Below are 55,413 nucleotides of genomic sequence, written 5' to 3'. Positions count from 1 at the left end.
GACCGCTACGCACAGGCGGAGGGAGAGGCCGTCACCGTCCACCCGACGTCAATCTTCGGCCCGGGCGACGAGGAGTTCACCGCCCAGCTGCTTGCGATGGGCGTCGAGCCGACGATGCCAGCTCATCTCCCCGGCGGCCTGAGCATCGTCGGCGTCGCGGACGTCATCGACGGGCTGGTGGCGGCCGCCGAACGCGGCACCAGCGGTGAACACTACATCCTCGGCGGCGAGAACCTCACCTTCGATCGAGCGGTCGCCCGGATCGCCGATGCGGCCGACGGTTCGCCGGCACGAATTCGCGTGCCTGCGACGGCCATCCGCGCTGCCGGCCCCGTCGCCGAACTCGTCGACGCCGTCGCCGATCGGCGCGTGTTCCCCTTCGATCGCGAGATGGCCGATCTCGCGACCCAGCGGCTCTTTTACACCTCGAGAAAGGCAAACGAGGAACTGGGATACGAGTATCGGCCGCTCGAGGCCCACGTGCCCGACGCGATGGACTGGTATCGCGAAAACGTCCAATAACCGGAATACGACAGAAATCGGCTTCTGAGTGGCTTATTCGACCCGCCCCTTCCTCTGGATACGCCGTGTCTCGGCCTCGGCGTCGATCTCGACGTCCCGTCCCGCGACGGCCTCGTAGACCGCGAGCATTCGATCCGCCGTCCGGTCGATGCTCACCTCGTGGGCGGCTTCGCGGCCGTTCGAGCGCTCGCCGCGTTCGAGGACATCGATGAGCCCCCGAACCAGCTCCTCGTCGCTCGAGGCCACGTGGGAGGGCTCGACGCCGGCGAGTCGTTCCTGGACGTCGCCGACGTCCGTGGCGACGATAGGGAGGTTGCAGGCCAGCGCTTCTTTCACGGAGTTGGGCGAGCCCTCGCTGTCGGAGGTCAACAGGAGCGCATCGGCAGCGTTCATGTAATCCGCAACGGCGTCGTGGGCGACGCCATAGACGGTCCGGAGTCGGACGGGGCGCTCGAGGAGGTTGTCGACGACCGTCACGACCCGCTCGGCTCGTGGATGGTTCTTCACCTTGCGTGCGGGCGGGTAGGGAAAGAGGACGTTTGCGGTGTCGGTGTCGTCCCAGCCGACCCGTCGTTTCGCCCGTGCCTGTGGCTCGGGCTGAAATCGATCGAGGTCGACACCATCGGGGATCACCCGACAGTCGACGCCAAGTGCCGTCCGCATTTCCTCGGACATGACGACGACCTCGTCGCACAACCGCGCGGACGCCCGACTGACGGGTGCGACGGGGCCGTGGACGTCCGATCCCCACAGCGAGAGGACGACGGGGAGCCGTCGCTGTGCGAGTGCCATCGGCCCTGTCAGCCCGTAGTGGGCGTGGATCAGATCGTAGTCGCCGGTTCTGGCCTCTCGAATCACCCGCGGGATGGTCCGGAGGTAATCCGTCGGGCTGCGGTCGACGTCGGCGGCGACCTCGCCGGCCACCGGGAGCGTCGAAAACGAGACGCCTCGCTCCTCGAGTGCGGCCTGCTGCTGGGTCATAAACGGCGCGTCCGCGTACGTGGTGAGGGTGAGGACGTCCATATCGGCTGTCGGGCGAAACGGCCCGCCTTCGTTTTGTTATCCGGCGTGCAGTAGGCTCTGGCGCGCCGGTCAATACGTGAATACGCACCTCGTCTACTCGGCGGCGCAGCCGACGGCGCGGGTTTCCCTCACGTACACGGACCTGTTCAAGTGACGACCGAACGCGCGCGAGCGACCCCGCCCGTAGCGATCCGATTACAAAGAGCCGAGCGCGGGTACTCGAGCGCGATGCGGATCCTCGTCCTGGCGAACACGCCAGCCCACGTCCACCTGTATCGACACGCCGTCGACCGACTCGAGACGGCGGGACACGACGTGCTCGTCCTCACCAGGGAATACGCCTGTACGACCGACCTACTCGAGTACTTCGACATGCCTTATCGGGTGTACGGCGACCACCGGACGGAGGGGTACTCGAAACTCGGATTCGCCCGCGAGGTGGGCGGGCAGTTCCTGACGATCGGGGTCGAAGCGCTTCGGTTCGATCCCGACGTCGTCTTCGGCCGGGGTCCCTACGCGGCCTACGCCGGCACGCTCTCGCGGACGCCGGTCGTCCTCGTTCTCGACGACGAGCCCGGCGACTTCAACCATACCGTCTCCCGGCCTTTCGCCGATTGTATCCTCTCGCCGGCCGTGACGCGTCGCGATCTCGGCGACGCCCATTACACCTTCGACGGCTTCAAGGAGTGTGCCTATCTCCATCCCGACGTCTTCGAGCCGACCACCGACGTCCGGGAGTACCTCGACGTCGATCCGGACGAGCCCTACGTGCTGGTCCGATTCAATGCCCTCGACGCACTGCATGACGCCGATCTCGAGGGATTCCGACCCGAACAGCGACGCGACCTGATCGAGCGGCTGAGCGATGTCGCGACGGTGTTCGTCTCCGACGAGGGCGACGAGTTAGACCTCCGAGAGCTGCCGGCACGGCCCTACGACCTCCATCCCGCGTTGATCCACGACGCGATGGCCGACGCCGAGTTGCTGGTTGCCGATACCGGCACCATGGCCACCGAGGCCGCGCTGCTCGGAACGCCAGCGTTCCGCTATCGCGGCACCGACGACCACGAGTACGGTGAGTTTCAGGAACTCGAGCGGGCCGGCCTCGCCGAGCAGTTCGACACCTACGAGGCGGTTCGGGATCGCTCGCTCGAGGTGCTTGCCGATGACGACGTGGGCGAACGCTGGGCACAGCGCCGACAGGAGTACGTCGGCGACCTCGTGAACCTGACTGACCTGCTCGTCGACGTGGCGGAATCCCGCGGGGCCGTCGCACGCTTCGACCGGTCGACGAAGCAAGCGCTCCGACCCCGATCACGAACGACATGACGCCGCTGCCGGACGGATCTGCTGGCGCTTGGCTGAACCTGTTCTCGAGCGGGATAGTGATGAGTCTGTCACGAAAAACTTATACCTATCTCTCGAAAAGAGCCGACTAGTTCCGTTCTATGAGTCTCTCTACACTGCTCAGTGACCTGTTTTCCGGCGGTGATACCGGGGCCGAGATGCCGAGGGCCAGCGCGCGTGATCGTAACAGCGACGGCGATGGCGACGGCATCAGTTCGGTCACGGTCGTCCGCGAGTGTCGCCACTGTGGGACGAACGTCTCGGCCGGAACCGCCCAGTGTCCGACCTGCGAGGGCGACGAGATCGTCACTTACTCCATCGAGTAAGCCGGCGCTCGAGCCTCGCTGTCGCTCGGTTCGCCAGGCTCGTCACACGGTACCTCGAGGTCCTCGTTCGCCTCGGCGTCGAGTCGGATCGCACTGCCGAGCGAGACGAGTCCGAGCAGGGCCGCGACGAACGCGGAGAGACCAGCCGTAAAGGCGTCGTCGCCGCGTGCCGCCCGGACGACCGATCCGCCAAGACCAGCCAGCCCGCCAGCCAGCCCCAGGGATCCGACGACGTAGTAGACGACAGCCGGGTTGAACGACCGAACCACGTATCGGGTCTTGAGTCGCCAGTAGAAGCTCTGCAGCAACAGCAGGGAGACGAACCGGATGAACGATCCGTACGTGATGCTGCTGTCCTCGTCGCCGTAGATCGCCGACATGGGGACGTCCGCAACCCGACACCCCGCGACGTTGAGATGGGTCAGCAGGTGATTGAGGAAGCCGTACTGGTCGGTGATCTCCTCGAGCTCGAGTCGGTCGATCGCCTCGCGCGAGATGGCGGTATAGCCGTTCTGTGGGTCTCCAAGCGACCAGTAGCCCGTGGCGAACTTCGAGAGGCCAGTGAGCATGGCGTTCCCGACGAACCGGAACGTCGACATTCCCTCGCGGTCGTCGGCGTGCAGGAGCCGGTTGCCCTTGGCGTAGTCGGCCTCGCCGGTGACGACCGGATCGATGATCCGATCGAGAATGGTCGGATCCATCTGTCCGTCGCCGTTCATCACCGCGACGACGTCGATGTCGTCCGCGACGGCGCGACGATAGCCGGTCTTGACCGCTGCGCCGTAGCCGCGGTTTTCCGCGTGACGGATCGGCACCACGCGCCGGTCGTCGCCGCCATCGGCTGCCGTGAGCGCGCGGTCGATCGCCTCACTGTCCGCGTTGTCGTTGACCCGCGTTGCAACCCGTTGGATCACCTGCCAGCTGTCATCCGGCGACGCATCGTCGACGGCATAGATCCGATCGACGAAGTCAGGAATCGTCTCGATGACGCGGCCGACGAACGCCGCCTCGTCGTACGCCGTCACGACGACGGCGATCCGTTTGCCCTTATACATCGTTCCCTCCGTCGGTGGTCACGTTCGTCGGCTCCGACACGCCACGTACAGTGTCACTATCGCGGGCGCTCGAGCCCCGTGGCGGCCGGCCGTCGCTCGAGCCTGCGAGGTCGTACTCCCGGTGGGCGGTGTCCGAGAGGTCGACCGCGTCCCGGCCGTCGACGACGACCATCGGCTCGAGTGCAGTCCAGTCGATCCGCTCGAACGCCGTATGGGGCGTGACGAGGACGGCGGCATCGAACGTCTCGTCGGGCAGTTCGTCGATCGCCACCGGCCGCGCGCCGTAGTCGGCCGGATCGACGAGCGGGTCGACGCCAGCGACCTCGGCCCCGTGCTCGGACAGCGCGTCGATGACGCCAAGCGCCGGGGAAGCGCGTGTTTCCTCGACGCCCGGGCGATACGTAACGCCGAGGACGACGACCGACGCGTCCGCGAGGTCGGTTCCGTCACGCTCGAGTTCGGCCGCCAGCCGGTCGACGACGACTGCGGGCATCTCGTCGTTGACCTGGCGGGCCGTCTCGGTGACGGCCATCGGCTCGTCGGTCCGGCCGAGCAGGAAGTGTGGATAGTACGGAATGCAGTGGCCGCCGACGCCGGGGCCGGGATCGTGGAGCTGACACATCGGCAGGTCGTTGGCCGTTGCGATCGCTTCGCGGACCGAAATCTCGAGTTCGTCCGCGAGCCGACCCAGTTCGTTGGCCAGCCCGATGTTGACGTCACGGTAGATCCCCTCGAACACTTTGACGGCCTCCGCCGTCGTCGCGTCCGAGACGGGGTGGACCTCGTTGTCCGAGAGTTCGTCGTAGACGAGCGCAGCCGCTCGCGTGCTCTCCGGGTCGACGCCACCGACGACCTTCGGATACTGGCCGCGGATGTCCCGCAGTGCCGTACCGGAAGACGTTCGCTCCGGGCAAAAGGCGAGCCCGAACGCGTCGGATGCGAGCCCGCTTTTGCTCGCGAGATGGGGCTCGAGGACGTCACGGCACGTTCCCGGCGGCAGCGTTGACTCGGCGATCACCAGATCTCCGGAGGCGAGCCCGGCCGCGATGTCGTCGGCGACCGACTCGACCGTCGTGAGATCCGGCTCGTTCTCGTCGTCCAGCAGCGTCGGGACGATGATGACGTGAATTCGGGCTCGCTCGGCTGCTGCCGGCCCGTCCGTCGTGGCCGCGAGCCGGCCGGCAGCCACCTGGTCGGCGACGAGGTCGTCGAGTCCGGGTTCGCCGACGACGTGGCTCTCGCCGTCGGTGACCGCCTCGACGACGGCGGGATCGATATCGGCGCCGGTCACGTTCCCCGTCGTCTCTGCGTAGACCGCCGCCAGCGGCAGCCCCATCTTGCCGAGCCCGTAGACGGCGACCGGAATCTCGCCGCTCGTCAGGCGCTCGCGTTGCCGGTCGGCCGGCAGGCTCGAGCCGTAGAACCCGCCAGCCGCCTGGGAGCCAGCGCCAGCGCTCGTATCGGACGAACGCTCCGCCATCAGACTTCCACCTCCGGTCCCTGTGACTGCTCGCTGTCCGTGTCGTCGGTCGGGCCCGTCGCGAGCCGGTCGATCAGCTGGACGGTTTTGAGGGCCTCGATGCCGTCCTCGGCGGTCACCTCGGGTTCGGAGCCGGTTCTGACGGCCGCGACGAACGACGCGAGTTCGTTTCGGAGTGGCTCGCCGGCGTCGACGCGGGGCCGTTCGACGACGCTCTCGTGGCGATACCGGGACTGGCCGTCGTCCGCGAGGTATTCGGGATAGGAATCGCGGTGGATCAGCACCGACTGCTCGAGGTAGTCGACCTCGACGAGACACTCGCGGGCAGTCACGGTGAGCCGGCGCACCTTCTTCTGGGTGACGCGACTCGCCGTCACCGTCGCGACGACATCGTCGTACTCGATCGTCGCGGTGGCGTACTGGCCGTCGTCGGTGCCCATCGCGGCGACGGAGTGGGGCCGCTCGTCGAGGATCGCGCCGACGACGTCGACGTCGTGGACCATCAGGTCGTAGATGACGTTGCCCGGTGCGACGCGGTCGATCGGTGGGCCGAGCCGCTCGGCCGCGACGCTGATCACGTCCAGGTCGTCGACCAACTCCGCGACCGTCTGCACGGCCGGGTTGAACCGCTCGATGTGGCCGACCTGCAAGACGAGGCCGGCGTCGTGTGCCTGTTCTGCCAGCTTTCGACCCTGCTGGACGGTTTCGGCGATCGGCTTTTCCACGAGGACGTGGACGCCGGCCTCGAGACAGGTCGAGACCGTCTCGTAGTGGGCGTGGGTCGGGACGGCCACCGTCACGACGTCACAGCGCTCGCAGAGGGTCTCGAGAGAGGTTGCTTCGGTGTCGTACTCGGTGGCGACGCGGTCGGCGACCTCGTCGTCGTGGTCGGTGACACCGGCGAGCTCGACACGCGGCAGTTCGGCGTAGACTCGCGCGTGGTTTTCACCCATCGAGCCGACGCCGACGACACCGGCCCGGAGCTGTTCGTCTGTCGTCTCGTCAGCTACTCGATCCGTACTCATTGGCTGGTGAAGTGATCGCGTACTGCTTCGACGACGGTGCGCCTGTCGCCCACCGATAGCTCCTGGTGGACGGGCAGTGACAGCACTTCGTCGGCTGCCCGTTCCGACGCCGGGAGCCGCGCTGCAGCGGTGCTGACCGTCTCGTAGGCCGGCTGGCGGTGAATTGGCGTCTCGTAGTAGATCCCGGTGCCGATGTCTCGTTCCTCGAGCGTCGCTGCGAGTGCGTCCCGGTCGTCCGTTCGTACCGTATATTGGTGGTAGACGTGGCGACGGTCGGCCGGCTCCGTCGGCGTCTCGAGTGGCAGGTCGGCGAGTTCCTCGTTGTAGAACGCGGCGTTGTCACGGCGTGTGCGGTTGAACTGGGACAGTCGCTCGAGTTGGACGCGGCCGATCGCCGCCGCGATGCTGGTCATCCGGAAGTTGTGCCCGAGGGTGACGTGATCGTAGCTCCCGGTGCCGCTGACGTTCCGGCCGTGGTTGACGAAACTCGCGGCACGGTCGGCGACGTCGTCGCGATTGGTGACGACCATGCCGCCTTCACCGGTGGTCATGTTCTTGGTCGGATAAAACGAGAAACAGGCTGCGTCGCCGCAGGTGCCGACGCGGTGCCCGTCGACTTTCGCTCCATGGGCCTGGCAGGCGTCCTCGACGACGAACAGGTCGTGCTCGTCGGCGAGCGCACACAGTGCCGGCATGTCGGCGGGCAGCCCGTAGAGGTGGACTGGCAAGAGCCCGACGACGTCGTCTCGTTTCTCGAGAATTCGTCGGACGTCAGCGGGATCGAGCGTGTACGTCTCGGGATCGATGTCGGCGAAGATGGGCGTCCCGCCGGCCAGTCGAATCGCGTTCGCGCTCGCGACGAACGAAAACGGCGACGTGATCACCGCTTCTCCGTTCTCGAGTCCCAGCGCCTCGAGCGCGGCGTGTAACGCGGTCGTCCCGTTCGACGTCGCGACCGCCGCGTCGGCCCCGCAGTAGGCTGCGAATTCCTCCTCGAAGGCCCTGACTTCCGGCCCGTCGGCGAGTCGCCCGTCCTCGAGGATGGTTGCGACGCGCTCGCGGGCGTCGGTGCTGAGTTCGGGGTCGGCGATCGGGACTGGCGTCGCGTTGTCGCCAGGATCGCCGTCGGAACCCGATTCGGTACCCGTGCCGGCGTCGATACCACCGTCGGTCTCGGGGGTCGTATCAGAGTCCGTCATTTGAGCTGGTTCGTTCCATCCAGGGGATCCGGAAGTGGCTGCACGGTCGCTGGTGTGCCGACTGCTAATGTGTCTGCCGGGACGTCGTCGGTGACGACCGCGCCGGCCGCGACGAACGCGTTCTCGCCGATCGTCACACCCGGCAACAGCGTCGCGTTCGCGCCGATCGACGCCCCGTCCTCGATCGTCGCTCCCTCGAGGCCGTCGTCGACCCGGATGGGATACTCGTCGTTCGTCAATACGGCTCCCGGCCCGACGAAGACGTTGCTGCCGATCGTCGTCTGGGTCGGGACGTAGACGTTCGTCTGGAGGCTGACGTGCGAGCCGATCTCGGTCTGGCCGTCGATGACCGTCTTGGTGCCGACGAGCACGTCGTCGCCGATCGTCGTCCCTTCACGAACCAGCACGTCGTGTCCGGTCGCGAAGCCGTCGCCGATCGTCACGTCGCCGTAGACGATCGACCCGGCCCTGATCGTCGCGCCGTCGCCAATCCGGGTCGGCGCCTCGAACTCGCCGTAGCCGACCGTCGCGTCGTCGTCGATCGTACAACCATCGCCGGTGATCGCCTCCCGTACCGTCTCGCTCATGCGTGGCCACCTCCATCGCCGTCGCGGCTGTCCCAGCGCTCGCTCGAGCGACTGTAATGGGTGATCGTGGCATGCCTTCGAGCCGCGACTCGGCGTCGTGAGTGATCGTGTATTCGTTGCATAGTCAATCGATACCCGCGTGGGTGATCGTGCTGAAACAGCCGGTAACGAGGCTTTGTTATCCCCGGCTTGCAGGGTGTGTAGTCACGAACTACGGCAACGTTGGAGCATTTCCCTCGTGAGCGCCGTCAGCCGGCCGTTCGTGGCCACGAACGAACGGAAGGATCACGTTCTCAGCCAGAAACGTTGGGTTGAGCGTCTGTCACGGCCGCTAACTGGTACAAATCCCTTTCGCGCGGGTAGTCGAGAGATAGTAAAGTGTCACAGTCTGGCACTCGGTGGTGTGAGCTATCCGAGCACATCCGTCCGCCCGAATCGGCATCGGAGACGACGTGACGAGGGAAGCTATGTCTGAGACCGAACTTACACAGGCGAAGCTGTTCGACGTATTTAGTAACGCACGGCGACGACGAACGGTTCAGTTTCTCAAACAGCAGGGTGGCTCCTGTGATCTCGCGCCGCTCGTCGAGCAGGTCGCTGCCTGGGAGAACGACACCGATCCCGACGACGTAACGCGGACCCAGCGCCGACGGGTCTACATCTCGCTGTACCAGACTCACCTGCCGATGCTCGAGGACCACGGCATCGTCGACTGGGATCCGGAGGGCCACGAGATCGAGTTACTCCCGAACGAGGAGCGCTTCGAACCATACCTCGATCGACACCTCGAGAGCCAGCACGCGTGGCATCGCTTCTATGCAGCCGTCACGGCCCTCGGCACCGTCGCGTTCGGGCTGTCGTGGCTTGCGATCGGGCCGTTGCCGTCCGGGGCTGCGCCGATCGTGGCGCTGGCACTCTGTGTCGTCGTGTTCGCCCTTTCGGTGGCCCAGCACGTTTCGCGCCGTCCGACCGTGGAACTTCCGTTCGACTTCGCGAGCCAGTAGCTCGTGGTCGGTGCGTCTCACCCGTCACTGTCGGATGCCCTCGGATAGTCGGTCCTATCTTTCTTCAAGGAGAGAATCCCGGCGTTTACGCCGGCCGTGAATCCGACAACGCTTACACAGTCCCCGTTCGGTAGCAATACAGATATTTAAGTGCAGTCGAGGCGCAGTATGACATACACCGAGGCGGCACGTCCGCCCACCTAATCGGACAATATCGGGACTCCGAGACCCAGAACGTTCGAGCCACCCTCTCGAACCGCTGTGGTGTCTCGGTCAACAAGATAAGATAACTCCGAGTCCCCGTGCCGGGGATAGGTGTAACGGCGGTGTGGCCCCGCCATCGGCCCGTCATACCGACGAGTCGTAAACCAGCAAATATCCCAACCCAGCGGTGCGGTGCCGTGGGAAGCCTCGCCGTTTACGGCGAGGAGGAGGTCACCCTTGTCGCGTAGCACTTTCTTGTACACTGCCGAGCGGCACAGATCATGCCCCGATCGCACTCGAAACACCATCACCGACGGCAACAGGCGTCGAGATGTGATCGGTCCCTCACGGATCACTGTGCACTATCGACTGACGGCAGTACGAGTCACGGCTCAAGTCGGTGTCGTGTCTCGACCCATTCTCTACTGCAGCACGCCAGGCACGCGGGACTCCGGTACTGTCGGAAGTCCGGCCGACCGCAAGCAGGGTCGGAGTCGGTCGTTAGTCGTCGGTCACCGTCACCCAGAAGTGGGTCTCCTCGGCAGCGTTTTCGGTCGTCGGCGTGGCCGGCGGCTCGTCCTGATAGAGGAGGACACTTATCCGAACTGTTTCGTTAGCTCCCGCCGTCGGCGTCACCGATCGTTCGCCGCGGGCGGTCGCACCGTTCGAGACCGTCGTGTTGAGCCGTTGTAACTCGGTTCGCTCGACGACGGCATCGTCCTCGAGGGTCTGCTCCTGGATGACGACCGTGTACTCCTGCTGGTGTCCTTCGTGATTTTCGATCGCGATGGTCACGGGAATCGACGTCCCCGGTTCGACTTCGCTCGGGAGGTCGCCGGCGACCAGTTCGCCGTCCTCGTCTTCGCTGTACAGTGCGAGTTCCGTGTAGCCGCCCGCCGAGACGGGCAGTAACACCCCCACGAGCAGCGCGCCGACCGCCGCTCCGATCGCGAGCACGAGTACGATCGACGCTGTTGAGACACCCGTACTGCGAACTCGTCCGAGACGCGCGATCGGTGAGACGGTAAACCGCTCGGCGTCCGGGGTCCGAACCCGTCGTCCGACACCGAGTTGTGCAAGCACGACCGTCACGAGCGCAAGCGCCGCGGCGATCGGCTGTGCGGCCAATCCCCAGCCGGTAACCGGTAATACGAGTACGATCAGCGGTGCGATCACGAGCGACATGACGAACGCCAGTCCCAGGCGTTCGGTGGTGTCGATCCCGCGGGGACGGGCTTCTGCCGTTGTCGCTGCAGCGTTGTTCGCGCGCCGTTTGGTGGCCGGAAAGAGAACCGACACGAGCGCATAGCCCGGCAGAAACAACACGAGCGGCACCGTCGCGAACAGGCGCAGCCCGCTTTCGGTTCCGAACCGTACCACCAGTAGATACGCGGCGATCGCACCAACTGAGACGGCCGCGAGATCGAACGGGTAGCGGCGAACGATCCCGAACCGCAGCCAGGTTCTCGCTCGATGACTCATCGACGATCCACCGTTGGACGTCGCCGCTTGGCATCCGAGCGCGGTTCCTGTACGAAGAAGACGAGTGCCATTCTCGTTGGACGATACGGCCGTCCGTGCTTTGTTATGACCGTGTTACTGACACGAGTGGCACAGTGTCGGTCAGACGGAGACTGATACGGTCTGCTGTAAGCAGTTCCGGCACGTCCGTGATCCGCTGCAGGTGAACCAGTACCTGGCTACAGCAGAGCCTCTTTCTGACATCTCTACGGTCGTCTCGACGACCCTCGAGTCCAGCCTAGAAATCGACGTACTGTTCCTCCCACTCTCGGCGGGCTTCGATCTGTTCTCGACCGGCCTCGGTGATGGCGTAGTAGTTCGTTCGTCTATCGAGCTGTCCTTTTTCGACCAGCTCTTTGTTGACGAGCGTATCGAGATTGGGATACAACCGCCCGTGATTGATCTCCGAGCTATAGTATTTCTCGACCTCGTCTTTGACGGTCTGCCCCGACGGACGGTCAGCACCTGCGATCACGTACAGCAGGTCGCGCTGGAAGCCGGTCAGATCGTGCATTGCTCAATCACAGTGACCGTTCCACTGAGTGGATATTTGTTATCCGTATCATACAGCGACCCTTCCACCTGTTTATACTGTCTTACCCGAACGAAACTGCGGGTTCTCGTGACTGTCTCTCGATCGTCGATGAGCCGGTTGTGACGGCGCTCGAGGGCGTCGTCGGCCACGTCGACAGTGCTGTGGGTGCCATCGAACGCAGAGATATCGTCTCGATAAGACGTTCGTCGACGGTCAGTCGTCGCCCTCTGCAACCGCGACGTTGATCCCGTCCGCGTCGATCCGTACGCGGAGAACGTCGACAGTCGACTCGTAGGCGGTCGTATGTGAGCCGTCGTCCTCGAATCGCACGCACTCTGCAATGAGATCGCTCTCGAGGAGGTTGTTGATTCGTCGGTACACCGTTGCCGAGGAGCTATCCGTTCGTTCCGTCAGTTCCTTTGCCGTCTTCGGCCCTTCGCTCGTTGCAATGAGGATCGTCCGGGCACAGTCGTCACCGAGGACGTCGAGCTGGGCCGCTGGATCGGCAGTCGATTCCGATCGCGTGTTGCTCGCTTGTGTTGACATAGTTGTGATCACCCGTCTACGACGGGGCGCGTCTGTTCGCTCTCCGCGAGAGGTGCCGATTCGAGAGGGCAGGGCAGATACTGCCGGCCGTCATCGGGTGTGAGAGCCGCCGAGATCGGCCGGCGAACCCACCGTCCGGACAGCCCACAGTACCGTTGGACCACCACTGCCGGGGATACCACGATTACATTCCGACACGAAGATCGGTAAGTGATAGTGGTATTTTATAACGATGTACCTTACAAGCTGGCGCCACGTCGTTGCACGACGTAAGATCGTATTTCGATCCGGAAATTACAGCTTTCAACACCGTTCCTGGTTCGTCAATGAATGATTTGGTCGCTGAATGCACCCCAACACGGCTGAATCCGACTTGAGATCTGACGGTGTGTATACGCCGACCATCGGGTTACAACGCTGCTACTGATCGATATCGGCCGGAAAGCGGTTGTTTCCCGGTTCTCAGACCCACATCCCGGGTGAACAGTCAATGTCCTTTATTCGCGTTTGCTCCCCTCGATACGATTATGCCCGGACGGGTATCACGGTGATTCGGCGGTTTCGTCGCTGGATCGGGACCGAGTGCAACTGGTCCCGTTGGTGGCGAGACCATTGATACGCGTCCGAGTACACCCCCAAGCCTATGAAATCCACACAACACGACTGGAAGCCAATGGAATCGTCGACAGCCGGCGCTCGATGCCGAAACTGTGGGACACACGTCACACAACAGTTCGCTCGCGTCTTCGGTGATAACGGCGACGTCGTCCATGGCTGCCCGTCCTGTACGACGTATCGGGAGATGCAATCCGGTGGCCATCTCCCTCGCGAGTGAGCGCAGCCGTCCGCTGTGTTATTTCTGCCAGTCGCGTGACTGGATAGTGCTGATAGTCACTGCACACCTGCTCACACGACGCGATCAGTGTCGTCCGCGTTCGTTGAGACGATCCTCCCCGAGCTCGCTATCTCAACCAGTAGAAGGCGCGACGGATTGACTGGCTGTACCTTCCTCCTACCATCGGTCGCATGTGTCTCGGCCTCGTGGGTACTGTCGACACCTGCCGTAACCTGCAAAAGTTAAAGTTAGTGGTGAGTGAAGTGGGGATACATGGTTGGTGGTGGACGGCCCCTCGAAAACCCTTGCGTCTTCTCTCTCATCGATGTCAGTTCAAACGAACAGAACTGAGCCGCTCGAGGAGAGTGAGGTATTTCACATCCTCGGCAACGATAGACGACGGGCTATCGTTCAGCTGCTCGCAGCGGAGGGCGGGCAGATCGACGTCTCCGATGTTGCGACCGAGATCGCCGCGACCGAGTCGGATACCACACCCGTTCCGAACAATCTCTACAAGAGTGTCTACGTTTCCCTCCAACAGACACATCTCCCGCAGCTCGAGGAAGACGCCGTGATCGAGTACGACTCCGATGCGAAGACAATTCGTCCTGGCCGCCACTTCGACGAGGTCCTCCAGTACGTCGACGGCCACGCAGACGATTATTCACGGATCTTACAATTCCATCTTGGACTCTGTACCCTTGGCCTCGCGACCATCGCACTGGTCGGACTCGAGGTCCCAGTGCTCTCGAGTATCGATCCGGTGCTCTCGAGCGTTCTGATGTTTCTCGCCGTTGCCGCAAGCAGTCTGTATCAACTGCTTGGCTGAACCGCGCTCCTGTCTGGCGATCGGGTGTGCAGTGACGGTCAGTGGCTACTGTAGTCACTGCCGTCTTGCATCATGTCGATTGAGTCCGACCGTGCAGTCGTACGCTTACGTCGACTGACGTCGAGGGTGGCTGCACACATCGACGAAGGGAAAAGACGCGCATCCGGTAGCGCGGCGGCAGTTACGTGGCGAACCGGTGTTCTGATCAGTCGGCCGTCACGTTATCGGCACTGTCATCGAAACCGTCGTCGGTTTCGTTGATGCCGGTATCGCTTTCGTTCGTCTCGTTGTCGAAGCCGGTATCGTCTTCGGATTCGTCGACGCCGTCTTCGACGCCAACGTCATCGGCTTCGGTCAGTTCGATCATCGCGACTTCGCCGGCTTCGTCACCCAGCACCATGTGGACGTATTCGCCGGGTTCGATATCACTGGTGTCGACCTCGAACTCGACCGTTTCGCTGTCCCCGCTCTCGAGGGTCACGTTCTGCTCGGCAACGAGGTCACCCTCGAGACGGAACTGGATCGCCTCGGTGCGTTCCTCATCGGTGGGGTTCGAGACGTTCGCCGTCACGGTGATGTTCTCACCGACCGTGGCGCTCTCTGGCGCCTCGAGGTCGCTGATGTTGAACGCAGTCGCTTCGAGATCGTCCTCGACCTCTTCGTCCTCGGTGACGTTGTCTTCTTCGTCGAGGCCGTCCTCGGTGACGTCATCTTCTTCGTCGAGGCCGTCCTCGGTGACGTTATCTTCTTCGTCGAGGCCGTCCTCGGTGACGTTATCTTCTTCGTCGAGACCGTCCTCGGTGACGTTATCTTCTTCGTCGAGACCGTCCTCGGTGACATTGTCTTCTTCATCGAGACCGTCCTCGGTGACGTCATCTTCTGCAGTGACGTTCTCCTCTACTGACGGTGGCTCTTCGGTGACGTTCTCTTCGATTGGCTCTTCGTCGGTGACGCTCTCATCTTCGGTGACGTCGTCTTCTTCATCGAGGGCCGGTTCTTCCTCGGTGACGTTGTCTTCGACCTGCATGTCACCGTCCATGATGTCGTCGATCTGGTCGGCGTCGATGTCCTCACCAACGACGAGCACGTACACCGTCACGTTCTCGACGTTCAGGTTCTCTATCGTTGGGTTTTCGACAACGATGAAGACCGGCTGTTCGTCATCGGCGACCGGTAGCTCGTCCATCGGCATCTCGTCAGCCGGTTCTTCGTCGTCAGCGAGTGCCGGTTCTTCTTCGGTGACGTTGTCTTCTTCGTCGTCAGCGATCGGCTCTTCTTCGGTGACGTTGTCCTCTTCTTCCTCAGTGATCGGCTCTTCTTCAGTTACGTTATCTTCTTCCTCAGCGATCGGCTCTTCTTCAGTTACGTTATCTTCTTCCTCAGCGATCGGCTCTTCTTCAGTTACGTTATCTTCTTCCTCAGCGATCGGCTCTTCTTCAGTTACGTTATCTTCTTCCTCTTCCTCAGTGACGGCGCTTTCATCTTCACCGTCCTCAGCCGCTTCAGTAGCAGCGGTTTCGTTGACATCCTCATCGGCCGCACCTTCGAGGGTGACCACTGCATCGTCGGTCACCGGTTCGCCGTCGGCCGTGAGGAACGGTCCGTCTTCCTGCCCGTCAGTCTCGACGAAATCGTACGTCTGGTTGTCGTTCGTGTCGCGATGTGGCATCGCGATCAGCGTCTCGCTCTCCTCGAGTGGCTCGTCGAGTGTCACCGTGACGTTCTCGTGTGTGCCCGCCTCGAGGTACTCGGAGGTCCCGATAACGCTGCCGGTGACTTCGCCCACGAGAAGGCTACTGTCGTGGATCGTCACGAAGCCGGGACTCGCCAGTGAGACGTTCTCGACGACGACCGTCTCGCCGTCGCTCGTCTGATCGTTGAACGTCACATACGCTGGCTGCTGTTCGGACTCGTTGTCCACAGCGTCGGTTTCGTTGTCGTCGCCCCGTTCGTCAGCCTCCGTCTCGTTTGTCGTTTCGTCTACCGTTTCGTTTGCCGAGTCGTACTCGTCTTCACTGACCTCGCTGCTCTGATCGATGGCGTCGCCGGACGTCGCGGCTGTGACCATCGCCCCGCTCGAGCAGACGAGCATCAGTGCTGTTAGTACGACAAGCAACTGATTGCGTGCGTTCATGGTTGCCGTAATGGCATCTGCTCCGTCGTTCGTTGAGCGGATAAACCGGCAGAACCATTACGCTGAGAAATTGAATACTACGACCCAGCGGGCGTGTATTCAGTGGCAGGTTCGTTTGCGGAAAACAACGATTGTTGATAGGAACGGTCCTCGAGACAGTGACAGCTGAACCGTTTGTGGGGTCGGTGTGTCATCGGCACTGGCCCGTGTCCGCCGGTAGTATCAGTGACTACTATAGTCGTCGGGGAGCCGCTCGGACGATTTCGACGCTGTCGGTTCGTGGCCCGGCAAACACACCAGGTTCTCCCGCCCGAGGCGCAGTTTCGTTATCTGGCCGTCCTCCTCGAGGTCGGCGAGCAGTCGGCTGACTTTCGCTTTCGACCAGTCGACGGAGTCGACGATAGTCGACTGCTTCATCCGGCCCCCGTTTTCTTGCAGGAGTCTGCGCACGCGCTCCTGATCGGTCAGAAACTCCTCGCGGTCTGCCTCCGGATCGGTCGCGAGCGCGGCTTGCTCACTGTACCGATCTCGAGCGACGAGGAGCCCCCCCAGAAGGACAAGCGCCACCATTCCGACGAGCGCGGCGAGGTGGGCACTCCCATCCAGCTGGAGCGGTCGTACTGACCACGATGCGAACTCGGATCGAGAGACTGTGCCCGCCACAGCGACGACCGAGTCACTGGTCGACGGAACGAACGCTGCGAGAGACGTGGCAAGCTGTTGATAGCTGCTCATGGCTGTGGGGAATCCGTGTTCGCCTCGTTCATGTCCTGTACCGTCGTGACCACTCTACAAATCCTTTTTTATAGCCCATGTGCTGTTAGTATTCTATCTGTATCTCTTCCCGAACGTGAATTCCGTTCGACCAACTGATACCGAGACGTAGTCACTGCTTGGTAGCCGCTCCCGACTGGAATGACCCGACTCGTAAGTGGTGGACAAACATTCGCCAGTCATGGGATAGGCAGCCTTTGCTCAACGAACCGAATAAACTCGACCGGACGTTTGGAACGGTTAGTGCGGATTTGGCCCGGGTTTCCGGAGTAACAAAATGTTGGCGTGACTCTCTCCGGATCCAACACGATACAACGTATCGTCCGTCTCGGCTGCCTGCGAGCCGGTCTCTTCATCGATTTCGTGGCTAATACACTGTGGGGTCGACGGCGTGTCACCGCCCACGCCCGACCGACCTCAGCTGTACGAACTGCTTTCTCGGTGGTGCTCCCGAGCAGGGCCGGTCTCCTCGTCTGTCAGCGTCGTCGTCCCGTCGCTTACCAGCGATCGAATCCCCGACTCGAGGCCGACTCGTGCCTCGAATCCGAGTTCGCGCGCCGCCTTGGACGTGTCCGCGCCGCTGTGTCTGATGTCGCCGGCGCGGGGCTCGCGGTGGACGATCGGCGACGACGAACCGGTCGCGTCGCGGATCGTCTCGGCCAACTCTTCGATTGCTGTTCGCTGGCCCGTCCCGACGTTGTACGCCTCGCCGACCACATCGGTCGTCGCCGCCAGCAGGTTCGCCCGGACGACGTCGCTGACGTGGACGAAGTCACGGCTCTGCTGACCGTCCCCCTCGATCGTGACCGGCTCGCCCGCCCGCGCCTGTTCGAGAAACGTCGAGATGACGCCGCTGTAGGGGCCCTGCTGGCGCGGCCCGTAGACGTTGAAATAGCGCAATGCGACGGTCTCCAGTCCGTACAGTTCCTCGTAAAGACGGGTATACTGATCGAGTGCAAGCTTCTGGATACCGTACGGCGAGGTCGGGTTCGTGCGTGCCGTCTCCGAAACCGGGAGCTCGTCGGGGTGGCCGTAGACCGCCGCACTCGAGGCGACGACGACCCGGGCGTCCTCCTGACGAGCCTGCTCTAAGAGCAGCAGACTCGCCTCGAGGTTGGTTTCGTTGCTCCGTCGGGGTGCCTCGACGCTCTGGGAGACACTGACGAGCGCCGCATGGTGGAAGATGACATCGACACCGCGGGCGGCCTCTTGCAGGGCGATCGGGTCACGAACGTCGCCCTCGATCACCGTCACGTCCTCGGGGAGGTGGGCTCGATCACCGGTCGTGAAGGTGTCGAGGACCCGAACCTCGTTGTGCGGGTGCAGGGCGTCGACGAGGTGGCTGCCGATAAAGCCCGCACCACCGGTCACGAGCACTGTTCGGTCGCGAATCGCTGACGAGTCCATCTCGTCTCGCTACCAGCACCTCGCTGTTTAGTATCCGACTCGTACCCCCTACGTCTGCCGTCGCTGTCTCCCGGAAGGCACCGCTTACAGGCGCCTCCGTCGCTGTCCCCCGACGACAGTGGACCTGGCTCGAGCGGACCCGTTCCGTTCGCTGTCGCGCGCGAACGCGGACCCCGTCTGGTCGACGACCTGTCTCGGCACACGGCCCGTCAGAAGCAGTGGCGATGCGAGTCGTTTGGGGAAGCTATATGCGCGGCCCTCGGCAACTCCCGGGCAATGACCGTCGATCTCGTCGTGCGCAACTGTACCGTCGTGACGCCCGCGGGTCGGACACCCGACGGGGGCGTCGCAGTCGAGGACGGCACGATCGTCGCCGTCGGCCGCAGCGATCGGCTCCCCGACGCCGACCGCGTCGTCGATGCCGAGGGGAACGTACTCGTCCCCGGTATCGTCGATGGCCACATCCACAACCGCGAACCCGGCCTCGAGTACAAGGAAGACTGGGAGTCCGCGACGCGGGCGGCCGCCGCCGGCGGCGTGACGACCGTCGTCGGGATGCCCAACACGGACCCGGTCATCGACCGGCCCGAGCATCTCGAGCTCAAGTTCGAACGCGGCGAGGCGTCGGCCCACGTCGATTTCCAGAGCTACGCGGTCGTCACCTCCGAAAACCTCGAGCTGATTCCTGACATCGACGAGGCTGGCGCGCTCGGCTTCAAGATCTTCCTCGGCTCGACGGTCGGCGATGTCCCGCCGCCGAACGACGGCGAGATTCTCGAGGCGATGGAACGCATCGGCGAGACGGGCAAACGGCTGGGCTTTCACGAGGAAAACGGCGAGATCATCGACCACTACACCGAGCGGTTCCAGGCCGAGGGTCGAACCGAGCCGATCGACCACTCTCACTCCCGGCCCGTGATCGCCGAACAGGAAGCCGTCGAGCGAATGATAACGTTCGCCGCGGAGACAGACGCGAAGATCCACATGTTCCACGTCTCCTCGGGGTCGGCAGCCGAGGCCGTCGCCCGCGGCAAAGCCCGCGGCGTCGACGTCACCGCCGAGACCTGCCCCCACTACCTCTGGTTCACCGAGGAGGTTATGCGCGAGAAAGGCAACGTCGCCCGCATTCAGCCACCCATTCGGGACGCCGACGAGCAGGCCCGACTCTGGAACGCACTCGAGACGGGTACGATCGACTGCATCGCTACCGACCATGCCCCCCACACGCCCGACGAGAAGAAGGTCGACGATCCCTTCGGGAACACGTGGGATGCGATCTCGGGCTTCGTCGGCCTCGAGACCGAGGTCCCCGCCATGCTCACCTTCGTCGATCAGGGACGGTTCACGCTCGAGGAGTGGGTCCGCCGCCACTCGACGCGGCCGGCGCAAGTCTGGGGCATGTACCCCCAGAAGGGATCGCTGCAGATCGGCACCGATGCCGACTTCACGATCGTCGATCCCGGCCGAGAGTGGACGCTCGCGGATCGCGAGACGCTGCACTCGAAAAACTGCGTGACGCCGTTCGAGGGCGAGTCCTTCACCGGCAAAGCGGTCACGACGGTCGTCCGCGGCGAGGTCGTCTACGAGGACGGCGCTGTCGTCGGCGAGTCGGGCTATGGCACGCGTGTCGACGTCGATAACGAGTAGCTACCGGCTCGAGTCGCTATTTCAGCAGTCGCTTTCTCCGCAAGGCATCAGCAAACCGGCAGACCGACCCTCCATTTCTGGTGCTATTATCCACTCTTGACCGAGCTGGATCCGTTGCTCACAGCGCAACAGTCGCTGTATAAGGTGCGTACTTCTCGTTTCAGGTTCCGCATAGCGACTTTCATGCCTGTGTATATATACTACCGCTCCCCGGGACGTGGCTACTACGTCCCAGGTGGCGTACGGCGGTTCGACTCCGTCGCTGGGGGTCCCCCGGATGGGGGGGTGAGCAGATAATGGCAGACGAGAACAATTCAGTCTCGAGGCGGAACGTATTGGCAGGACTCGGCGCGATCGGCGTCGGGGGCGCGCTCGCGGGAGCAGGCACGAGTGCGTTCTTCAGTGATAAAGAGACGTTCGAGGGCAACAAGCTCGTGACGGGCGAACTCGACCTGAAAGTCGACTGGGAAGAGCACTACTCCGACTGGTCCGACGATGAAGTCGACGGTGTCGGGACCTGGAGTATGGAGCCAAGTGACGATCTCTTCGGCTTCCCCTCGACTGCACCGACTGCAGAACAGTCCGTGTTCGTCGAGAATGAGCAGCAGTTCATGAAGAACACGGCTATCGAGGCATTCCCAGACACGACGAAGCCCAACGAGGAAGACTACGATGCACTGCGCGAGGATCTAGACGATGCTATCTGTGACATTGATGCCGACCTCGACAAGGATAACAAAGGTGTCCTGAGTAGTCCCTGGCGAACGCGTGGAACGTTCGGCGACGATCCGAACCCCCAGACCACCGAACCGGGCGATCCTCTCGTGATGATCGACGACGTGAAGCCGGGCGACTTCGGCGAAGTCACGTTGAGTTTCCACCTCTGTGGGAACCCCGGTTACGTTTGGCTGACTGGCGAACTCGTCGACGCGGACGAGAATGGCCACACCGAACCCGAGAAGAAAGACCCTGACGAAATCTTTGAGGACGATCCCGATGTCGACGGCGAGTATGTCGAACTCCTCGACGAGATTAGGGCGGCGTTCTGGTACGATACCGGAGTCGATGGCGAGTACGGCGCTGATCTGGAGGACAAGGACCTCGGTGAGGGAAGTAACATCTTCGCAAACACAGGCGAGACGCTGCTCCCGCTCAACGGGTCGCTTCGGAGCGTCCTGCGGGCGCTCGAGAATGACATGTTCCTCCTTGACCCAGAGCCAGTCTCCAACGGCGGAGGCAACAACGGCGGCGAATCGACTGCTCCGACGGTTTCGGGAGAGATCACGGAAGATACCGAGGAAATCATCGTCACTAGAGGCGATGACCGGTTCGACGACACGGCTAGAAACTGGCAGTGTGCCGACTACGAGCAGCGACTCGATCAGTTCGAGCCAGGGGACCTCGTGGGTTCGGAAGTCCTCAACCCGGACAATGCCCCCATCGAACCCGGGATGGATTACGGTGGTTGTACAGGAATTACGGTCAACGAAGTCGACAATGACAGTGGTACGATTACGCTCTCGTCGTCCGGTCCCGTCATCATCGTCAGTGTGAAGGGCGGTCCCGACGGCGAACAGGTCTATGTGTTCGACGATCCTGTCATTCTCGACGAGGCGATCTTCACAACGCCCGGAAATAATGAGATTAGCAACATCGACGTGTGCTGTCTGCTCAACGACGACGACGGACACGTCGACGGCGAGCGTGAGTGTTTCGCCCCCTCCACGACCGCCTACATCGGCTTCGAGTGGTGGTTGCCGGTCGACCACGCCAACGAGATCCAGACGGACTCCGTGGAGTTCGACATCGGCTTCTACACCGAGCAGTGTCGCCACAACGACGGCTCCGGTATGCCACCTGAGCAATCAAAGCACGATAAAGGCTCGTGAAGTAGGAATCTCCACGCCATCCCCTCGAGGTCGGTGGTGACACTGACGATTGTCGGCTATTCACGTCTTTTTGTTGCGTCCCGGATTTGATCTCGACCCGAGTCGAAACGGCCGCCGGTTTCGTAACTCGAGTCACATCTCGAAACACCAGTTCTCCGCCAGCTGTATGTGACAGCTAACGTACTCTCCAGAGTGATTTTTCAAGTGAGAAGATAGCAACGGGAAAGAAACATGACTCGAGTCGGCACGCTCCGTGAACACCTCCGAGAATACGACGAACGATTCACGCGACGGCTAGGCGTCCTCGCTTGAGCATACGGCGTACCCGAAACCCGGTATGCGTTCGCGTTCGTCTTTCTGACATTCGGGGTTCAGAATTTCCTCGTCCCGGGGCCATCCCCTGTCGACGAGCCGATCATGGCCATCGCGGACGCGAGCCGGATCACGACGATCGTCCCCGCTGCGATCGCGCCAGCGTTCGTGAGGATCTACGAGGTGGTACTCGGGCTGTGTTTCCTCCGGAACCGACTCAGCGCGGCGACGCTGCTGTTCGTTCCCCACCACCTCGTCACGTTTCTCACGGTCGCGGTCGTTCCTTCGCTTGCCTTCGCATCACCGATCCCGTTCGCGTACGATACCTTCGGCGCGTTCGTGTTGAAAAACGTCGTGTTCGTCGGCGCGTTCCTGCTCTTGCTCGCACACCACGGCTACGCGAGTTCAGAGGCGGCGGTCTCGAGAAAAGCGACTGGTGAGTGACTACCGTTTACGACGATTCTCCGGCCGCGAGTCCGTCTGGTGACGGCTCGAAACGAGCAGCGAGAATCCGCTATGTGTCGCTCTCTTCTTCTTTTTCTTCGGTGTCCGAGCCATCGGACGTCGATTCGGTCTCACCGTTACTGTCATCCGTCGGCTCGTCGTCCTGAGACCCGGCAGTCGAATTGCTCTCATTCGTTTCGTTGACCGGTTCAGTATCGTTTTCGACAGTCGAATTTTCCGATTCTGACTCGCCGTTGCTGTCCAGCGTCATTACGTTATTCTCGCCCGTCTCATTGTCACCCAGCGTAGTGCTGTTTCCATCGTTCATCTCGCCTGTCATGGCACTCTCTTCGACAGTGCTGTTCTCGACTGCCAGTGTTCCGTCCTCTGTTTCGTTGTTAGCGGTCACCTGCCAGTTAATATCGCCCGTCTCTGTGGTGTCGAACTCGTGCGAGACCGTCTGGTTTTCGCCGCTCGCGAGCTCGACAATCCCCGAGTCGACGGACTCGTTGTCGACGACGATCTCGTAGTCGGATACGACTGGTCCGGCACCGGTGTTTTTGAGCGTAACGTTGACCGAGGGCGAGTCATTGGTCGTGACGTTCTCGGGTGCAGACGCCGAAATTTCGATCCGCTCCCAGTCGTCAGCAGCACCGAGCTGATTGTCGTCAAACGTTTCCGTATCGGAAAACAGCGCTGCCGTTGGAGCGAGCGACACCCCGGCAGCCGTTGTTCCCACCAATGCAATGACGACCATGAACCAGACGACGCGTCTGTCGCTCATTGGTCTCCCTCCGAGTCGGTACCGTCGTCGAGCGCTTCCTCGAGTGCCGTCGCGTCGTCGACACCTGCTTTCAGCACCGGCGCCATATCTGTCTCGCCCTCGAGTGCGGGCGGTGGTCCGCCGTCGGAATCGGTGCCGTGCAGCGCCGCGAGCAGGCCCCCGTCCGGTGTGTAGCCGAACTCACGCAGGAGTTGCATGCTCCCCGATGCGACGAGGCCGAGCCCCGGCAGGATCACGAGCACGACGAGGCCGAGCGTCGAGCGGGCGAACAGGAGCAGATATCCGAGATACGGGATGTGGAGGTGCTGGACTCCATGTGCCGCGCTCGCGGGAACGTAACCCTGATCGGGATCTTCGTTCGCATCACCTTTCGTCTTGAAATACCGCTCGCCGTTTTCCTCGCGGACCTCGACAACGCGATGGGTGACGTAGCCTCGGTCGGCGACACCGTCCGCGTTGAAGGTGACGACGTCACCGCTCTCGATCTCGTCGGGCGAGACGGCTTTCGTGACGACGACGTCACCCGCTTCGATCGTCGGCTCCATACTGTTCGACGTGACAATATAGGCGTCGTCGCCGCCGACGATGCCAGGGACGGTGACGACGGCGACGAGGACGAGCATCGCGAGAAGCAACACACCGCCAACGGTGTAGACGACCGATTTCCCGCTCAGTCCCATTGGTTGTCACCTCGTTGCCTCGGTGGCGGACCATCCGCCCCGAGCCGCATGCGATCGTCGTAGCGGGCGTGAACCGTCGCGGATACGGTGAACAACGCGGTGATGATCCCGGCCCCGGCGAGCGGATTGATCGCCCCGAACGGAACGATATTGGCCCACATACCGATCAGGAATCCCGTACAGAGCACACCGAGCCCGGCGTAGTACTTGCTCCACGGGATGTCGTCGTGTGGGACGACATCGAGGTAGACCTCGAGCTCCGAGGCCGTCTCGGTCAGCTCGACGATACCACGGTCGCTGTCGAACCTGATGACGCCGCCATCGTCCAGCTTCGGCAGGTGTGACTGTCGGAGGGCGGTATACACCCGCATTCGCTGGTCGCGCGTGACGGAATCGGCTGTGACATCGTTCTCCCAGGCGGCGACCTGTCTGACGAGGTCGCGGACCGCGACCGGCTCGGTCGGCCGTTGCTTCAGATAGTGCATGACGTAGCGTCGACGCGGACAACTCAACAGCTCGAACGCGACGTCCTGTGACAGTTCGGAGGTGTGGTCACTCGAGTGAGTGACGACCCGACTGAACGTCGTCGCGGTCATTGATTGGTGACACCCGCGAGGTCGCGTGCCTCGACGGAATCCGACGACCACAGCCCGTTCCCCCCAGGGACCGATTCGATCGTATTACTCTTCGTGACGTTCCCCATCGATCTGACAGTCCGCTCACGGTCGAATTGTTATTAGTTGAATAGAAGCCGGTAGTTCGCTGCTAGAGCAGAGCGGACTGTGGTAGTTCGCTACTAACCCCTCACTTGAGGCGGCTGCCGGCCGAGCTGTGATTACAACCGCCTGGCTGTGAAGATCTGTGGGGTATCAATCAGTGGTGGCGTTCCTACGACCGCCTTGGATATCGCCAAAATACAGAGACACCCGACCGGTTCAAGCGTCGATATCGACGCCGACCGCCTGCTCGATCGACGAAAAGCCGTCACGCTCGAGCAACTCGACTAGCCCCTGGTTGATCTGCTTTGCCGTCGACGGGCCCTCGTAGACGAACCCGGTATACAGCTGGACGAGCGAGGCACCCGCCCGGATCTTCGCGTAGGCGCTGGCGGCCGAGTCGACGCCGCCGACGCCGATGATCGGTAACTCTCCATCCGTGTATTCTGCGATCGCCCGGATTCTGGCCGTCGAGCGACGTTCTAGTGGCTTGCCGCTGAGGCCGCCCCACTCCTGTTTGTTCGACGAGACGAGCCCCTCGCGACTCGTCGTGGTGTTGGTGGCGACGATGCCGTCGAGGCCGAACTCCTGGACGATGTCGACGAGGTCGAAGACGGAGTCTTCGGGGGAGTCAGGGCCGATTTTCACCAGGATCGGGATGTCAGCGTCGTTTTCGTCCTCGAGCGTCTCGAAGATCGCGCGCAAGTGCTCCGGCGAGCCCTCGTCGAACTCCTCGGGTGTGTTCGGACACGAGACGTTCACCACCACGTAGTCGGCAAACGGCGAGAGGCGGTCGAAGACGCGTCGATAGTCCTCGATCGCCTCGCGTTCGCTCGAGGAGTTCATCTTGCCGACGTTGACGCCCAGCGGGATGTCAGGGGTGCCGTCGGCTTCGAGCCGGGCTTTGACCGCTTCCATTCCCTGCCCGTTGAAGCCCATCCGGTTGACCATCGCCTGGTCTTCGCGCAGGCGGAAGAGTCTGGGTCGGTCGTTCCCGTCCTGTGCGTACGGCGTGACGGTGCCGATTTCGACGAAGCCGAAGCCGAGCGCCGCGAGTGCGTGGGTCACTTCGGCGTTCTTGTCGAAGCCGGCGGCGACGCCGACCGGGTTCGGGAACGTCGTGTCGAACAGTTCGACCTCGAGGGCGGGGTCCTCGTACTGGTAGGCGTACGAGAGGGCCCGCCGCGTCGGCCAGGTCGACTGGGCCGCCCGGAGCGTTCGCTTGCCGAGCTCGTGGGCCGTCTCGGCCGGCAGTTTGAACGCGAGGGGGCGAACGCGAGAGTACAGCGTCATTGCCCCCACGTGGGAACGGCCCACAGGTAAACGTCTCGAACCGAACGAGGACAGCCCCCACACCGGCCGCCCGTTTATAACCGCTTCCACGAGACAGATGCTAGTAATATCCACAAGAAATCAACAAATGTCTAGTTCTAGAACGCTAAAAACAATAAATATCCACAAAGTATTTGCTAACCGGATCGCGAAATCCATTCGAAATCACGAATGTCATCTCTTGATGGACTGTTCACTGTCATCGGGATCGGTCGCGATCCGACCGAGCAAACGCCCATCCACTACGAGTGTCGTCGGTGTGGCAAGACGCTCTCGAAGCGCGACACCGTGTGCCCGTTGTGCGGATCGACGGACGTCGCCGAGATTCAACTCTAACGGTATTCCTGTATTCTGGCCAATCGACCGTCTCGCGAGCGCCGGCGACCGTCTTCGGCTGGCTGCGATCGCATCCTGATCTTCAGCACTCGTCGCGGATTCGTTCTGCGTCCGGGCCGAACGCCGACTCGAGCAACACCGGCACGTCAGCCGGCGTCACGTCCGAGTACCAGGTGTTTCGCGGCTGGATCGAAATCGCGATCCCTTCCTCGCTGCACAGCCCGAGACACGTGGTTTCGCTGACCGACACCGCAGTCCAGAACGCGTCTCGCTCGCGCAGCCAGTCTTTGACTGCCTCGACAGTCTCTTCGGCCCCGGCTGCGCCGCAGCTCGCGTACTCGGAGTCGCGGTCGTTGGTACAGACGAACACGTGCGCGTCGAGGCGCTCGCGGTGTTGTTCGGTCCGATCGTTCATGGGCTCGTTAGTAGGTCGTCGCGTCGCTCGGTAGCCGATCGGACGCCGGCCCGCGTCTGCAGCCAGCTGAAACAGCCCGCGACGATCGCCCAGAGCGCGGCCTGACTCAGGGCGGTCAGCCCGCGGAACGCGGTCACGAGCGTGGCCGGCATCGCACCGGAGTCGACGACCGTCGGTGCTGCGAGGACGGTGATCTCGACGAGCGCCCCGATCGGGAGTGCCGCCGTCACTACTCCGAGCAGGCGGCTTCGGCTCGCCACTCGCCTGTAGCTTCCGATCGCCGCTGCGGCGACGACTGCGCCGGCGACCATGAGACCGATATAGATGCCGATGCGGAGGGTCGGATCGAACGCCTTCTCGGCTACCGGCGTCGCCGGCGGCAACACCAGCCACGGTGCGACGGAGACCGTCAGAAAGCCAGCGCCGGCCAGGACATAGTTTTTGACTCGCCCGCGACCGGGCAGTGCTGGCTCGAGGAAGTAGAAGGCGAGCGCGAAGACGGTCAGTAGCTGTGCAGTCGTGAGATCGTCACGTGCGGTCCCGATTCGATCGTGAACGGTTTCGGCCGTCATGAAAGTCAACTTTCCCTACTGAAACTCTACTTGTAAAGCTACCGATCCCCCACCGGTGGCGGCAGATTTCACTCTCGTCGACCGTTCGAGGGAGACGCGACCGGAATGTCACGGTTGTCTGCTGGAATCCGTAGGAACGCGCGACTGCTGGTCGATAACGAAATCGTTTTCCCACGGCTACCGCTTGACTCGACTAACAACGACAGTCATGAATGTCCAACGACGGTCACCAGGAGGGAGACGCCGTGGCGGTTGAGCGCCTACTCGTCCCGCTGACGGACACGGTGACCGTCCGGCAGACGGTCGGCTATGCCGTTCAGTCCGGGCTCGAAGGGGCCGACGCCCTCGAGTGTCACCTCGTCGTCGCGATGCCGTACGACGCCGACGTCCCCGAAAGCGAACGCCAACGGGACGATGCCGAGCACTTGCTCTCCCGTGCACGAAACTGGGTTGAAGAGGACGCCGGCAACGCCGACGTGACGATCGAGACGGCGACGATCGGCGTCGACGAGTACCTCTTCGGACCGCGGGATTACGCCGAGATCTTCGACGCCTACGCCGCCGATCACGGGATCGATCGCGTCGTCATCGATCCGGAGTACCAGCCTGGCGTCACCGCACAGCTGCTCCAGCCACTCGAGCGCGAACTCGAGCGGATCGGGCTGGCATACGACGAGGCACCGGTCGAGCGGCCGGCACGTCGGGGGCGGCTCGTCGGCGGGACCGAGGATTTCGATCGGCTCTTCGCGACGTTCTGGATCTCCTATGGCTTCTATCTCGTCCTCGGCGATCCGACCTACTGGTTCGATCTCCTCACCGGTGCGGCGGTCGCCGGCATCGTCGCCGTCTCGCTCGCGCAGGTGACGTTTACCGTTCCGCTCGATCGCGTCCAGTCTCCGCTTCGCACCGTTCGCTTTGCCATCTACGTCCCGTATCTGCTCTGGGAGATCATCAAGGCCAACATCGCCGTCTCGGCGGTGATCCTCCGGCCGTCGATGCCGATCGAGCCGACGTTGACCCGGGTCAATTCACGCGTCCGGAGCGGGCTTCCGCTGACCGCGCTGGCGAACAGCATCACGCTCACGCCGGGCACACTGACGGTCCGGGCGACTAACCAGCAGCTGCTCGTCCACACGCTGATCCCCGCCGCCCGCGACGACCTCTTCGACGGCGGCTTAGAGCGGGGCATCCGGTTCGTTTTCTACGGCCGCGAATCCATGGCGATCCCCTCGCCACGGGAGCGCGACGACGCCGAAATCGTCGGGGGTGACGAGCTGTGACGCCGGTGTCGCTCGAGGCGGTGTTCCTCGCCGCTGCGGCCGCGTTCGTCGTGCTCGCGATCGCGATGTTCTATCGCGCCGTCGCTGGCCCGACGACGCAGGATCGGCTGCTGGCGGTGAACGTCCTCGGGACGAACACGGTCGTCATCCTCGGCCTGCTGGCTGCGGGACTCGATCAGTCGTGGTTCCTCGACGTGGCGCTGATCTACGCCCTGTTGAACTTCCTGATGTCGATCGCGATCTCGAAGTTCACCGTCGAGCGAGGTGGTGTGCTGTGATCGAGACGATCCGGTTCTGGACGATCGTCGTCCTCCTCGGCCTCGGCGTGTTCTTTACGCTCGTCTCGACGGTGGGCGTCATCCGTCTGCCGGACATCTACGCACGAGCCCACACTGCCTCCCAGACGGACACGCTCGGCGCGGGCTTTGCGCTCGCTGCCGTCGCCGTCGCGTTCGGCTGGCAGCAGGCGGCGGTCTACACCGTCTTGCTGTTGTTTTTCGTGTTCATCACGAATCCGACGGCGGCACACGCGATCGCTCGCTCGGCTGCCGAGACGGGTGTCGAACCCATCCTCGCCGACGACCCTGACGACGAACCCGACGCCGCCGTCGAACCGGAGGGTGAGACGCGATGAGTGTCCTCGCGTACACGCTCGCGGTGTTCATCCTCGTGACGGCGCTCGCGACGGCGCTGTTCCGGGACGTGCTTTCCGTGATCATCGTCTTCGGAGCCTACAGCCTCGGCATGGCAATCCTCTATACCTTCCTGCTGGCGCCCGACGTGGCGATGACCGAGGCCGCGATCGGTGCGGGCGTGACGACGCTCCTGTTGCTGCTGACGATCGCTCGGACGACGCGGCCCTCGACCGACAGGCTCCGCGAGCGGATTCACCTGCCGGCGGTCGCCGTCGTGGGAGCGTTCGTCCTCGTGCTCTGTGCAGCCGTGTTGCCCGAGATGTACGCCGTCGGAATCACGGAGGCTCCCGTCTGGTCGAACCCCGACGTGACCCAACACTACATCCAGGAGACGTACGCCGACACAGGCGTCGAGAACGCTGTCACGGCCGTCCTCGCCGCCTACCGTGGATTCGACACCTTCGGTGAGGCGGTCGTCGTCTTCGCCGCCGGCGTCTCGACGCTGCTGGTCCTGAAACGCGAGGTGTTTGCCTGAATGTCAGACCCCTACGACGATACGTACACCGAGAGCCAGGTGATCATGACCGCCGTGAAGATCATCGCACCGTTTACGCTCACCTACGGGCTGTTCATGACCTTCCACGGGGGAGACGCCCCTGGTGGTGGCTTCCAGGGGGGGACCATCGTCGGCGTTACAGTCCTCATGCTCGCCTTCGCCTTCGGTATCGAACCCACCCGCCAGTGGCTCCGAAACTCGTTTCTCGTCGGGCTCGTCACCGGCGGCGTCGTCATCTTCGGCGCGATCGGTCTCGGGATGATCGCGCTTGGCGGGAACTTCCTCGAGTTCTACCAGCTCAAAGAAGTCTTCCACATCAAACCGAAGTGGGGGCTCGAGGCCATCGAGATCGCCGGCATCTCGCTGATCGTTTCGGGGGTTATCATCACCCTCTTTTTCGCGATGGCGGCCGGGTTCAGTCCCGAGCGTCCGAGCGGAACCGGTGGACGCGAGGAGCCTGCCGACAGAGGGGTGAGCGACGATGATTGAGCTTCTGGCGAGCCGCTACACGTACGTGTTAGTGTTCGTGTTGCTCGGCATTGGGATCTACATGACGATCGCCAGCGCGAACCTCGTGAAGAAGCTGATCGGCGTGAGCCTCTTCCAGACGGCCATCTTCCTGTTTTTCGTTTCGATGGCCTACGTCGAGGGGGGCTCGGCACCGATCGTTCCCCACGAGGAAGCGCCCGGTGAACTCATGATCGCGAGCCCGCTTCCTCAGGTTATCGTGCTGACCGCCATCGTCGTCGGCATCGCGGTGACGGCAGTCGGGCTGGCGCTCGTCATCCGCATCTACGCGGAGTATGGGACGCTCAGAGAGGACACGCTTCGGGAGGTGCGTGCCGATGAGTAACGTCGACTTGCTCCTCCCGCTGTTGATCGCCGTCCCCATCCTCACGGCGACGCTGCCGATCGCCCTCGGCCTGTGGTTCGACCGGACCGGCTGGTCCGTCACCGCGGTCACGACCACCGGACTCTTCGCCGCTGCCGTCGCCCTCGCGAACGCCGTCTACACCGACGGTGTGATCACACACGAGTTGGGTGGCTATCCGCAGACCTACGGAATTCAACTCGTCGCCGATCAGTTCTCGGCGATGATCGCCCTCCTCGTGACGGCGGTCGCCGCCGGCGTCCTCGCGTACACGCGCCGCGGCGGCCCGCGCGGGAACACGTTCTACACCGCGTACCTGCTGCTCACGAGCGGCCTGCTCGGCATTACGTTGACAGGCGACGTCTTCAACCTGTTCGTCTTCCTCGAGATCACGAGCATCGCGACCTACGCGCTGGTCGCCAGCGGCGACGGCCCCGAGTCGGCGGTCGCCGCCCTGAAGTACCTGATCCTAGGAACCGTCGCCGCGTCGATGTATCTTATTGGCGTCGCCTTCGTCTTCATGGCGACGGGGACACTCAATATGGTCGAACTCGCCGCGGCGATCCCGGCGGCGGAACGTCCCACGTTGATCCGGGCTGGCTTCGCGTTCATCGTCGTCGGCTTCGCCACCAAGGTCGCCCAGTGGCCGCTGCACACCTGGCAGCCAAGCGCCTACCACCGGGCCCCCGACGGCGTGACGCCGCTGATCGCCGCGCTCGTCTCGACGGCCTCCGCGTACGCCTTCGGCCGGGTGATCGTGACCGTCTTCGAGGTCGAGTACCTCGCGGCCATGCCGAACGCGGCCGCGGTCGTGCTCACCGTCGGCTGCGTGAGCGTCCTCGCGGGCACGGTCCTGGCCGTCATCCAGACCGAGGTCAAGCGGATGCTCGCGTACTCGTCGGTCTCGCAGTTCGGCCTCATCATCGCCGCCTACGGCGTCGTCATCGCCGGTAGCTCCGAGACGGCCTTTATCGGTGCCGCGATCCACCTCGTCGGCCACGGCCTGTTGAAAGCCGGGCTCTTCCTGGGGGTCGCACTCGTCGCGCGGAGTTACGGTGCCCGTACCGTCGACGAGTACGCCGGCCTCGCCAAAGCGCGGCCGATCGTCGCCGGCTCGATGGCCGTCCTCTTGCTGGTGCTGGTCGGCATCCCACCGGGCGTCGGCTTCGTCGGCAAGTGGTACATCGCACTGGGTGCCGTCCAGTCGCAGCTGTGGCCCGTCGCCGCCGTGATTTTCCTCAGTACCATGCTTACCCTCGCCTATACCGCCCGCCTGCTCGAGAAGATGTACTTCACGCCGCCGGCGGCGCTCGACTGGCCCCGCACGACGGAGCCGGTCGCGACGGACGGCGGTGACGCGACCGCCGTTTCGGCCGGCATGGTCGCGATCGTCGTCGTCGCCGCACTCGGTGCCGTTGCACTCGGCTTCGCCGGCGGAACGATCGCCGAGATGCTCGAGCCGTTCCTCATGGAGGTGTTCAACTAAATGGTTGCAGATATCCGTCCGCTCGCTGCTGTGCTCGTCTCGGCCGTTGCGATCGCCCTGATCGTCGCCTCGCATCGCCGCCCGAACCTTCGAGAAGGATGGTCCGTGCTGGCTGCCCTGACGAAGTTCGGCCTCGTCGTTAGTATGCTCCCTGCCGTTATGGACGGCACCGTCTTCCGGTGGAGTCTCGCGGAGTCGACGGGGATCGAGTTCCTCGCAGGAATCGACTTCGCCCTGCGTGCCGATCCGCTGGGGATCTTCTTCGCCCTGCTGGCGAGTTTCCTCTGGATCTTTACGTCGTTCTATGCTGCCGGCTACATGCGCGGGCTCTCCGAACACGATCAGACACGCTTTTTCGCCTCGTTCGCGGCCAGCCTCTCGGCCGCCGTCGGGATCGCCTTCGCGGCGAACCTCGTGACGATCTTCATCTTCTACGAGCTGCTGTCGCTCGTCACCTACCCGCTAGTTGCCCACAACGAGGATTCAGAGGCCCGTATCGCCGGTCGGAAGTACCTCACCTACACGTTCTTCGGCGGCGGGGTCTTCCTGCTCGCGGGGACCGTCATGGTCTACTGGCTGACGAGCCTGGTCGGCGGGCCGACGCTTGCCTTCGAGGCAGGCGGCATAGAGGCACTCGCAACCGCCGCGCAGGCCGAGCCGGTCTACGCACAGATCGCGTTCTTCCTGCTGATCGCCGGCTTCGGCGTCAAGGCCGCGCTGATGCCGCTTCACTCCTGGCTCGCCGACGCGATGGTCGCGCCGACCCCCGTCTCCGGACTGCTTCACGCAGTGGCGGTCGTCAAGTCCGGCGCGTTCGGCGTCGCCCGCGTGATCCTCGAGGTCTACGGCCCCGGCCTGATCTACGACCTCCCGCTGGACGTGCCCGGGTTCGGTGAGGTCGGGTTGAATATCCCGGTGGCCATCGTGGCCGCGTTCACGCTGACCGCGGCGAGCATCATCGCGATGCGGAAAGACCACCTCAAACGCCGGCTGGCCTACTCGACGACGGCCCAGCTCTCCTACATCGTGCTCGGGCTCTCGATGCTCCACCCCTACGCCATGGTCGGGGCACTGTTCCACATCCCCGCACACGCGTTCGCGAAACTCACCCTGTTCTTCTGTGCCGGCGCGATCCACGTCGAAACCCACACCGACTACATCAGCGAGATGGCCGGCATCGGCAAACGGATGCCGCTGACGATGACCGCCTTCACCATTGGCGCGGCCGGGATGGCCGGCCTGCCGCCGATCGCCGGCTTCGTCAGCAAGTTCTACATGCTGATCGGGGCCGGCGACGTCGGCGGCAGCTACTGGCTGTTTGCCGGCGCACTCCTGCTCTCGGCCGTGCTCAACATTGCGTACTTCTGGCCGGTCGTCTACACCGCCTTCTTCGAGAGTGAGGACCGCCACGACGCCAAACCGCTGCTCGAGTTCCCGAAAGGCGGGCTCCGTCAGTCCTACGGCGCCGACGACGACGGCGTCGCCGCAGACGGCGGTGAGCCAAGCAGCGAGGAGCGCCGATCCGACGACGATGACGATGAGCCGGGCGACACGCCTGAGACGACCGACGAACAACACACAGCCGACACCGACGACTACGAGTATGCTGTCGACAAGTACCCGAGCGATCATACGACCTCCGACGACGCGGACGCGTCGAGCACGTCTCCGGCAGCACAGGCACCCGAGACTGACGAACACGACGATGCCGTCGCCGCCGTCGACCACCACGGCGATCACGACGATCATCTCACCGGCGGCCCACCGGTCGGCGGCTGGCAACGGCATTCGCCGTTTACCGAGAGCACGTGGCTCATGCTCGCGCCGATCGCCGTCATCGCCACGGGTGCGGTCGTCCTCGGTATCGGCCCCGACTACGCAGTTTTCCTCGAGTTGGCGTTCCGGATCGTCGAAGGCGTCTTCGGGATGCCATTCGACCAACTCGGAACCGTCCCGTTCGATGAGCTCATGACGGAGGTGACCAACTGATGGAACTCGAAGCCCTCTCGCTGGCGTACCCGCCGCTTATCGTCTTCGCGGCGGCCGTGCTCGTGCTCGTCCTCCCACGCATCGCCGGCTTTACCGTCGGCGCACTGAGCCTCGCGGCCGTGTTGGCGATCTCGCTGGTCGCACCGGAAGGACAGCATCTGGCCGGGACCTTCCTCGGCTTCGAGGTCGTTCCCTACTACGTCGACGACTTCTCCCGGATGGTCGGACTCGGACTCGGCTTCCTGGGGATCTGTAGCGTCGTCTACGCGTACTCGAGCGAGGCCAGCGAGACGGTCGTCGCGTTGGCGCTCGTCTATGTCGCCTCGTCGATCGGGGCAGCGTTCGCCGGCGACTGGCTCGTGCTCCTGTTCATGTGGGAGCTGATGGCCGTGACGAGTACGCTCGTCGTCTGGCATTACGGCGGCGAGGCAGTCCGGGCCGGCTTCCGGTATGCCCTGTTCCACGGCACCGGCGGCGTGCTTGTGATGATGGCGATCGCCGCTCACTACGTCCAGACCGGGACGTTCGTCTACACCGAGGCCGGTATCGCAGACGGTATCCCGGCGCTGCTCGCGGTGCTGGGAATGGGCGTCAACGTCGCGTTCATCGGGTTCCACACCTGGCTGCCCGACACCTACCCGCGTCCCCACATCGCAGCTTCGGTGTTCCTCTCGGTCTATACGACGAAGACGAGCGCGTTCGTCCTCTACCGGGCGTTCCCCGTCGATGCCGGAAGCGAACTGGGTATCTACATCGCATACATGGGCGGCCTGATGGCCGTCTACGGCGCGACCTTCGCCCTGCTGCAACACGACATGCGGGCGCTGCTGTCCTATCACATTCAGGCCCAGCTGGGGTACATCGTCGCCGGGATCGGGATGGCCACGTTGGGATCGGACCTCGCCGCCGCCGGCGCGATGAGTCACCTCTTCAATAACGTGCTGTTCAAGAGTCTGCTGTTCATGGCCGTCGGCGTCGTCATCTATCGCACCGGCGAGGAGGACCTCTACAAGCTCGGCGGGCTCTGGCGCGAGATGCCTCTGACCGCGATCGGGTTCGGGCTCGGTGCTCTCTCGATCACCGCGATTCCGGGCTTCAACGGCTACGTGAGCAAGGGGATGCTCTTCGACGCTGCCGATCCCCATTACTACGGCCAGCCCGAGTACCAGGCGCTGTACTGGCTTCTCTGGATCGGTGCGATCGGGACCCTGCTGTCCTTTATCAAGCTCGGCTACTACGTCTTCTTCCACGGCGAGAGCGACTACGAGGTCGCCGACGCCAAACCCGGCCAGACCGTCGCGATGCTCGGGCTGGGCGGTGCCTGTCTCCTCTTTGGCGTCTGGTGGCAGGGGCTCGCCGACCTCGCGCCAACGATCCACGGAGCCGATTTCGCGTTCTCCTATTACGGCGGCGAGAGTCACCTCCATCCTTACAGCCCAGGCCACCTGCAGACCGCCGGTATCCTGACGGGCGTCGCGGCCGTTACCTTCGTCGTCGTCCGGAAACCGCTCTCGAAACTCGATCTGGGTGACCCGGCGATGGTCGTCTATCCGGCCACCTACTACGGCAGCCGCTGGACGATGGTCGCGGTGACGGAAACGTACGCCGCCGTCGACGCCGCGGTCGTCGGCGCTGTCAAACGCTGCTACTGGGCCGGGAACAACCCCGTCCTCGCCGTCGACGCGGCCGCGCGCCGGCTCCCACTGGTCGACGTCGACGAGCGCCAGCCAACCGACGGCGGCCGGCCGTCGACGATTCACCTCCGGGCGAGCATCGGCACTTCCGTCTTGCTGCTGACGCTCGTCCTGACGGTGATCCTGTGGCTGCTCGTGGTCTGATCGCCTCGAGTCGAAGCGAAGCCAGAATCAGTCGTTTTCCGTCGGTTCGTCACGCCCGCCAGCGGGGGGTGGGCTCTCGTCCGGCACGACGATCGATTGCTCGAGCACCGACGCCCGAAGCGTCGGCTTCGAACTCGTCGCCTCTCGTCTGTAGGACTCCGTCGATCGCTCCCGGCGGACGCCACGCGGCGTCAGATAGTCGCCGTCGACGTCGATCCCGGCCCCCTCACAGAGCCGCCGCAACACCGACCGTGCTCCCTCGGTGGTGATTGCCGGTGGCGCAATCGACCGCTCGCGGGCGAGTTCCGTCGCCGTCGACTCCTCGAGGAAGCCCTCGATCGTCTCGTCGTCGTAGCCCCGGTCGCGCAGGACCGACCGCACCTGCCGGGCGATCGACGGGGCGTGAGCCGTCGGAAACAGTGGCCAGTCGGTCGACGGCGGGTCGAGAACGACGCGGTAGCGCCGCAGCGGCGTCCGGGCGCGTGCGGGCAAGGGCACGTCCTCGAGACGCTGTGACTTCCCGAGCACGCGGATCGTTCCCGTATAGAAATCCACGTCGTCCCACGTCGCGCCCGTCCGCCGGTCGTCGTCGGGAACGCTGAAGAGTTCGGCGCCGCGAACCGTCGAGTGGGCGAGGACGGCGACCATCGCGTACTCGCGAAGCCGGCTGCGTCGATCGCGCGTCGACCCCGAGGTGGTTTCGAGCGCCCGCTCGCGGACGTATCGCTCGAGTGCACGACGCTGCGTGGCCGTCCAGCTGTCGCTCGTCGGTTGCGTCTCGGCACTCGGGAGCGCGCTCTCGGCGCGGTCGGTCGCCGCCGGGTTCGTCTCGCGGATTCCGCCGCGAACGCACCACGAGAGGAACGCACGCACGACCGCGTAGTAGGTTCCCGCAGACGAGGCGGTGTACTCCCCGCGCTCGGTTCGCCGACGGAGTTCGGCGGCGTAGGCTCGCATATGTTCGATGTCGAGTGCGGCGATCGACCTGACGCCGTGTTCGGCCGCGAGCCACTCGGCCCATCGCCGAAGGATCGACTCGGCGTTCGAGGCGTACGTGCCCGCACCCGAGCTATCGGGGTCGCCGACAGCTTTTCGCTGCAGATAGACGTCGACTGCGTCCGTGATCGCGACGGCAGTCATCGGTCGGTCACCCCCTCGAGTCCGTCCGGAGCGACTCCCGCTGCTACCGTCGACACTGCTGCTCGAGGATGTCTCGATGGCTCGCACGTGGTAGTCGTGTAGCGAGCGCCGCCAGCGGGATCGACACGACGGAACATCTGTGCGAACGATACTGGGCCGGGACCGTAAATCTGTGTTTCGATATCAACGAACTGAAATAACTTCGAGTAACGTATCACAGCGGCGAACGGAATCGAACTGACCGTTACTGCGAGATCGATTCGACCCTAGCGGGGATCTTCTCTCCGTAGTGTCACGACTGTCAGGACGGATGCTGGTGGCTGATCTTCTCGGCCGTGATGCCTGGAACCGGCGTTCCACACTCCTTGCACTTCCAGTTCGGTGTCGTCGTCCCGGGCTCTTTCTCGAGGTCCTGTTTGAACTCGATGTGGGCGCCACACTGACACCGGTAGGTCGTGCGGGTCATAGCCATACCAACCTCGTGGGATGCGATAAACGATTCGCCGACTCGAGTCGGACGGCAATCGGTGACCACGGAACGCCGAAATCAAGGTCCCAGCAGCCGTCGGAACGGGACGGGATGACCCAGACACACCGGGTTCCGATCGCTGACGCAGGGACGGGGACGGATTCGGAGTCGCCGACGGTCGTTGCCGTCCATCACGAGGCCGACTCCGACGACTGGCTCGTCTTCTGTCACGGCCTCCGAAGCGACAAATCGGGCAGCTACGAGCAGCGGTGTCGACGGGCCGTCGACGAAGGCTACAACGCGGTCCGCTTCGACTGCCGGGGCTGTGGCGAGTCCGACGGTGGGTTCGTCGAGTCGACGCTCGAGACACGGCTCACCGATCTTCGCCACGTCGTCGACTATTTCGATCTCGACTCGTACGCTCTGTTCGGCTCGAGTTTCGGGGGCAAAGTCGCCTTCCACGCCGCCGCTGCCGACGAGCGGGTTACGGCGGTCGCGACGCGCGCCCCCGTGACGACTGCTGGGACGTTCGACGAGTATCGCGTGGCCGTCGAGCGTGACGGGGAGTGGTCGTTCGACACCGGCGAGCGTCTCGATCAGCGATTTTTCGACGCCCTCGATCGCCATCCGTTCGACGACGTCGTAGCGACCCTTGCGGTCCCGGTCGCGATCTTCCACGGGGGTGCCGACGCGGTCGTCGACCCCGCCGACAGTTTCGACGCCGCGCGGCGACTCGAGACCGACGTCTGCCTCGAGCGATTCGCAGGCGAGGGCCACCGGTTCTCGCAGGCCGGCGAACGGCGGTTGCGCGATCGGCTGTTCGGCTGGCTCGAGTGGGCTGATAGGTGAACTCACCGGCCGGTGTCGAACCGAGAGTGGCCGTCCTCCCGACCGAGACTCACGTGCTTGTGTCGTGGGCGGCCACCTGGCGTCCCTCGAGTGGCGACATCGCGACGTAGAGTGCCGCGAAGATCAGGACGACGTTCACCGTCGCGATGAGCCCGCCCAGGCCGGAGCGCGTGACGCCAAAGATGACGGTTGGGACGAGGGCGAGCAGCCCGACTGCGACTGCGACTCTCGGAGTCAGTGACTCGAACATCGTCTGTGTTGTCCACTGAATACGTCTTTAAGCTATCACACGGTTCCGTTCGCCGTGCTCGGGCGTGGGGCGTCTCGCCCGTGTCCTTGTCACTCCGTCTCTGAGGGACTGCCGCGGATCGGTCGGATCGCCCAGATGAGCAGCGCGACAATGACGACGAGTCCGATCAGCGCCGTCTCGAGTGGCGGAATATCCACCCCGAAGAACGCCAGGACTGTGCGTCCCTCGACGATGATCACGAGGCTCAGCGCGATGAGGATCAGTAATTTAGCGGGGGAAGTCTGCATCAGGTGACTAACGCTCCAACGTATTCTAGTCCGAACTCGAGATACATGACCGCTTCGCTGGAGACGGGGAACGGTCTGATATCCTGGCCGAAGAGGCCCGTATCGCTTGCGATACTGGCCAGTGGTAGGGCGTAGGCGAGGACGACGAGCAGGAACGCGATTCCAAACCACAGCCGCAGGTTGTCGAGAACCCGCGGCGAGTCTTTCGGGCCGGACAGCGCCGGGGGGAGCGTCCCGTCGACGACCGGTTCGCTATCGGTGTTGAACACGGTCAGTGCCATGATCCCGAGGAAGAGCATTGCAGAGATGAACAACAACGTGCCGCCAAGTGCGAGCTGGGCGTTGAGTTCGCCCATCGAGCCGACGCCGACGTTGTAGTCAAAGCCCTGGTACTGTGGCTCCGCCGTTCGGCGCGGGACGCCGACGAGCCCAGCCCGGTACATCGAGTTCGTCATGAACACGATGCCGACGAACCAGAGCACGACCTGAAAGAGGGCGATCTGCCGACCGACGAGTCGATTGCCGGTCAGCTGTGGCACGACCCAGTACGACCCAGCCATGAACGTCAGCGCGGACGCGGTTCCCACCTGCGTGTGGATGTGCCCGGGGATCCACAGCGCGTTGTGGACGAGATAATTGATGTTCATACCCGCGTTGACCATCCCGGTAAAGCCGCCAAAGGCGAAGACCGCGCCGGCCAGCGCCATCCCGGTAAAGGCCGGGTCCCGCCACGGGAGCGCTCGGAGCCAGTTGAACGTCCCCTCACCGCCGCGCTGGCGGGCCCCGTGTTCCATACTGGCGACGACGGTAAAGGCGGTCAACAGGCTCGGCAACAGCAGAAACATCGTGTTCGTCATCGCGATGAACTTGAACCCCTCCGCGATGCCCGGGTCCATGTACTGGTGGTGGATGCCGACCGGCGTCGACAGCAGGACGAACAGGATGAACACGACCCTGGCGAGCGGATCGCTGAACAGGCGCCCGCCCGAGAGCTTCGGCAACACGGTGTACCACAGCAGGTACGCCGGCAGCAACCAGAAGTACACGATCATGTGGCCGAAGAACCAGAACAGCGTTCGGGTCAGCAAGGGGTTGAGACTCTCGGTCACCTCGAGCGACCACGGCAGAATAAACACGAGGACTGCAACGATGACGCCGACCGATCCGAGGAAGAACATGATCATCGTCGTCAACACCATAAACGTCCGGAGCGGAATCCGCTCACCGGGGTTTTCGTCCCGCCAGGCCCACCACGTGCGGAACCAGTCGATCCCTGCGAGCCATGTCCCGATCAAGAAGACAGCGAGCCCAATATAGTAGAGCGGATTGGCCTGCAGCGGCGCATAGAACGTAAAGAGTACGTTCGCGCGCAACTCCGAGCCGAGCACCATTGGGGGCTGCTCGAGAAAGCCGGCGAGGATCGCAATTCCCGCGAGGAATGATCCAATCGCCATCAGGCCGTACCAGAGCCAAGTGAACCGGATGTCGACAGGGCCCCGCTGGAGGCTATCCGTTACGGCCCACTGGTACAGCCCAACGAGGAAAAAGATCGTGAACGCGATGACGAGAAAGACGCCGTGACCGGTCAGGACGGTATAGTACTTGTCAGATTCGATGAATCGGAAGATGTCTGTCCGGTGAAACGCCTGAATGATCCCGAAGAGCGCGCCGATCCCGAACGCGATAAACGAGCTCAGAAAGGCAGCCTTAACGAGTCGTGCCTCTGCGGGATACTCGTCGACGAACAGGGCCGTCACGACTCTTCACCCCCCTCGGTCTCAGCCGTCTCGTTTGGCACCACTTCCACCGATCCGGTTTCCTCGTAGTCGTCGACGGAGGCCGACCAGTCGTGCTCGCCCTCACCGAGGGCATCGCTCTCGACCGTAAACGTCACATTCTCGGAACTCTCGCCGTCGACAGTCACGTCCTGCTGGAACGTTTCGTTCCCGATTTCGGCGTCGACGGTGGTCTCGAGCGGCTCGAGTTGCCCGTTTTCGACCGTCGCGGTAAGCTCGACCGTCTCGCCCGGAGCGACGGTATCCGGTGCCTCGACGGACAGGTCGGTCAGGTCGAACTCGTCTTCGGACTGGGCGACGATCAGCCCCTCCATGTCGTGATGGCCGGAGCCGCAGTACTCGTGGCAGACGAGGCCGTACTCGCCGGGATTGTTGAATTCGACGGTCATCTCTGCGACCTGCCCTGGAATGGCCATCGCGTTGAGGTTCGTTCCGGGAACGTAGAAGCCGTGGATCACGTCGCGGCTCGTCACGTGGAACGTGACCTCGCTGTTCGCCGGGACTTCGATCGGGTCAGGCTGAAAGATGAACGTCTGGGCGACGACGTAGGCCGCGTACTCGTTCTCACCGACCTGTTCGACTCGAGGTTCGCCGAAGCGTTCGTCGTCGTTGAGTTCGTTCGGTGCGACGTTCTCGTCCTCGTCGTCGATCATCGTGATGCCGAGGCCGACCGAGCCGTACGTGATCGTCACAATGAGGGCGACGATCAGAACCATCGAACCCACGATCCAGAGCTTCTCGTACGTATGGATCCTCATACGAGGATCACCGACACGACCGTGCCATACACCGTCAGGTCGTTCCCGACAAACTCGACGAAGTACGTGAACAGCCACATGAGCATGAGGGCCACGAAGTACAACGCGATGAGCGCGAGTGTCCCCCATGGATCGTACTCGTCGTGGCCGATCGCCCGCGAAACAGGAGAATCCATATCGGAGTTGCCACCACAGTCGAGAAAATAACCCCTGCGGAGCGTTCGCACGCGAAATAGCGACTTGGACGACGAAAGCATTGATTACCGGCACTGTCGTGGATCGTTTCATTCGCCGAGAGCGGTGCTCGTGCTGTCGATAAAGGTCGTCGCGGCGGCCGACGACGGTGTTTTCTCGTTCAGAAAAATCGGATCGCTTTTCATAGGGATCCCGAAACGAACTGCTATACCAGTGAGTGAGGACACCGATCTGTCGACGCTGCTTGCAGTCCTCGACGACGAGTACGCACGAGATATCCTCACCCACGTGAGCGTCGAACCCATGTCTGCCAGTACCCTGAGCGAACGGTGTGACGCCTCCCTGCCGACGATCTACCGCCGGCTCGACCGACTCGAAGAGTGTCACCTCGTCACCGAAGAGACGGAACTCGCCCAAGACGGCAACCATTACAGCGTCTACCGTGCGAACTTAGACCGGCTGGAACTCTCGCTGGACGAAGGCTCGTTTTCGGTCGACGTGACGTATCGTGAAGAAGACGTCGCCGACAAGTTTACTCGGATGTGGGAGGGGATGCGATGACCCGGTCCGTCGTGCGCCTCGACGGAGCGACGCTGTTCGAACTCCTGACCGTCGCGAGTCTCTTTCTGGTCGCACTCTTCGGGACGCTCATCGCCTATCAGGCCTACCGGGGTTACCGCCGGAACGACGCTCGATCGATGCTGTATCTCGCCGTCGGGTTGCTGTTGTTGACGCTGTGTCCGTTCGTGCTCAACGTCGCGGTCACGACGCTGCTCGACCCCGAGCAAATCGTCATCGCGTTCCTCGAGAACGTGAGTCGGCTGTTCGGACTGGTCGCGATCACGTATTCGTTGTACGGCCACCACTGACGGGTAGTCTAGACGAACCGAAAACGAGCCCCACGACGTGGCACCTGTGGTGGGCCGAAGCGATTCCGGCGGCCATCAACTCTCGATGGCACGTCAAGGGTCGACCGACGCGACACGGCCCGCGAGAGGGGGAGCGCGGGACCGTGGTGGAAGGCGTCGCGACCCTGGGATGATCGGATGCGGGGAGGTCTGGGGGACCATCACGGCGGTGGGTGATGGGCTATCGTGTCCCCCAGTGAAACCGTTTGGTGCCTCCGTATTAGTGATATGAGCGCGTTTTCTGAGTCGGAAAAAACGGTATCGCCAACGCATGCCCTGCGATCACGCATCACAGGATTCTTCGAGACTGCCGTTCGAAAGCCAGTATGCAGTATCTCGTGGGAACTGACTCCGTCCACACGACGGCGGCGATCTGTGACTATCTCGAGGCTCGCGCGACGGCTGACGACGCTGTGACCGTGATCGCGGTCGCACCAGCGGACGAGCCGACGGCACGTCGCGACGCCGACGAGGCACTGAACGTCGCCACCGTTCGGCTCGCAGCCGTCGGCGACGTCGAGACCGAGCGTCGATCGGGAATGCCAGCCAAGGTACTCCGCGATGTCGCAGCGGAACGCGGCGCCGACGAGATCGTTATCGGAACCCACAGCGGCGATCCCGATGCGACGCGCGAGGTCGGCTCGAGCGCACGACGGCTCCTCGCGGCCGCACGTCGGCCGGTCGTCGTCGTGCCGATCCCCGAACTCTAACGCGCGAGCGGGCTAGAAGGGGAACAGCGAGTCGGCCTCGAGATCGCGCTCGATGAGTTCGATCTCGTGACCGTCCGGGTCTTTGGTGAAGGCGTACATGTTGTCGTTGCTCTCGGGGTCGCGATAGTCGGGGGCCTCGCGCGTCATGAGTTGGTCCCAGTCCTCCGCGAGGTCGTCGACGCGGACACAGAGGTGGCCCCAGGCGTCGCCGAACTCGTAGCTGCGGCCGTCGTAGTTGTAGGTGAGTTCGACGGACATCGCCTCGGGGGCAGCGTCCGTGGGTTCGACGAAGTAGTTCGCGAAGGTGTCGGCTTCCCAGCGGCCGACCTCGTCGTACTCGAACTTGCGGGTCCAGAAGCCGAGCGCCTCGTCGGCGTCTTCGACGCGGATCATCGTGTGGTCGAGCGACCAGAGTGCCCCTTCGTCGGGGTCGCGCTGGACGAGTTCGATCTCGTGGCCGTCCGGATCCTTGACGAACGCGTAGCGACCACCACAGGATTCGGGGTCGCGATAGTCCTCGACACCCTCGTCCATGAGCTGCTGGTAGTAGTCCTCGAGTTCGCCCTCGGGAACGCGGACCGCAACGTGCCCCCAGGCGTCACCTACGTCGGGCTCTTCGCCCTCGTTGTGGGTGAGCTCGAGCATCGCGCCGTCCTCGTGCATGTCTTCGGGCCCGAGATAGACGATGGTGAACCCGTCTCCTTCGTACCGGTCTTTCTCTTCGTACTCGAGGTGGGTCTGATACCAGTCGAGCGATTCCTCGAGGTCCGCGACGCGGATCATCGTGTGGTCGAGCGTTCCGTCCATACCCGAGAGGAAGCCCGCACGCTCCAAAAAATTGGCGGCTGCAGTCGTCTATTCGGCCTGTTCGGACGATTCCGACTCGCTCGCTCGGCTGCTCGTTCCAGGTGTCGCTCGCGGCTCGCCTTCGACGACCGTCCGAGAGGCGACCGGCTCGAGGTCCTTTCGGCCAGCGTCGAATCTCGAGAGGCCGACGACGAGGCCGACGAGGGCGACGACGCCCAGCGGCAGGAAGACGATCGCCGGAACGCCCAGATAGCCGTTGAGCAGGTAACAGCCCACGACGACGAGGAAGACGGTCGCAGCGTAGGGCAGTTGCGTCCGCACGTGGTCGATCAGGTCGGCCCCACTGAACGTCGCCGAGAGCACCGTCGTGTCGGAGATCGGCGAGGCGTGATCGCCGAAGATCGCGCCGGAGAAGACGGCACCGACGGCGACCGGGACGAGCTCGAATCCCGTTCCGAACTCGTAGGCGACCTGCACGGCGATGGGCGTGACCAGCCCCATCGTCGCCCACGACGATCCCATCGTGAACGCGACGAAGGCGGCGACCAACAGGATGAGCACAGGGAGGAGTTCCGCCGACAGGTAGCCCTGCGCGAGCCCGGCGACGTAGTCGCCCGTGCCGAGCGTCTCCGCGACGCTGCTGATCGTCCAGGCGAGGACGAGGATCGTCACCGCCGTCAGCATGATCCCGAAGCCGTCGAGGACGGTGTCGACGGCCTCACCGATGTCGAACAGCCCGTAGGCGAGCCCGAGGAGGATCGCCGAGACGACCATGGCGAACGACCCCCAGGTCAGCGCCGTCGCGAAGTCGCCCGCGCCGACGATATCGACCAGTACCTGAACGATCGCAGACACGAGCTCTTCGATCCCGTCGCCCTCAACCGCGGCTCCGATCGACGTCGGCGCTCCCGCTTCGGTCTGGCTCGAGATCCACGACTGGTAGCCCGTCCAGAACGCGCTCGCGAGCGTCACCGCGATCAGGACGACGACGGGCGCGAAGAAGATCCGGAGCATCGGCCGCTTATCGATCGGCGCGCCGAGTTCCTCCTCGACCTTCTGGAGCGGCTGTGCGTCCTCGCGGTTGACGTTTCCGGTCGTCCACGACCGGTGTTCGGCGTCGAGCATCTCGCCGTAGTCCCGACCAGTGTAGACGATGACACCGACCATGACGATCGCCAGCAGCGCGTAGGTGTTGTAGGGAATCGACCGGACGAACGTCGCGAACGCGGTTGGTGCTTCCTCTGCGACGCCCATGTCTTCGTAGGCACCGCTGATCAGCGAGAGTTGGAACGCGACCCAACTCGAGATGCCGAGCGTCGCGACGGGGGCAGCCGTCGAGTCGACGATGTAGGCGAGCTTCTCGCGGGAGATCCGCAACTCGTCGGAGATCTCGCGCATCGTGCTTCCGACGATCGCCGTGTTGGCGTAGTCGTCGAAGAACATGGCGATCCCGAGAATCCACGTGGTCATTCCGACGGTCCGCTGGCTCTCTAAGTGATTCGTCGCCCACTCGCGGACGGCGAGCGCGCCGCCGAGCCGCCAGATGAGTGCAACGCCCGACCCCAACAAGAGCGTGAAGACGAGGATCTGGACGTGAAAGCCATCGTCGACGATGATCGCGGCGACGATCCAGTCGAAAGTCTGTCCGATTCCGAGGCTCTCGGTATAGATGACCGCCCCCGACCAGATGCCAAGAAACAGCGACAGCATCGGCCGCCGAGTCACGATCGCGAGACCGATCGCGAGCAGCGGGGGAACGAGCGAGAGCACGCCGAACTCTGCCATAACTACCTAGTCGTCGGGTCGTCGGATATGCTTCACCGTTCCGATCCAATCATTATCTCATCAATAATCACGAACGATAGATTCTGCGACGATTCCGTTGGTCACCACCTGGAATCGACTCTCCCGAAAACGACGATACCGTTTCTATCATTATGCTGTCTTAATTCGGCGTGAGGCGGCAGATACGAATCGGCGTCGGTGCCGACGACGGGCCGACCGTGATTAGCGGCGGAGAATCAACTTCAGCACGTCTTCGTCCTCGAGGACGTGGTCCATCCCAACCTGTTGTTCGTCGTGGGTCGCGCTGGGGCCGCTGACACGGGCGAAGCGGAATCGCTCTTCCATCTCGCCGCCGAGTTTCTCGATGGCCTCGCCGACGGTGGCTCCCTCCTCGATGACCAGTGGCTCCTCCCAGTCGACGCCGCGACCGGGTTTGTCCATGTAGACCCGGATGAGACCGAGGTTCTCCCAGATGCGGTCTTTGAGCGCCTCGAGCCCCTTCTCCTTCTCGGCGCTGATGAACGTGACCTCCTCGGGGTCGAGATCGCGCTCGCGCAACTGCTCGTCGACGGTCTCCTTGTAGTCCGGCTGGATCAGGTCGACCTTGTTGACGCAGGTGATCGACGGAATGTACTCGCGGTTGTCCATCAGCCCGTCGACCAGCCGATCGATGGTGACGTTCTCCTGCAGGTTGAGGTCGGCGTTGACGTAGCCCTGGTCACGGAGCACGTCCTGAATCGTCTTCTCGTCTAGGTCCTGATCGGTGCTCGAGGTGATCTTGATACCGTCTTTGATCTTCGGGCGGACGGTGACCCGCGGGGGTTCCTGGTCGACGCGGATGTTGATGTCGTAGAGTTCCTTCTGCAGACGATCGTACTGGTCAATCTCGAACACCGAGAGGACGAACACGATCAGGTCGGCGTTGCGGACGACCGCCAGCACCTGCTGCCCGTCGCCTTTCCCTGCCGCCGCGCCCTCGATCAGCCCCGGCACGTCGAGCAGCTGGATGTTCGCACCACGGTGGTTGAGCATGCCTGGGTTGACGTCCAGCGTCGTGAACTCGTAGGAGCCGGTCTCGCTCTCGGCGTTGGTCAGCGAGTTCAGCAGCGACGACTTGCCGACGCTCGGGAAGCCAACCAGTGCGACGGTCGCGTCGCCGTGTTTCTCGACGGAATAGCCGCCACCGCCGCCCGAGCCCGACTGCTGTTTCTCGAGTTTCTCCTTTTTCTCCGCGAGCTTGGACTTCAGCCGGCCGATGTGGGCCTCCGTCGACTTGTTGTAGGGCGTGTTGGCGATTTCTTCCTCGATTGCCTCGATTTCATCCTCGAGCCCCATTTGTCAGTACTCAACCGGTCGTGCCGAAAAACCCTTTCGAGACCCGCGCCGGCCGACGCGAACGAACTCGCTATCAGCGTCGTGACCGGTCACCATCGTCGCCGCCGTTCCAGCGAACTGGAGACTCGTTTCCTCGGGTACGTTCATCTCACCAACGTTGTGTTAGCTATACCCGTTCACTATCCGCATGCTACCGTATGCGCAGGCGGGAATACGTTACGGCGGTGGGGAGTAGTGTGGGTGCGCTCACGGCGACGGGAATCGGGCAAGCTCAGCGTCGTCTCGAGCGGGTTCTCCCGGCCGACAGCGATACGGCCGTCCGGCCCGGCGGCGAACTCGTGTTCGAGGCTGCGGCCACCCCTGGGTTCGATCCACCGGCGACCGAGTGGTGGATCGACGGCGACGGAGCGGCCGAGGTCGCGCCGGCCGCTCCCTTCTGGAGTTACACGCACCGAACTGGGAACCCGACCGCACACGGCCAGTTCGACGAGCCCGGGACGTACGAGGTAGTTGTAGCCGCTGACGGGGCCACAGCCTCCTGGCGGGTGACGGTCGCCGACGACGCACCGGCGGCACCGAGCGCGACGGTCACGTGTGATCCCGGGCCGGCTGCCACGATCACCACACGCGACGAGCTCACGGTGACCGCGACGGCCACGGACGACAGTGGGGTCCTCGAGCGTGTCTTCTGGCAGGAAGGCCGCAACGCCACGTACGTCGACAGCGTCGACATCTCGGGGGCGGACGCGAGGGTTACGTACACGACGACGGCAGGCGACGCCATCTGGTTCATCGGTGGCTATCCGATGATGGCGTGGGTCGTCTGCCGCGACGGGCGCGTGTCCGTCGCCCGAACTGAGGGGCCGTCGATCGAAGCGATGCGTGACGTGCGGATCACCGGGACGAACGCGCCGGTCCGGGCGGGGGAGGACCTCGTCGTCGATGCCGAACTGGAGATCGATGGCGACAGCACCTATCACGGCTTCGTCGAGGCGACGCTCGAGTTGATCGTCGGCCACGATCCGACGCACGTCGACAGCACGACGGTCGAGGTGTTCGCCGGCCAGACTGAGACGGTCTCCCTCGAGTTCACGACCGCGACCGTCCGCAACACGCAGACGTTTCCGGTCCGCGTCGAGACGCGCCACACGGCTGCGGAGACGGACGTCACCGTCATCGGAACCGACGACGAGGGGGCCGGCCAACTGACCGTGACGAACCTGTCGACGAACGCCCCGGTGACCGGCGGTGATTGGCTCGAGGTGACGGCGACGCTCGCGAACACGGGCGAGGGGCCTGTCAGCCGCGAGGTCGAACTCGTGGTCGGCCACGATCCGACGACCGTCGACAGCCAGCAGGTGGCCCTCGACGCGGGCGAGACGACGACTGTCTCGCTTGGATACGAGACCTACCCCGTCGTGAACGACGACGAGTTCCCGGTTCGGGTGCGGACGGGCGACGATTCGGCCTCGCGGTCCGTCCTGGTTTACGGCCGCGATAGGGACGGAAACGGCGAGTCCGGCGAGGCGAGGTTTTCGGTGTCGATCACCGGGACGAACGCGCCGGTGGACGGCGGCGACTGGCTCGAGGTGACCGCGACCGTCGAAAATCTGGGAGATACCGCAGCCTCGCACGACGTCGAGCTCGTGGTCGGTCGCTCGCCCGAGGTGGTCGATTCCCGGACCGTCGGTCTTCCAGCCGGCCAGACGGCGACGGTCTCACTGGGGTACGAAACCTATCCGGTGACCAACGACGACACGTTCCCGGTGACGGTCCGGTCGCCCCACTCGAGCGACACGCGGACGGTCACGGTCCGTGGAACGGGCTGATGCGCGGACATCACCACTAAATAACATTACCATTGACAACGTAATTTCGACACACATAAACGACCGGCGACCGTCAGATCGAGTATGTCGAACGCATCGCAGCTGCGTGACAGCACCCAGATCGTCCTCCCCAGCGAGGCACTCGAGGGGCTCGAGGCGCAGCTCGATGACGTCTGTACGGTTTCGGTCTTCGCCGAGGGCGACGACCAGTGCCGGATCGTCGGCAGCCCCGTCGAGATCAAACGGGCCACCGAGTTTCTCGCCCGGCATGGCGTCAGCGTGCGCTGATCGCCGGAATCGTTCCTGAATGGGTTCTCACCCTCCGACACGACAGCCCTGTTGGACTGCATCGCTCGAGGTGTCCACGTTGAAGTCCGTGAGCGCCTCGAGAACCACGAAACCACGCCGACCGAAGGCGAGTGTCCACAGTGCCGGCTCGCGGCGCCGTTGGTGGGCCGTCGAACTGTCCGGCGTGAGCCACACCGTTGTGAGCGACCGTGGCGGGTCGAAACCAGAATGCCTATGTTGATTTAGGCCCGCCTAAAAGTATGGCAGAGAAGCCGACAGGGAATGCGAAACCGGCGTATCAGAAACGATTCGAGGACGGCGACGGCGCGAAAATAATGCACGTCGACTGTTCGACCACGACGGTGTGTCACCAGTGACCCCCGAGACGACGTCCGGTACGGACGAGTCCGCGACCCCAGTCGAGACGATCCGGTCGGCGCGAGACACCGTCGCCTCCCTCCGACGTACCGACGGTGGCTTCGTCGTCTCCTGTCGCGAGTCGGGGATTCGACCCGAACCAGTCACGGACGCGCGGTTCGACAGTCACGGTGATGCCCAGCAGGCCTGTGCTGCCGCTCGCCGCTATCGTGACGCGATGCGAACGCTGGATCCGTCGCTGTCACGGTACGATCTCGTCGTCTCGCCGATCGACGAGACCGCACTCGAGGTCGCGAGCGTTCGCGAACAGACCGACCGCCGACGTGCGAACGGGCTCCCCGCGTCGCGACGGACCGTGACACTCGCCGGCAGCGGCAGCGACGAGTGGCTTCGCGTCGAGAACGGGCCGGTCGTTCACTTCACCGGTCCCGATTCGCTGCTCGACGACGAGGTCATCGCGCGACAACTGCGATCGAAACTCGATGAGAACCGCGGCTGATTGCCGCCCGTCGCCACACCGGCCCGACGGTCGTGTCGTCCGGGATAGAGACGCTCGGCTACCCACTCTCACGACCCACGGATGGCCGGGAGCCTGCCTGGGTGCCCTCAAAACGCCGTCCAGCCGCCGTCGACCGGCATGTTCGCGCCGGTGATGTACGACGCGTCGTCGGACGCCAGGAACGCGGCCATGGGTGCGATCTCCTCCGGTTGTCCGGGCCGATCCATCGGCGTCTGCTGCTCGAGGAAGCTGTAGAACCGCTCGGACTCGAGTAAGTCCTCGGTCATCGGGGTCTCGACGAACCCCGGACAGATACTGTTGACGCGGACGCCCTGATCGGCGTAGTCGATCGCGACCTGCTGGGTGAAGTTGACGACGCCCCCTTTCGCGGCGGAGTAGGAGGCAGCGCCTTTCCCGCCGACGAGCCCGTAGATGGAGCCGAGATTGATGATACAGCCGTCGGATTCCTTGAGGTGGGGTAACGCGGCCTTGGTGCCGTGCATGACGCCGCCGAGGTTCGTCTCGATCACCGTCTCCCACTCCTCGAGCGCCATCTCCTCGACGGACGTCTCGCTCGAGACGCCGGCGTTGTTCACGATGACGTCGAGCCGGCCGTGCTCATCGACGGTGCCATCGACGAGGGCTTTCACCTGCTCGTACTCGCGGACGTCACAGTATTCGAACTGACAGCCGAGTTCGTCGGCCGTTGCGGTGCCTTCCTCCTCGTCGATGTCGGCGATGATGACCGTCGCGCCGTCGTCGATGAACCGGTCGGCGATCGCCTTGCCGATGCCGACCGCGCCGCCGGTCACGATGGCGATCTTGTCTTCGAGCATTGCGGCCGCTGGCTACATCTGGCGGCGACAAATCTATTTGTATTCTCCACTCGAGTGGAATGTCAGTACTTGTGATCAGTCAGTCCGAGTATTCGTTGCTGGGGTGATTAAGAACCGAATGGTGGTACGGTCGGCGCAGGATACGCTTCCCATTCCGTGAGGACAGGAGCCGAGTATTACCAGCGCAGACGTCAACAGAGCATCCGTGTCACGTTCAACGCACCACGAGCGCGTCGACGAGTCGACGACTGATACCTGGCACTCGAGACCGCTCGAAGACGTCTACGCGGGCCTCGAGACGTCTGACCAGGGGTTGGAGTCGGACGAGGCACAGACCCGTCTCGAGCGCGAGGGACCGAACGAGATCGAAGCCGAGGACGGAACCTCTCCGCTTCGGATCTTGCTCGAGCAGTACTCGTCGGCGTTGATCTGGGTGTTGATCGTCGCGGCGGTCGTGATGGCGGCGGTCGACCACCTCCTCGACGCCGCGGTCATCGGGGGCATCGTCGTGTTCATCACGCTGTTCGGGTTCGTCCAGGACTACCGGGCCGAACAGAGCATTCAGGCGCTGCGCGAACTGTCGACGACGTACGCCCTCGTCAGACGCGGCGGCGAGAAACGCGAGATCGACGCCACGAAACTCGTTCCCGGGGATATCGTCTACGTCGAGTCCGGCGACATCGTTCCCGCCGACGCCCGGCTACTCGAGGAATCCAATCTGCGCGTCGACGAGGCGGCCCTGACCGGCGAGAGTGCCGGCGTCTCGAAGACGATCGGCACCGTCGCCGAGGATATCGCGCTCGCCGAGCGCGAGAACATGCTCTACAAGGACACCGTCGTGGAGCGCGGCTCCGGGGTTGCGGTCGTCGTCGAGACCGGGGCCGCGACCGAGATGGGGCGAATCGCGACCGCCCTCGAAGCGGCGGAAGAACGGGAGACGCCGTTTCAGGCCGAGATGGACCGCCTCGGCAAGCTCATCGCGGTCGGTGTCGTGGGCGTCGTCGCGATCATCGCCGTCGCCGAACTCGCCGTCGGCGAGACGGAGCCGCTGCAGGTGTTTCTGACGGCGGTCGGGATCGCCGTCTCCGCGGTGCCCGAGGGACTGCCCGCGGTCGTCACGCTATCGCTCGCGCTCGGCGCACGCCGGATGGCCGAGCAGAACGCCCTCGTGCGCCGACTGCCGATCGTCGAGGCGCTCGGGTCGGTCGACGTCATCTGTACGGACAAAACCGGCACGCTCACCGAAGAGGAGATGACGGTTCAACGGCTCGTCACCAACCGCGAGGTCTACGAGGTGACCGGGACCGGCTACGACACAGACGGCGAGTTTCTCCGGGGCGGTGACCCAGTCGACGCCGAGCGCGTCGCCGGGGTCCTGCGCTGTGGGATGCTCTGTAACAACGTCGACGTCGGCACCCGCGAGCGAGACGACATCGACGAGCTGGCTGCGACGGCACACGGCGACAACGGAACGTATCTCGGCGATCCGACCGAAATCGCGCTGTTCGTCGCCGCCCAGAAGGCCGGCTTCGATCACGACGACCTCGACGAGGCCTACCCCCGTCTCGGAGAGGTCGACTTCACCTCCGGGAGAAAGCGGATGACGACGGTGCATCGAACGCCCGACGACGGAACTGTCGCCTACATGAAAGGCGCCCCCGAGACCGTTCTCGAGCGCTGTGACCGCGAACTCGTCGACGGCGACCACGTCGCGTTGACCGACGAGCGTCGGGCGGCACTCGAGGCTCAAACTGAGTCGTTCGCCGAAGACGCGTTGCGCGTGATGGGGTTTGCCTACCGGCCCGACGTGCCGGAATCACAGGTCGAGTCGCCGGACGAAGACCTCGAGCAGGGGATGGTCTTTCTCGGCTTACAGGGGATGCTCGATCCACCGCGGCCGGAGGTGCCGGGCGCGATCGAGGGCTGTCTCGAGGCCGGTATCGATGTCGTGATGATCACCGGCGACAACGCCGTGACGGCACGAGCGGTCGGCGAGGAGATCGGCCTTCGATCGACGCGCGTCGTGACGGGTCCCGACCTCGAGACGATGAGCGACGATGAACTCCAGACGGCCGTCGAGGAGGTCGACATCTTCGCCCGCACGGCCCCCGAACACAAGACGCGGATCCTCCAGACGTTACAGGCGAACGGACACACGGTGGCGATGACGGGCGACGGCGTCAACGACGCGCCGGCGGTGAAAAACGCAGATGTCGGCGTCGCGATGGGGATTCGTGGGACGGACGTCACCGAACAGTCGTCCGATATCGTCCTGCTCGACGACAATTTCGCGACGATTCGGGACGCGGTCAAAGGCGGTCGACGCATCTTCGACAACGTCCGCAAGTTCGTCAACTTCTTGCTGTGTTGGAACGCCGGAGAAGTGATGCTGGTGTTTTCCGGGTCGATGCTCGGCTTCGGACTCGTCGTCACGCCGGTCCAGATCCTCTGGATCAACGTCGTGACCGACGGCCTCCCCGCGCTGTCGATGGGCGTCGACCCGCCGACGGACGACGTCATGGAGCGCGACCCCCGACCGCCGGATCAAGGCGTGATCACGGACCGGATTACAGCCTCAATCGTCGGCATCGGTGTCCTCATCGCACTCACGATCATGCCGCTGTTTTACGTCCACCGGGCCGATATCGAGCTCGCCCGAACGATGGTGTTTACCTCGCTCGTCGTCTTCGAGATCGCCGGCATTCAGGCAGTACGGTGGCGCTACGGGCTCGGACCGTTCTCCAACCGGTGGCTCATCATCGGTGTGGCGATCGCGCTCACGTTACAGTTCGTGGTGCTCTATACCCCGGTTGGCGTCCTGTTTGCCGTCGTGCCACTCGCGGCCATCCACTGGGCCCAGATCGGGGTCGCACTGCTCGCGTTCGGCGCGTTACTGGCGCTTTTCGAGAACGTCCTGGACCGATACTACGATCGATACTGACCTATCACGGTTGCTTCCAGTCGCGGTAGACCCTTGCCCGCTCGGCGTCTACGTGGACTATGACTCGAGTTCTGGTCCCGGTCGACGGCTCCTCGCGAGCGACCGACGCACTCCAGGAAGCGTTCGACCTGTTCCCCGACGCCGAGATCCACGTCTTGCACGTCATTCAGGTCACTCGGATCCCGTCGGAACCGGAGACGACGCCCTACGAATACGCCAAAGAGAGGGGGCAAGCGTTTCTCGAGGACGCGGCGACGACCGCCGATACACACGGTCGAGAGATCAAAACGGCGCTCATCGAGGGCCATACCGCCCGCACGATCCTCCGGTATATCGACGAGCACGACATCGATCACGTCGTGATGGGCAGTACCGGTCGGTCCGGGATGTCGAGAGTTCTGCTCGGCAGCGTCGCGGAGGCGGTCACCCGTCGCTCTCCCGTCTCGGTCACGATCGTTCGCTAACGGCCCCGTGTCGCCGTTCTCGAGTCGGACCGACTGCCTGCGGGTTCGGCTTTATACGCGTCGGTGTGGAAGGGCGAGTCGATCGGGCCTTCGCACCGACGATAGCCATGCCACAGCACATCCTCGTTCCGCTCGACGGCTCGGCGCACGGATTCGCCGGGCTGGAGTACAGCCTCGCGTCGTTTCCCGACGCGTCGGTCACCGCACTCACTGTCGTCGATCCAACGCGCGATCACACCGCGGCCGTTGGCGCGTCCGAATCGCCCCAGGAACGCGCCGAAAATCGGGGTGAGGAAATCCTCGAGCGCGCGGCCGAGCGGGCCGCCGACCACGACCGCGAGATACGAACGCTGCTCCGAACCGGCCGCCCACACACCGAGATCCTCGCGGTCGTGACCGACGACGACATCGACCACGTCGTCATGGGCAGCCACGGCGAATCGCCGATTACGAGCCCGTTTCTCGGCCACGTAAGCGAGACTGTCATCCGCCGCGCCCCCGTCTCGGCGACGATCGTCCCCGAACTGGCGGCGGCGCTCCACGAACGCGACCTCCCTGGCGACCTCTTGATTCCCGTCGATGGCTCCGAACAGGCCGAGGCCGCGCTCGCGTACGCACTCGAGACGTTTCCGGACGGCTCACACACCGCGATCCACGTTCTAGAGCTCCCGTTCGACCAGTCGGCGGCCGTCGAGGGGACCGACCTCGACGAGATCCGAGCCGCCGCCGAGGACCGCGCGGAGGAGATCCTGGC

General features: G+C 63.6%; 57 protein-coding genes and 1 pseudogene (1 of these 58 only partly in view). 29 read left to right on the top strand and 29 right to left on the bottom strand.

Annotation, left to right across the window (positions count from 1 at the left end):
• Nucleotides 1–522: the 3' portion of an NAD-dependent epimerase/dehydratase family protein gene (locus tag ACFR99_RS12165; RefSeq protein WP_390287722.1), read on the top strand. The gene continues 450 nt to the left of window position 1, outside the view; only the last 522 of its 972 coding nucleotides appear in the window; its start codon lies beyond the left edge, outside the window; its stop codon occupies nt 520–522.
• A 33-nt stretch (nt 523–555) separates the two neighbouring features.
• Here ACFR99_RS12165 and ACFR99_RS12160 read toward each other — a convergent pair whose 3' ends face one another.
• Nucleotides 556–1,545: a glycosyltransferase gene (locus ACFR99_RS12160; RefSeq protein ID WP_390287720.1), complete on the bottom strand. Its 990-nt coding sequence runs from the start codon at nt 1,543–1,545 to the stop codon at nt 556–558.
• A 228-nt stretch (nt 1,546–1,773) separates the two neighbouring features.
• Here ACFR99_RS12160 and ACFR99_RS12155 point away from each other — a divergent pair, with 228 nt between their 5' ends.
• Entirely contained in the window at nt 1,774–2,874 is a 1,101-nt protein-coding gene (locus tag ACFR99_RS12155) for a DUF354 domain-containing protein (protein WP_390287828.1), read from the top strand.
• A gap of 119 nt (nt 2,875–2,993) precedes the next feature.
• Entirely contained in the window at nt 2,994–3,218 is a 225-nt protein-coding gene (locus ACFR99_RS12150; RefSeq protein WP_390287718.1) for a hypothetical protein, read from the top strand.
• Here ACFR99_RS12150 and ACFR99_RS12145 read toward each other — a convergent pair.
• The 5 genes from ACFR99_RS12145 to ACFR99_RS12125 are packed head-to-tail and all read right to left on the bottom strand — an operon-like array spanning nt 3,203 to nt 8,564.
• Entirely contained in the window at nt 3,203–4,273 is a 1,071-nt protein-coding gene (locus tag ACFR99_RS12145) for a glycosyltransferase family 2 protein (protein WP_390287716.1), read from the bottom strand. The two genes, ACFR99_RS12150 and ACFR99_RS12145, sit on opposite strands and share 16 nt — an antisense overlap.
• Complete coding sequence (locus ACFR99_RS12140; RefSeq protein ID WP_390287714.1) at nt 4,266–5,753, bottom strand: nucleotide sugar dehydrogenase; 1,488 nt, start codon at nt 5,751–5,753, stop codon at nt 4,266–4,268. Before ACFR99_RS12140 ends, ACFR99_RS12145 begins: the two co-directional genes overlap by 8 nt.
• On the bottom strand, nt 5,753–6,778 hold the full coding sequence (locus tag ACFR99_RS12135; protein WP_390287712.1) for a Gfo/Idh/MocA family oxidoreductase: 1,026 nt from the start codon (nt 6,776–6,778) through the stop codon (nt 5,753–5,755). The genes ACFR99_RS12140 and ACFR99_RS12135 overlap by 1 nt, the downstream gene beginning before the upstream one ends.
• On the bottom strand, nt 6,775–7,977 hold the full coding sequence (locus tag ACFR99_RS12130; RefSeq protein WP_390287710.1) for a DegT/DnrJ/EryC1/StrS family aminotransferase: 1,203 nt from the start codon (nt 7,975–7,977) through the stop codon (nt 6,775–6,777). The genes ACFR99_RS12135 and ACFR99_RS12130 overlap by 4 nt, the downstream gene beginning before the upstream one ends.
• Nucleotides 7,974–8,564, bottom strand: a complete 591-nt coding sequence (locus ACFR99_RS12125) for an acyltransferase (protein ID WP_390287708.1) — start codon at nt 8,562–8,564, stop codon at nt 7,974–7,976. The genes ACFR99_RS12130 and ACFR99_RS12125 overlap by 4 nt, the downstream gene beginning before the upstream one ends.
• Before the next feature lie 467 nt (nt 8,565–9,031).
• Here ACFR99_RS12125 and ACFR99_RS12120 point away from each other — a divergent pair, with 467 nt between their 5' ends.
• A complete protein-coding gene (locus tag ACFR99_RS12120) occupies nt 9,032–9,568 on the top strand; it encodes a DUF7344 domain-containing protein (protein WP_390287706.1) in 537 nt (178 codons plus the stop codon).
• Nucleotides 9,569–10,273: 705 nt separating this feature from the next.
• Here the strand turns inward: ACFR99_RS12120 and ACFR99_RS12115 are convergent.
• The 3 genes from ACFR99_RS12115 to ACFR99_RS12105 all read right to left on the bottom strand — a co-directional run bounded on the left by ACFR99_RS12115 (nt 10,274) and on the right by ACFR99_RS12105 (nt 12,374).
• On the bottom strand, nt 10,274–11,254 hold the full coding sequence (locus tag ACFR99_RS12115; protein WP_390287704.1) for a DUF1616 domain-containing protein: 981 nt from the start codon (nt 11,252–11,254) through the stop codon (nt 10,274–10,276).
• Nucleotides 11,255–11,531: 277 nt separating this feature from the next.
• On the bottom strand, nt 11,532–11,807 hold the full coding sequence (locus ACFR99_RS12110) for a PadR family transcriptional regulator (RefSeq protein ID WP_390287702.1): 276 nt from the start codon (nt 11,805–11,807) through the stop codon (nt 11,532–11,534).
• Nucleotides 11,808–12,041: 234 nt separating this feature from the next.
• Entirely contained in the window at nt 12,042–12,374 is a 333-nt protein-coding gene (locus ACFR99_RS12105) for a helix-turn-helix domain-containing protein (RefSeq protein WP_390287700.1), read from the bottom strand.
• 643 nt (nt 12,375–13,017) lie between these two features.
• Here ACFR99_RS12105 and ACFR99_RS12100 point away from each other — a divergent pair.
• Together ACFR99_RS12100 and ACFR99_RS12095 are read left to right on the top strand one after the other, a co-directional pair.
• A complete protein-coding gene (locus tag ACFR99_RS12100; RefSeq protein WP_390287698.1) occupies nt 13,018–13,209 on the top strand; it encodes a DUF7563 family protein in 192 nt (63 codons plus the stop codon).
• 325 nt (nt 13,210–13,534) lie between these two features.
• The gene (locus tag ACFR99_RS12095; RefSeq protein WP_390287696.1) at nt 13,535–14,038 is read left to right on the top strand and encodes a DUF7344 domain-containing protein; all 504 of its coding nucleotides are present in this window, start codon (nt 13,535–13,537) and stop codon (nt 14,036–14,038) included.
• A 205-nt stretch (nt 14,039–14,243) separates the two neighbouring features.
• On the opposite strand, the gene ACFR99_RS12090 is transcribed toward ACFR99_RS12095, so the two are convergent.
• The 3 genes from ACFR99_RS12090 to ACFR99_RS12080 form a co-directional block, all read right to left on the bottom strand.
• Nucleotides 14,244–16,172, bottom strand: a complete 1,929-nt coding sequence (locus tag ACFR99_RS12090) for a DUF7282 domain-containing protein (RefSeq protein ID WP_390287694.1) — start codon at nt 16,170–16,172, stop codon at nt 14,244–14,246.
• Nucleotides 16,173–16,394: 222 nt separating this feature from the next.
• The gene (locus ACFR99_RS12085; protein WP_390287692.1) at nt 16,395–16,907 is read right to left on the bottom strand and encodes a helix-turn-helix transcriptional regulator; all 513 of its coding nucleotides are present in this window, start codon (nt 16,905–16,907) and stop codon (nt 16,395–16,397) included.
• Between the two features lie 456 nt (nt 16,908–17,363).
• The gene (locus tag ACFR99_RS12080) at nt 17,364–18,353 is read right to left on the bottom strand and encodes an NAD-dependent epimerase/dehydratase family protein (protein WP_390287690.1); all 990 of its coding nucleotides are present in this window, start codon (nt 18,351–18,353) and stop codon (nt 17,364–17,366) included.
• Between the two features lie 276 nt (nt 18,354–18,629).
• Here ACFR99_RS12080 and allB point away from each other — a divergent pair, with 276 nt between their 5' ends.
• From allB to ACFR99_RS12065, 3 genes are all read left to right on the top strand, one after another.
• Nucleotides 18,630–20,000 (top strand): allantoinase AllB, encoded by a 1,371-nt coding sequence (gene allB / locus ACFR99_RS12075; RefSeq protein ID WP_390287688.1) that lies wholly within the window; start codon nt 18,630–18,632, stop codon nt 19,998–20,000.
• 296 nt (nt 20,001–20,296) lie between these two features.
• Nucleotides 20,297–21,889: a SipW-dependent-type signal peptide-containing protein gene (locus ACFR99_RS12070; RefSeq protein WP_390287686.1), complete on the top strand. Its 1,593-nt coding sequence runs from the start codon at nt 20,297–20,299 to the stop codon at nt 21,887–21,889.
• A gap of 417 nt (nt 21,890–22,306) precedes the next feature.
• The gene (locus ACFR99_RS12065) at nt 22,307–22,645 is read left to right on the top strand and encodes a hypothetical protein (protein ID WP_390287684.1); all 339 of its coding nucleotides are present in this window, start codon (nt 22,307–22,309) and stop codon (nt 22,643–22,645) included.
• A 70-nt stretch (nt 22,646–22,715) separates the two neighbouring features.
• On the opposite strand, the gene ACFR99_RS12060 is transcribed toward ACFR99_RS12065, so the two are convergent.
• The 4 genes from ACFR99_RS12060 to ACFR99_RS12045 form a co-directional block, all read right to left on the bottom strand.
• Complete coding sequence (locus tag ACFR99_RS12060; protein ID WP_390287682.1) at nt 22,716–23,429, bottom strand: hypothetical protein; 714 nt, start codon at nt 23,427–23,429, stop codon at nt 22,716–22,718.
• A complete protein-coding gene (locus ACFR99_RS12055; RefSeq protein WP_390287680.1) occupies nt 23,426–24,109 on the bottom strand; it encodes a signal peptidase I in 684 nt (227 codons plus the stop codon). Before ACFR99_RS12055 ends, ACFR99_RS12060 begins: the two co-directional genes overlap by 4 nt.
• Nucleotides 24,100–24,705 (bottom strand): DUF7344 domain-containing protein, encoded by a 606-nt coding sequence (locus tag ACFR99_RS12050; RefSeq protein WP_390287678.1) that lies wholly within the window; start codon nt 24,703–24,705, stop codon nt 24,100–24,102. The genes ACFR99_RS12055 and ACFR99_RS12050 overlap by 10 nt, the downstream gene beginning before the upstream one ends.
• Nucleotides 24,706–25,044: 339 nt before the next feature.
• Nucleotides 25,045–26,118, bottom strand: a complete 1,074-nt coding sequence (locus ACFR99_RS12045) for a quinone-dependent dihydroorotate dehydrogenase (protein ID WP_390287676.1) — start codon at nt 26,116–26,118, stop codon at nt 25,045–25,047.
• A 210-nt stretch (nt 26,119–26,328) separates the two neighbouring features.
• On the opposite strand from ACFR99_RS12045, the gene ACFR99_RS12040 reads away from it, so the two are divergent.
• Entirely contained in the window at nt 26,329–26,493 is a 165-nt protein-coding gene (locus ACFR99_RS12040) for a hypothetical protein (RefSeq protein ID WP_390287674.1), read from the top strand.
• 82 nt (nt 26,494–26,575) lie between these two features.
• Here the strand turns inward: ACFR99_RS12040 and ACFR99_RS12035 are convergent, their stop codons facing one another.
• Both ACFR99_RS12035 and ACFR99_RS12030 read right to left on the bottom strand, forming a co-directional pair.
• Nucleotides 26,576–26,908 (bottom strand): (2Fe-2S) ferredoxin domain-containing protein, encoded by a 333-nt coding sequence (locus ACFR99_RS12035; RefSeq protein WP_390287672.1) that lies wholly within the window; start codon nt 26,906–26,908, stop codon nt 26,576–26,578.
• A pseudogene (locus tag ACFR99_RS12030) lies at nt 26,905–27,405 on the bottom strand (CbtA family protein); the annotation flags it as partial. The pseudogene ACFR99_RS12030 and the gene ACFR99_RS12035, both read right to left, overlap by 4 nt.
• Before the next feature lie 287 nt (nt 27,406–27,692).
• Between ACFR99_RS12030 and ACFR99_RS12025 the strand changes: the two are divergent.
• Genes ACFR99_RS12025 through ACFR99_RS11985 form a run of 9 tightly spaced genes read left to right on the top strand, consistent with a single transcriptional unit; the run spans nt 27,693 to nt 36,135 of the window.
• On the top strand, nt 27,693–28,760 hold the full coding sequence (locus ACFR99_RS12025; protein WP_390287670.1) for a monovalent cation/H+ antiporter subunit E: 1,068 nt from the start codon (nt 27,693–27,695) through the stop codon (nt 28,758–28,760).
• A complete protein-coding gene (locus ACFR99_RS12020) occupies nt 28,757–29,038 on the top strand; it encodes a cation:proton antiporter (RefSeq protein WP_390287668.1) in 282 nt (93 codons plus the stop codon). Before ACFR99_RS12025 ends, ACFR99_RS12020 begins: the two co-directional genes overlap by 4 nt.
• Nucleotides 29,035–29,394 (top strand): monovalent cation/H(+) antiporter subunit G, encoded by a 360-nt coding sequence (gene mnhG, locus ACFR99_RS12015; protein WP_390287666.1) that lies wholly within the window; start codon nt 29,035–29,037, stop codon nt 29,392–29,394. The genes ACFR99_RS12020 and mnhG overlap by 4 nt, the downstream gene beginning before the upstream one ends.
• Nucleotides 29,391–29,930 carry a DUF4040 domain-containing protein gene (locus ACFR99_RS12010; RefSeq protein ID WP_390287664.1) on the top strand — a complete coding sequence of 180 codons (540 nt, stop codon included), beginning with the start codon at nt 29,391–29,393 and terminating at the stop codon, nt 29,928–29,930. Before mnhG ends, ACFR99_RS12010 begins: the two co-directional genes overlap by 4 nt.
• Nucleotides 29,931–30,440: an MnhB domain-containing protein gene (locus tag ACFR99_RS12005; RefSeq protein WP_390287662.1), complete on the top strand. Its 510-nt coding sequence runs from the start codon at nt 29,931–29,933 to the stop codon at nt 30,438–30,440.
• Nucleotides 30,433–30,804 (top strand): cation:proton antiporter subunit C, encoded by a 372-nt coding sequence (locus ACFR99_RS12000; RefSeq protein WP_390287660.1) that lies wholly within the window; start codon nt 30,433–30,435, stop codon nt 30,802–30,804. Before ACFR99_RS12005 ends, ACFR99_RS12000 begins: the two co-directional genes overlap by 8 nt.
• A complete protein-coding gene (locus ACFR99_RS11995) occupies nt 30,797–32,308 on the top strand; it encodes a complex I subunit 5 family protein (RefSeq protein ID WP_390287658.1) in 1,512 nt (503 codons plus the stop codon). The genes ACFR99_RS12000 and ACFR99_RS11995 overlap by 8 nt, the downstream gene beginning before the upstream one ends.
• Nucleotides 32,309–34,297: a proton-conducting transporter transmembrane domain-containing protein gene (locus ACFR99_RS11990; RefSeq protein ID WP_390287656.1), complete on the top strand. Its 1,989-nt coding sequence runs from the start codon at nt 32,309–32,311 to the stop codon at nt 34,295–34,297. It abuts the gene before it with no gap.
• Nucleotides 34,297–36,135 (top strand): Na(+)/H(+) antiporter subunit D, encoded by a 1,839-nt coding sequence (locus tag ACFR99_RS11985; protein WP_390287654.1) that lies wholly within the window; start codon nt 34,297–34,299, stop codon nt 36,133–36,135. Before ACFR99_RS11990 ends, ACFR99_RS11985 begins: the two co-directional genes overlap by 1 nt.
• A 27-nt stretch (nt 36,136–36,162) precedes the next feature.
• Here the strand turns inward: ACFR99_RS11985 and ACFR99_RS11980 are convergent, their stop codons facing one another.
• Together ACFR99_RS11980 and ACFR99_RS11975 are read right to left on the bottom strand one after the other, a co-directional pair.
• Nucleotides 36,163–37,275: a tyrosine-type recombinase/integrase gene (locus ACFR99_RS11980; RefSeq protein ID WP_390287652.1), complete on the bottom strand. Its 1,113-nt coding sequence runs from the start codon at nt 37,273–37,275 to the stop codon at nt 36,163–36,165.
• Nucleotides 37,276–37,576: 301 nt separating this feature from the next.
• Nucleotides 37,577–37,741: a hypothetical protein gene (locus ACFR99_RS11975; RefSeq protein ID WP_390287650.1), complete on the bottom strand. Its 165-nt coding sequence runs from the start codon at nt 37,739–37,741 to the stop codon at nt 37,577–37,579.
• Between the two features lie 114 nt (nt 37,742–37,855).
• Between ACFR99_RS11975 and ACFR99_RS11970 the strand changes: the two genes are divergently transcribed.
• Nucleotides 37,856–38,593: an alpha/beta hydrolase family protein gene (locus ACFR99_RS11970; protein WP_390287648.1), complete on the top strand. Its 738-nt coding sequence runs from the start codon at nt 37,856–37,858 to the stop codon at nt 38,591–38,593.
• A 49-nt stretch (nt 38,594–38,642) separates the two neighbouring features.
• On the opposite strand, the gene ACFR99_RS11965 is transcribed toward ACFR99_RS11970, so the two are convergent.
• The 5 genes from ACFR99_RS11965 to ACFR99_RS11945 form a co-directional block, all read right to left on the bottom strand.
• Entirely contained in the window at nt 38,643–38,843 is a 201-nt protein-coding gene (locus tag ACFR99_RS11965) for a cytochrome-ba3 oxidase subunit (protein ID WP_390287646.1), read from the bottom strand.
• Between the two features lie 89 nt (nt 38,844–38,932).
• Nucleotides 38,933–39,130, bottom strand: coding sequence for a CbaC protein (locus ACFR99_RS11960; RefSeq protein WP_390287644.1), 198 nt, complete (start codon nt 39,128–39,130; stop codon nt 38,933–38,935).
• Complete coding sequence (locus ACFR99_RS11955) at nt 39,130–40,887, bottom strand: b(o/a)3-type cytochrome-c oxidase subunit 1 (protein WP_390287642.1); 1,758 nt, start codon at nt 40,885–40,887, stop codon at nt 39,130–39,132. The genes ACFR99_RS11960 and ACFR99_RS11955 overlap by 1 nt, the downstream gene beginning before the upstream one ends.
• Nucleotides 40,884–41,684, bottom strand: a complete 801-nt coding sequence (locus tag ACFR99_RS11950) for a cytochrome c oxidase subunit II (protein WP_390287640.1) — start codon at nt 41,682–41,684, stop codon at nt 40,884–40,886. The genes ACFR99_RS11955 and ACFR99_RS11950 overlap by 4 nt, the downstream gene beginning before the upstream one ends.
• Nucleotides 41,681–41,860, bottom strand: coding sequence for a cytochrome oxidase (locus tag ACFR99_RS11945; protein ID WP_390287638.1), 180 nt, complete (start codon nt 41,858–41,860; stop codon nt 41,681–41,683). Before ACFR99_RS11945 ends, ACFR99_RS11950 begins: the two co-directional genes overlap by 4 nt.
• Nucleotides 41,861–42,092: 232 nt before the next feature.
• Between ACFR99_RS11945 and ACFR99_RS11940 the strand changes: the two genes are divergently transcribed.
• The 3 genes from ACFR99_RS11940 to ACFR99_RS11930 all read left to right on the top strand — a co-directional run bounded on the left by ACFR99_RS11940 (nt 42,093) and on the right by ACFR99_RS11930 (nt 43,497).
• A complete protein-coding gene (locus tag ACFR99_RS11940) occupies nt 42,093–42,440 on the top strand; it encodes an ArsR/SmtB family transcription factor (RefSeq protein ID WP_390287636.1) in 348 nt (115 codons plus the stop codon).
• A complete protein-coding gene (locus ACFR99_RS11935) occupies nt 42,437–42,748 on the top strand; it encodes a DUF7521 family protein (protein ID WP_390287634.1) in 312 nt (103 codons plus the stop codon). Before ACFR99_RS11940 ends, ACFR99_RS11935 begins: the two co-directional genes overlap by 4 nt.
• Nucleotides 42,749–43,113: 365 nt before the next feature.
• A complete protein-coding gene (locus ACFR99_RS11930) occupies nt 43,114–43,497 on the top strand; it encodes a universal stress protein (protein WP_390287632.1) in 384 nt (127 codons plus the stop codon).
• 12 nt (nt 43,498–43,509) lie between these two features.
• On the opposite strand, the gene ACFR99_RS11925 is transcribed toward ACFR99_RS11930, so the two are convergent.
• From ACFR99_RS11925 to ACFR99_RS11915, 3 genes are all read right to left on the bottom strand, one after another.
• Nucleotides 43,510–44,304 carry a VOC family protein gene (locus ACFR99_RS11925; protein ID WP_390287630.1) on the bottom strand — a complete coding sequence of 265 codons (795 nt, stop codon included), beginning with the start codon at nt 44,302–44,304 and terminating at the stop codon, nt 43,510–43,512.
• A gap of 48 nt (nt 44,305–44,352) precedes the next feature.
• On the bottom strand, nt 44,353–46,089 hold the full coding sequence (locus ACFR99_RS11920; protein ID WP_390287628.1) for a Na+/H+ antiporter NhaC family protein: 1,737 nt from the start codon (nt 46,087–46,089) through the stop codon (nt 44,353–44,355).
• Nucleotides 46,090–46,311: 222 nt separating this feature from the next.
• On the bottom strand, nt 46,312–47,424 hold the full coding sequence (locus ACFR99_RS11915; RefSeq protein WP_390287626.1) for an OBG GTPase family GTP-binding protein: 1,113 nt from the start codon (nt 47,422–47,424) through the stop codon (nt 46,312–46,314).
• A gap of 197 nt (nt 47,425–47,621) precedes the next feature.
• Here ACFR99_RS11915 and ACFR99_RS11910 point away from each other — a divergent pair, with 197 nt between their 5' ends.
• From ACFR99_RS11910 to ACFR99_RS11900, 3 genes are all read left to right on the top strand, one after another.
• Nucleotides 47,622–49,253 (top strand): CARDB domain-containing protein, encoded by a 1,632-nt coding sequence (locus ACFR99_RS11910; RefSeq protein WP_390287624.1) that lies wholly within the window; start codon nt 47,622–47,624, stop codon nt 49,251–49,253.
• 84 nt (nt 49,254–49,337) lie between these two features.
• A complete protein-coding gene (locus ACFR99_RS11905) occupies nt 49,338–49,541 on the top strand; it encodes a VNG_1110C family protein (protein WP_390287622.1) in 204 nt (67 codons plus the stop codon).
• 364 nt (nt 49,542–49,905) lie between these two features.
• Complete coding sequence (locus tag ACFR99_RS11900; RefSeq protein WP_390287620.1) at nt 49,906–50,418, top strand: DUF7552 domain-containing protein; 513 nt, start codon at nt 49,906–49,908, stop codon at nt 50,416–50,418.
• A gap of 107 nt (nt 50,419–50,525) precedes the next feature.
• Here ACFR99_RS11900 and budC read toward each other — a convergent pair whose 3' ends face one another.
• The gene (gene budC, locus ACFR99_RS11895) at nt 50,526–51,254 is read right to left on the bottom strand and encodes a meso-2,3-butanediol dehydrogenase (RefSeq protein ID WP_390287618.1); all 729 of its coding nucleotides are present in this window, start codon (nt 51,252–51,254) and stop codon (nt 50,526–50,528) included.
• Nucleotides 51,255–51,459: 205 nt separating this feature from the next.
• On the opposite strand from budC, the gene ACFR99_RS11890 reads away from it, so the two are divergent.
• The 3 genes from ACFR99_RS11890 to ACFR99_RS11880 all read left to right on the top strand — a co-directional run.
• Nucleotides 51,460–54,195: a cation-translocating P-type ATPase gene (locus ACFR99_RS11890; RefSeq protein ID WP_390287616.1), complete on the top strand. Its 2,736-nt coding sequence runs from the start codon at nt 51,460–51,462 to the stop codon at nt 54,193–54,195.
• A gap of 59 nt (nt 54,196–54,254) precedes the next feature.
• Nucleotides 54,255–54,659 carry a universal stress protein gene (locus ACFR99_RS11885; protein ID WP_390287614.1) on the top strand — a complete coding sequence of 135 codons (405 nt, stop codon included), beginning with the start codon at nt 54,255–54,257 and terminating at the stop codon, nt 54,657–54,659.
• Nucleotides 54,660–54,766: 107 nt separating this feature from the next.
• The coding region (locus ACFR99_RS11880) for a universal stress protein (protein WP_390287612.1) at nt 54,767–55,413 on the top strand (647 nt) is incomplete at its 3' end.

Source organism: Haloarchaeobius amylolyticus, from assembly GCF_042678045.1.
Taxonomy (GTDB): domain Archaea; phylum Halobacteriota; class Halobacteria; order Halobacteriales; family Natrialbaceae; genus Natrinema; species Natrinema amylolyticus_A.
This window is presented reverse-complemented; position numbering and strand designations above follow the sequence as displayed.

Bases quoted from the DNA above. Each gene is read 5' to 3' on its own strand.
- ACFR99_RS12055 (WP_390287680.1), bottom strand. From the start codon at position 24,109: ATGGGACTGAGCGGGAAATCGGTCGTCTACACCGTTGGCGGTGTGTTG.
- ACFR99_RS12025 (WP_390287670.1), top strand. From the start codon at position 27,693: ATGTCCAACGACGGTCACCAGGAGGGAGACGCCGTGGCGGTTGAGCGC.
- ACFR99_RS12080 (WP_390287690.1), bottom strand. From the start codon at position 18,353: ATGGACTCGTCAGCGATTCGCGACCGAACAGTGCTCGTGACCGGTGGT.
- ACFR99_RS12010 (WP_390287664.1), top strand. From the start codon at position 29,391: ATGAGTGTCCTCGCGTACACGCTCGCGGTGTTCATCCTCGTGACGGCG.
- ACFR99_RS12110 (WP_390287702.1), bottom strand. From the start codon at position 11,807: ATGCACGATCTGACCGGCTTCCAGCGCGACCTGCTGTACGTGATCGCA.
- ACFR99_RS12085 (WP_390287692.1), bottom strand. From the start codon at position 16,907: ATGAGCAGCTATCAACAGCTTGCCACGTCTCTCGCAGCGTTCGTTCCG.
- ACFR99_RS11925 (WP_390287630.1), bottom strand. From the start codon at position 44,304: ATGGACGGAACGCTCGACCACACGATGATCCGCGTCGCGGACCTCGAG.
- ACFR99_RS11945 (WP_390287638.1), bottom strand. From the start codon at position 41,860: ATGGATTCTCCTGTTTCGCGGGCGATCGGCCACGACGAGTACGATCCA.
- ACFR99_RS11970 (WP_390287648.1), top strand. From the start codon at position 37,856: ATGACCCAGACACACCGGGTTCCGATCGCTGACGCAGGGACGGGGACG.
- ACFR99_RS11985 (WP_390287654.1), top strand. From the start codon at position 34,297: ATGGAACTCGAAGCCCTCTCGCTGGCGTACCCGCCGCTTATCGTCTTC.
- ACFR99_RS12000 (WP_390287660.1), top strand. From the start codon at position 30,433: ATGATTGAGCTTCTGGCGAGCCGCTACACGTACGTGTTAGTGTTCGTG.
- ACFR99_RS11990 (WP_390287656.1), top strand. From the start codon at position 32,309: ATGGTTGCAGATATCCGTCCGCTCGCTGCTGTGCTCGTCTCGGCCGTT.
- ACFR99_RS12115 (WP_390287704.1), bottom strand. From the start codon at position 11,254: ATGAGTCATCGAGCGAGAACCTGGCTGCGGTTCGGGATCGTTCGCCGC.
- ACFR99_RS12100 (WP_390287698.1), top strand. From the start codon at position 13,018: ATGAAATCCACACAACACGACTGGAAGCCAATGGAATCGTCGACAGCC.
- budC (WP_390287618.1), bottom strand. From the start codon at position 51,254: ATGCTCGAAGACAAGATCGCCATCGTGACCGGCGGCGCGGTCGGCATC.
- ACFR99_RS12065 (WP_390287684.1), top strand. From the start codon at position 22,307: ATGGCCATCGCGGACGCGAGCCGGATCACGACGATCGTCCCCGCTGCG.
- ACFR99_RS12105 (WP_390287700.1), bottom strand. From the start codon at position 12,374: ATGTCAACACAAGCGAGCAACACGCGATCGGAATCGACTGCCGATCCA.
- ACFR99_RS11960 (WP_390287644.1), bottom strand. From the start codon at position 39,130: ATGCAGACTTCCCCCGCTAAATTACTGATCCTCATCGCGCTGAGCCTC.
- ACFR99_RS12160 (WP_390287720.1), bottom strand. From the start codon at position 1,545: ATGGACGTCCTCACCCTCACCACGTACGCGGACGCGCCGTTTATGACC.
- ACFR99_RS12090 (WP_390287694.1), bottom strand. From the start codon at position 16,172: ATGAACGCACGCAATCAGTTGCTTGTCGTACTAACAGCACTGATGCTC.
- ACFR99_RS12045 (WP_390287676.1), bottom strand. From the start codon at position 26,118: ATGACGCTGTACTCTCGCGTTCGCCCCCTCGCGTTCAAACTGCCGGCC.
- ACFR99_RS11920 (WP_390287628.1), bottom strand. From the start codon at position 46,089: ATGGCAGAGTTCGGCGTGCTCTCGCTCGTTCCCCCGCTGCTCGCGATC.
- ACFR99_RS12155 (WP_390287828.1), top strand. From the start codon at position 1,774: ATGCGGATCCTCGTCCTGGCGAACACGCCAGCCCACGTCCACCTGTAT.
- ACFR99_RS11980 (WP_390287652.1), bottom strand. From the start codon at position 37,275: ATGACTGCCGTCGCGATCACGGACGCAGTCGACGTCTATCTGCAGCGA.
- ACFR99_RS11935 (WP_390287634.1), top strand. From the start codon at position 42,437: ATGACCCGGTCCGTCGTGCGCCTCGACGGAGCGACGCTGTTCGAACTC.
- ACFR99_RS12040 (WP_390287674.1), top strand. From the start codon at position 26,329: ATGTCATCTCTTGATGGACTGTTCACTGTCATCGGGATCGGTCGCGAT.
- ACFR99_RS12135 (WP_390287712.1), bottom strand. From the start codon at position 6,778: ATGAGTACGGATCGAGTAGCTGACGAGACGACAGACGAACAGCTCCGG.
- ACFR99_RS11950 (WP_390287640.1), bottom strand. From the start codon at position 41,684: ATGAGGATCCATACGTACGAGAAGCTCTGGATCGTGGGTTCGATGGTT.
- ACFR99_RS12060 (WP_390287682.1), bottom strand. From the start codon at position 23,429: ATGAGCGACAGACGCGTCGTCTGGTTCATGGTCGTCATTGCATTGGTG.
- ACFR99_RS11965 (WP_390287646.1), bottom strand. From the start codon at position 38,843: ATGTTCGAGTCACTGACTCCGAGAGTCGCAGTCGCAGTCGGGCTGCTC.
- ACFR99_RS11885 (WP_390287614.1), top strand. From the start codon at position 54,255: ATGACTCGAGTTCTGGTCCCGGTCGACGGCTCCTCGCGAGCGACCGAC.
- ACFR99_RS12130 (WP_390287710.1), bottom strand. From the start codon at position 7,977: ATGACGGACTCTGATACGACCCCCGAGACCGACGGTGGTATCGACGCC.
- ACFR99_RS11975 (WP_390287650.1), bottom strand. From the start codon at position 37,741: ATGACCCGCACGACCTACCGGTGTCAGTGTGGCGCCCACATCGAGTTC.
- allB (WP_390287688.1), top strand. From the start codon at position 18,630: ATGACCGTCGATCTCGTCGTGCGCAACTGTACCGTCGTGACGCCCGCG.
- ACFR99_RS11995 (WP_390287658.1), top strand. From the start codon at position 30,797: ATGAGTAACGTCGACTTGCTCCTCCCGCTGTTGATCGCCGTCCCCATC.
- ACFR99_RS12120 (WP_390287706.1), top strand. From the start codon at position 9,032: ATGTCTGAGACCGAACTTACACAGGCGAAGCTGTTCGACGTATTTAGT.
- ACFR99_RS12035 (WP_390287672.1), bottom strand. From the start codon at position 26,908: ATGAACGATCGGACCGAACAACACCGCGAGCGCCTCGACGCGCACGTG.
- ACFR99_RS11905 (WP_390287622.1), top strand. From the start codon at position 49,338: ATGTCGAACGCATCGCAGCTGCGTGACAGCACCCAGATCGTCCTCCCC.
- ACFR99_RS12140 (WP_390287714.1), bottom strand. From the start codon at position 5,753: ATGGCGGAGCGTTCGTCCGATACGAGCGCTGGCGCTGGCTCCCAGGCG.
- ACFR99_RS11910 (WP_390287624.1), top strand. From the start codon at position 47,622: ATGCGCAGGCGGGAATACGTTACGGCGGTGGGGAGTAGTGTGGGTGCG.
- ACFR99_RS11915 (WP_390287626.1), bottom strand. From the start codon at position 47,424: ATGGGGCTCGAGGATGAAATCGAGGCAATCGAGGAAGAAATCGCCAAC.
- ACFR99_RS12005 (WP_390287662.1), top strand. From the start codon at position 29,931: ATGTCAGACCCCTACGACGATACGTACACCGAGAGCCAGGTGATCATG.
- ACFR99_RS12125 (WP_390287708.1), bottom strand. From the start codon at position 8,564: ATGAGCGAGACGGTACGGGAGGCGATCACCGGCGATGGTTGTACGATC.
- ACFR99_RS12150 (WP_390287718.1), top strand. From the start codon at position 2,994: ATGAGTCTCTCTACACTGCTCAGTGACCTGTTTTCCGGCGGTGATACC.
- ACFR99_RS12095 (WP_390287696.1), top strand. From the start codon at position 13,535: ATGTCAGTTCAAACGAACAGAACTGAGCCGCTCGAGGAGAGTGAGGTA.
- ACFR99_RS12145 (WP_390287716.1), bottom strand. From the start codon at position 4,273: ATGTATAAGGGCAAACGGATCGCCGTCGTCGTGACGGCGTACGACGAG.
- ACFR99_RS12050 (WP_390287678.1), bottom strand. From the start codon at position 24,705: ATGACCGCGACGACGTTCAGTCGGGTCGTCACTCACTCGAGTGACCAC.
- ACFR99_RS12070 (WP_390287686.1), top strand. From the start codon at position 20,297: ATGGCAGACGAGAACAATTCAGTCTCGAGGCGGAACGTATTGGCAGGA.
- ACFR99_RS11930 (WP_390287632.1), top strand. From the start codon at position 43,114: ATGCAGTATCTCGTGGGAACTGACTCCGTCCACACGACGGCGGCGATC.